This is a genomic window from Mesorhizobium sp. P2_C7, assembly GCF_056404515.1.
This window is the reverse complement of record NZ_JBFUDW010000002.1, coordinates 457,792-514,906: the sequence shown is the minus strand read 5'-3', so window position 1 is coordinate 514,906 and position 57,115 is coordinate 457,792. Positions and strand designations below refer to the sequence as shown.

50 protein-coding genes and 1 pseudogene (2 of these 51 running past the window's edge) are annotated in these 57,115 nt (G+C 63.4%); 31 read left to right on the top strand and 20 right to left on the bottom strand.

All coding sequences use genetic code 11. The features are described from left to right. Both dgoD and AC1D2G_RS07375 read right to left on the bottom strand, forming a co-directional pair. A protein-coding gene (gene dgoD / locus AC1D2G_RS07380; RefSeq protein ID WP_095082920.1) for a galactonate dehydratase crosses the window boundary here: on the bottom strand, positions 1-289 show its start. 860 nt of this gene lie to the left of the window's left edge; 289 of the gene's 1,149 nt are visible here — the first part of the coding sequence; its start codon is at positions 287-289; its stop codon lies beyond the left edge, outside the window. A gap of 8 nt (positions 290-297) precedes the next feature. Further along, positions 298-987 carry a FadR/GntR family transcriptional regulator gene (locus AC1D2G_RS07375; RefSeq protein ID WP_477413068.1) on the bottom strand — a complete coding sequence of 230 codons (690 nt, stop codon included), beginning with the start codon at positions 985-987 and terminating at the stop codon, positions 298-300. A 257-nt stretch (positions 988-1,244) separates the two neighbouring features. Here AC1D2G_RS07375 and AC1D2G_RS07370 point away from each other — a divergent pair, with 257 nt between their 5' ends. The 15 genes and pseudogenes from AC1D2G_RS07370 (at position 1,245) to AC1D2G_RS07300 (ending at position 17,527) form a co-directional block, all read left to right on the top strand. After that, positions 1,245-2,237 carry an arabinose ABC transporter substrate-binding protein gene (locus AC1D2G_RS07370; protein WP_477412967.1) on the top strand — a complete coding sequence of 331 codons (993 nt, stop codon included), beginning with the start codon at positions 1,245-1,247 and terminating at the stop codon, positions 2,235-2,237. A gap of 71 nt (positions 2,238-2,308) precedes the next feature. Continuing rightward, complete coding sequence (gene araG, locus AC1D2G_RS07365; RefSeq protein ID WP_477412965.1) at positions 2,309-3,820, top strand: L-arabinose ABC transporter ATP-binding protein AraG; 1,512 nt, start codon at positions 2,309-2,311, stop codon at positions 3,818-3,820. An 11-nt stretch (positions 3,821-3,831) separates the two neighbouring features. Next, positions 3,832-4,782: an L-arabinose ABC transporter permease AraH gene (gene araH / locus AC1D2G_RS07360; RefSeq protein WP_477412963.1), complete on the top strand. Its 951-nt coding sequence runs from the start codon at positions 3,832-3,834 to the stop codon at positions 4,780-4,782. Positions 4,783-4,806: 24 nt separating this feature from the next. Then, positions 4,807-5,586, top strand: a complete 780-nt coding sequence (locus tag AC1D2G_RS07355) for an SDR family oxidoreductase (protein WP_477412962.1) — start codon at positions 4,807-4,809, stop codon at positions 5,584-5,586. Positions 5,587-5,848: 262 nt separating this feature from the next. Then, entirely contained in the window at positions 5,849-7,021 is a 1,173-nt protein-coding gene (ssuD, locus tag AC1D2G_RS07350) for an FMNH2-dependent alkanesulfonate monooxygenase (RefSeq protein WP_095082913.1), read from the top strand. Continuing rightward, a pseudogene (locus tag AC1D2G_RS07345) lies at positions 7,018-8,471 on the top strand (FAD/NAD(P)-binding protein). Before ssuD ends, AC1D2G_RS07345 begins: the two are co-directional and overlap by 4 nt. A gap of 167 nt (positions 8,472-8,638) precedes the next feature. Beyond that, positions 8,639-9,742, top strand: coding sequence for a dimethylsulfone monooxygenase SfnG (gene sfnG / locus AC1D2G_RS07340; RefSeq protein ID WP_477412960.1), 1,104 nt, complete (start codon positions 8,639-8,641; stop codon positions 9,740-9,742). A 124-nt stretch (positions 9,743-9,866) separates the two neighbouring features. Then, complete coding sequence (locus AC1D2G_RS07335; protein ID WP_477412958.1) at positions 9,867-10,799, top strand: ABC transporter ATP-binding protein; 933 nt, start codon at positions 9,867-9,869, stop codon at positions 10,797-10,799. Then, a complete protein-coding gene (locus tag AC1D2G_RS07330; RefSeq protein WP_477412956.1) occupies positions 10,796-11,695 on the top strand; it encodes a branched-chain amino acid ABC transporter permease in 900 nt (299 codons plus the stop codon). The genes AC1D2G_RS07335 and AC1D2G_RS07330 overlap by 4 nt, the downstream gene beginning before the upstream one ends. Before the next feature lie 3 nt (positions 11,696-11,698). After that, the gene (locus tag AC1D2G_RS07325; protein WP_477412954.1) at positions 11,699-12,739 is read left to right on the top strand and encodes a branched-chain amino acid ABC transporter permease; all 1,041 of its coding nucleotides are present in this window, start codon (positions 11,699-11,701) and stop codon (positions 12,737-12,739) included. 81 nt (positions 12,740-12,820) lie between these two features. Then, a complete protein-coding gene (locus tag AC1D2G_RS07320) occupies positions 12,821-14,158 on the top strand; it encodes an ABC transporter substrate-binding protein (protein ID WP_477412952.1) in 1,338 nt (445 codons plus the stop codon). Positions 14,159-14,240: 82 nt separating this feature from the next. Continuing rightward, positions 14,241-15,032, top strand: a complete 792-nt coding sequence (locus AC1D2G_RS07315; RefSeq protein WP_477225183.1) for an ABC transporter ATP-binding protein — start codon at positions 14,241-14,243, stop codon at positions 15,030-15,032. Positions 15,033-15,056: 24 nt separating this feature from the next. Next, positions 15,057-16,304, top strand: a complete 1,248-nt coding sequence (locus AC1D2G_RS07310; protein WP_477412950.1) for an SfnB family sulfur acquisition oxidoreductase — start codon at positions 15,057-15,059, stop codon at positions 16,302-16,304. Between the two features lie 62 nt (positions 16,305-16,366). Further along, complete coding sequence (gene msuE / locus AC1D2G_RS07305; protein ID WP_477225185.1) at positions 16,367-16,927, top strand: FMN reductase; 561 nt, start codon at positions 16,367-16,369, stop codon at positions 16,925-16,927. A gap of 114 nt (positions 16,928-17,041) precedes the next feature. After that, positions 17,042-17,527, top strand: a complete 486-nt coding sequence (locus AC1D2G_RS07300; protein ID WP_095082895.1) for a hypothetical protein — start codon at positions 17,042-17,044, stop codon at positions 17,525-17,527. 15 nt (positions 17,528-17,542) lie between these two features. Here the strand turns inward: AC1D2G_RS07300 and AC1D2G_RS07295 are convergent, their stop codons facing one another. From AC1D2G_RS07295 to AC1D2G_RS07275, 5 genes are all read right to left on the bottom strand, one after another. Beyond that, the gene (locus tag AC1D2G_RS07295; RefSeq protein WP_477412948.1) at positions 17,543-18,082 is read right to left on the bottom strand and encodes a hypothetical protein; all 540 of its coding nucleotides are present in this window, start codon (positions 18,080-18,082) and stop codon (positions 17,543-17,545) included. Continuing rightward, positions 18,075-20,960, bottom strand: a complete 2,886-nt coding sequence (locus AC1D2G_RS07290) for a sarcosine oxidase subunit alpha family protein (protein ID WP_477412946.1) — start codon at positions 20,958-20,960, stop codon at positions 18,075-18,077. Before AC1D2G_RS07290 ends, AC1D2G_RS07295 begins: the two co-directional genes overlap by 8 nt. Then, positions 20,957-21,223 (bottom strand): sarcosine oxidase subunit delta, encoded by a 267-nt coding sequence (locus AC1D2G_RS07285; protein WP_477412944.1) that lies wholly within the window; start codon positions 21,221-21,223, stop codon positions 20,957-20,959. The genes AC1D2G_RS07290 and AC1D2G_RS07285 overlap by 4 nt, the downstream gene beginning before the upstream one ends. Before the next feature lie 9 nt (positions 21,224-21,232). Then, a complete protein-coding gene (locus AC1D2G_RS07280) occupies positions 21,233-22,486 on the bottom strand; it encodes a sarcosine oxidase subunit beta family protein (RefSeq protein ID WP_477412942.1) in 1,254 nt (417 codons plus the stop codon). 96 nt (positions 22,487-22,582) lie between these two features. Continuing rightward, entirely contained in the window at positions 22,583-23,242 is a 660-nt protein-coding gene (locus tag AC1D2G_RS07275) for a TetR/AcrR family transcriptional regulator (RefSeq protein ID WP_477225190.1), read from the bottom strand. A 248-nt stretch (positions 23,243-23,490) separates the two neighbouring features. On the opposite strand from AC1D2G_RS07275, the gene AC1D2G_RS07270 reads away from it, so the two are divergent. Both AC1D2G_RS07270 and AC1D2G_RS07265 read left to right on the top strand, forming a co-directional pair. Continuing rightward, positions 23,491-24,930, top strand: a complete 1,440-nt coding sequence (locus AC1D2G_RS07270; RefSeq protein ID WP_477412940.1) for an aldehyde dehydrogenase family protein — start codon at positions 23,491-23,493, stop codon at positions 24,928-24,930. Between the two features lie 94 nt (positions 24,931-25,024). After that, positions 25,025-25,600: a DUF1349 domain-containing protein gene (locus tag AC1D2G_RS07265; RefSeq protein ID WP_477302301.1), complete on the top strand. Its 576-nt coding sequence runs from the start codon at positions 25,025-25,027 to the stop codon at positions 25,598-25,600. A gap of 22 nt (positions 25,601-25,622) precedes the next feature. Here the strand turns inward: AC1D2G_RS07265 and AC1D2G_RS07260 are convergent, their stop codons facing one another. The 4 genes from AC1D2G_RS07260 to AC1D2G_RS07245 all read right to left on the bottom strand — a co-directional run bounded on the left by AC1D2G_RS07260 (position 25,623) and on the right by AC1D2G_RS07245 (position 30,859). Then, positions 25,623-26,837, bottom strand: a complete 1,215-nt coding sequence (locus tag AC1D2G_RS07260; protein ID WP_477412938.1) for a glycosyltransferase family 4 protein — start codon at positions 26,835-26,837, stop codon at positions 25,623-25,625. Between the two features lie 118 nt (positions 26,838-26,955). After that, positions 26,956-28,479 (bottom strand): mercuric reductase, encoded by a 1,524-nt coding sequence (locus AC1D2G_RS07255; protein ID WP_457150137.1) that lies wholly within the window; start codon positions 28,477-28,479, stop codon positions 26,956-26,958. Further along, positions 28,469-29,800 carry a glucoamylase family protein gene (locus AC1D2G_RS07250; RefSeq protein ID WP_477413066.1) on the bottom strand — a complete coding sequence of 444 codons (1,332 nt, stop codon included), beginning with the start codon at positions 29,798-29,800 and terminating at the stop codon, positions 28,469-28,471. Before AC1D2G_RS07250 ends, AC1D2G_RS07255 begins: the two co-directional genes overlap by 11 nt. Positions 29,801-30,079: 279 nt before the next feature. Then, positions 30,080-30,859 (bottom strand): helix-turn-helix transcriptional regulator, encoded by a 780-nt coding sequence (locus tag AC1D2G_RS07245; protein WP_477412936.1) that lies wholly within the window; start codon positions 30,857-30,859, stop codon positions 30,080-30,082. A gap of 160 nt (positions 30,860-31,019) precedes the next feature. Between AC1D2G_RS07245 and AC1D2G_RS07240 the strand changes: the two genes are divergently transcribed. The 5 genes from AC1D2G_RS07240 (at position 31,020) to AC1D2G_RS07220 (ending at position 38,285) form a co-directional block, all read left to right on the top strand. Beyond that, a complete protein-coding gene (locus tag AC1D2G_RS07240) occupies positions 31,020-33,149 on the top strand; it encodes a hydantoinase/oxoprolinase family protein (protein WP_477413064.1) in 2,130 nt (709 codons plus the stop codon). 13 nt (positions 33,150-33,162) lie between these two features. Beyond that, positions 33,163-35,367: a hydantoinase B/oxoprolinase family protein gene (locus AC1D2G_RS07235; RefSeq protein ID WP_477412934.1), complete on the top strand. Its 2,205-nt coding sequence runs from the start codon at positions 33,163-33,165 to the stop codon at positions 35,365-35,367. Next, positions 35,364-35,849: an acetone carboxylase subunit gamma gene (locus AC1D2G_RS07230; protein WP_477412932.1), complete on the top strand. Its 486-nt coding sequence runs from the start codon at positions 35,364-35,366 to the stop codon at positions 35,847-35,849. Before AC1D2G_RS07235 ends, AC1D2G_RS07230 begins: the two co-directional genes overlap by 4 nt. A 78-nt stretch (positions 35,850-35,927) precedes the next feature. After that, a complete protein-coding gene (locus tag AC1D2G_RS07225; protein ID WP_477412930.1) occupies positions 35,928-36,755 on the top strand; it encodes an SDR family NAD(P)-dependent oxidoreductase in 828 nt (275 codons plus the stop codon). A gap of 216 nt (positions 36,756-36,971) precedes the next feature. After that, positions 36,972-38,285 (top strand): O-antigen ligase family protein, encoded by a 1,314-nt coding sequence (locus AC1D2G_RS07220; RefSeq protein ID WP_477412928.1) that lies wholly within the window; start codon positions 36,972-36,974, stop codon positions 38,283-38,285. A 385-nt stretch (positions 38,286-38,670) separates the two neighbouring features. On the opposite strand, the gene AC1D2G_RS07215 is transcribed toward AC1D2G_RS07220, so the two are convergent. Further along, positions 38,671-39,936, bottom strand: coding sequence for a polysaccharide biosynthesis/export family protein (locus tag AC1D2G_RS07215; protein ID WP_457150143.1), 1,266 nt, complete (start codon positions 39,934-39,936; stop codon positions 38,671-38,673). Positions 39,937-40,018: 82 nt separating this feature from the next. After that, entirely contained in the window at positions 40,019-40,696 is a 678-nt protein-coding gene (locus tag AC1D2G_RS07210) for a sugar transferase (protein ID WP_184873244.1), read from the bottom strand. 601 nt (positions 40,697-41,297) lie between these two features. Here AC1D2G_RS07210 and AC1D2G_RS07205 point away from each other — a divergent pair. Beyond that, on the top strand, positions 41,298-41,573 hold the full coding sequence (locus AC1D2G_RS07205) for an exopolysaccharide production repressor exox (protein WP_095082865.1): 276 nt from the start codon (positions 41,298-41,300) through the stop codon (positions 41,571-41,573). Between the two features lie 17 nt (positions 41,574-41,590). On the opposite strand, the gene AC1D2G_RS07200 is transcribed toward AC1D2G_RS07205, so the two are convergent. The 6 genes from AC1D2G_RS07200 to AC1D2G_RS07175 form a co-directional block, all read right to left on the bottom strand. After that, on the bottom strand, positions 41,591-43,435 hold the full coding sequence (locus tag AC1D2G_RS07200; protein ID WP_477412926.1) for an ABC transporter ATP-binding protein: 1,845 nt from the start codon (positions 43,433-43,435) through the stop codon (positions 41,591-41,593). Between the two features lie 8 nt (positions 43,436-43,443). Beyond that, positions 43,444-44,445, bottom strand: coding sequence for a phosphoenolpyruvate carboxykinase (ATP) (locus AC1D2G_RS07195; protein ID WP_477225200.1), 1,002 nt, complete (start codon positions 44,443-44,445; stop codon positions 43,444-43,446). Continuing rightward, complete coding sequence (locus AC1D2G_RS07190; RefSeq protein ID WP_477412924.1) at positions 44,442-46,364, bottom strand: lasso peptide isopeptide bond-forming cyclase; 1,923 nt, start codon at positions 46,362-46,364, stop codon at positions 44,442-44,444. The genes AC1D2G_RS07195 and AC1D2G_RS07190 overlap by 4 nt, the downstream gene beginning before the upstream one ends. Continuing rightward, positions 46,364-46,738, bottom strand: coding sequence for a lasso peptide biosynthesis B2 protein (locus tag AC1D2G_RS07185; protein WP_477412922.1), 375 nt, complete (start codon positions 46,736-46,738; stop codon positions 46,364-46,366). The genes AC1D2G_RS07190 and AC1D2G_RS07185 overlap by 1 nt, the downstream gene beginning before the upstream one ends. A 124-nt stretch (positions 46,739-46,862) precedes the next feature. Continuing rightward, complete coding sequence (locus AC1D2G_RS07180; protein WP_477412920.1) at positions 46,863-47,180, bottom strand: PqqD family protein; 318 nt, start codon at positions 47,178-47,180, stop codon at positions 46,863-46,865. Positions 47,181-47,341: 161 nt separating this feature from the next. Then, positions 47,342-47,494 (bottom strand): lasso peptide, encoded by a 153-nt coding sequence (locus tag AC1D2G_RS07175; protein ID WP_095082854.1) that lies wholly within the window; start codon positions 47,492-47,494, stop codon positions 47,342-47,344. Between the two features lie 517 nt (positions 47,495-48,011). On the opposite strand from AC1D2G_RS07175, the gene AC1D2G_RS07170 reads away from it, so the two are divergent. The 8 genes from AC1D2G_RS07170 (at position 48,012) to AC1D2G_RS07135 (ending at position 56,484) form a co-directional block, all read left to right on the top strand. Further along, entirely contained in the window at positions 48,012-49,142 is a 1,131-nt protein-coding gene (locus tag AC1D2G_RS07170) for a nucleotidyltransferase family protein (protein WP_477412918.1), read from the top strand. A 90-nt stretch (positions 49,143-49,232) separates the two neighbouring features. Beyond that, complete coding sequence (locus tag AC1D2G_RS07165; protein ID WP_457150010.1) at positions 49,233-50,255, top strand: glycosyltransferase family 2 protein; 1,023 nt, start codon at positions 49,233-49,235, stop codon at positions 50,253-50,255. A gap of 290 nt (positions 50,256-50,545) precedes the next feature. Further along, positions 50,546-50,950, top strand: a complete 405-nt coding sequence (locus tag AC1D2G_RS07160; RefSeq protein WP_477225205.1) for a hypothetical protein — start codon at positions 50,546-50,548, stop codon at positions 50,948-50,950. Positions 50,951-51,101: 151 nt separating this feature from the next. Continuing rightward, positions 51,102-51,965, top strand: a complete 864-nt coding sequence (exoK, locus tag AC1D2G_RS07155) for an endo-1,3-1,4-beta-glycanase ExoK (protein ID WP_477412916.1) — start codon at positions 51,102-51,104, stop codon at positions 51,963-51,965. 67 nt (positions 51,966-52,032) lie between these two features. Beyond that, complete coding sequence (locus AC1D2G_RS07150) at positions 52,033-53,364, top strand: UDP-glucose dehydrogenase family protein (RefSeq protein ID WP_477412914.1); 1,332 nt, start codon at positions 52,033-52,035, stop codon at positions 53,362-53,364. 67 nt (positions 53,365-53,431) lie between these two features. Next, positions 53,432-54,874 (top strand): GMC oxidoreductase, encoded by a 1,443-nt coding sequence (locus tag AC1D2G_RS07145; RefSeq protein ID WP_477225207.1) that lies wholly within the window; start codon positions 53,432-53,434, stop codon positions 54,872-54,874. 14 nt (positions 54,875-54,888) lie between these two features. Further along, entirely contained in the window at positions 54,889-55,338 is a 450-nt protein-coding gene (locus tag AC1D2G_RS07140) for a hypothetical protein (protein ID WP_095082836.1), read from the top strand. Between the two features lie 66 nt (positions 55,339-55,404). Then, on the top strand, positions 55,405-56,484 hold the full coding sequence (locus tag AC1D2G_RS07135) for a glycosyltransferase (protein WP_477412912.1): 1,080 nt from the start codon (positions 55,405-55,407) through the stop codon (positions 56,482-56,484). A 64-nt stretch (positions 56,485-56,548) separates the two neighbouring features. Here the strand turns inward: AC1D2G_RS07135 and AC1D2G_RS07130 are convergent, their stop codons facing one another. Then, on the bottom strand, positions 56,549-57,115 hold the 3' portion of the coding sequence (locus tag AC1D2G_RS07130; RefSeq protein WP_477412910.1) for a phosphoribosyltransferase. Its footprint extends 456 nt past the window's final position; the window shows 567 of its 1,023 coding nt (coding positions 457-1,023); its start codon lies beyond the right edge, outside the window — the gene reads right to left on this strand; its stop codon occupies positions 56,549-56,551.

The following is a 57,115-nucleotide window of genomic DNA, read 5'->3' as shown; positions in this document are numbered from 1 at the left end:
CCTTGCCCTTGATGTCCCACAGCGCCTGGTCGATACCGGCAATCGCGCTCATCAGGATCGGTCCGCCTCGGTAGAAGCCGCCGCGATGCATTACCGTCCAGTGGTCCTCGATCAGTCGCGGGTCCTTGCCGATGAGATAATCACCAAGCTCCTTGACCGCCGCCTCGACGGTCAGCGCCCGGCCTTCGACGACCGGCTCGCCCCAGCCGGTGACACCGGCATCGGTCTCGATCTTCAGGAACAGCCAGCGCGGCGGAACGATGTAGGTGGTGAGCGAGATGATTTTCATGCGCTGTCTCAGTTGTTCTTGAGTTTCTTGGCGCTGACGAGGTCGCGCGCCGCAAGGTCGAGGATCTTGTTTGCCGCCCCACGCGCCGCCTCGGCGTCGCGCATGCGCAACGCCTCGACCACCTCGCGGTGCGCCGCCACCGCTTCCAGGCGCCGTTCGAGTGAAATCGTCGCCGTCGCCTCCAGCGAGAATTTCAGCCCCGTGTCGATCAGATTGCCGATCTGGCGAAAGATCGGGTTGTGGCTCGCGGCATAGACGATCTGGTGGAAAGCGATGTCGCTGCGCGAGAAAGCGGCGCGATCCTCGCCGGCGCCTGCCATGCCGCGCCAGGCAGCTTCGAGATCGGCGATCTCCTGCAGTGTCGCGCGCGTCGCGGCAAGCTCGGCGACCAGCGGTTCGATGGCCCGACGCGTTTCCAGGATGGCGTCGAAGAGCTTGTCGTCCAGCGCGTGCGGTGCGTGCCAGGCCAGCACCTGCGGGTCGATGATGTTCCAGTCGTCCTCGTTGCAGACGATGGTGCCGACGCGCGGCCGCGACAACACCAGCCCCTTGGCGGCCAGCACCTTCAGCGCCTCGCGGATGACGGTGCGGCTGACGCCGTATTCGACGCCAAGTTCGTTTTCGGTCGGCAAGGAGGACCCGGCCGGGTAGCGGCCGGAAAAGATGTCCGAGGCCATCGCCTTGGTCACGTCGGGCATGACGCGTGGGCGACGGGTGGTAGCCCCCTCGGGGGCTTTCTTCGAAATTTCGGTCACCTTAGCCCTCCTCCAAGGCGGCGAACCTGCGAGTTCGCGCAACCGGCCCGGCATTAGCGGATGCAAACGAGTTGCGCCAGCGATCGTTGGTCAGAGCATGTACATTAATTATCATACCAGATCAATTGACGAGTATGATAAAAGCGAATAGAAACGCCGACACCCGGGCTGAGCGCCCGGCCTATCGCTGGGAGGTAATCATGCGACTTTTGAAGACCGCGCTCGTCGCGGGCGCTCTTGCCGTGCTGTCCGTCACGACGATCGCTTCTGCCTATGCTCAGGACACCAAGATCGGTTTCATCGTCAAGCAGCCCGAGGAACCGTGGTTCCAGGACGAATGGAAGTTCGCCGACCAGGCTGCCAAGGAAAAAGGCTTCACCCTCGTCAAGATCGGCGCCGAGGACGGTGAGAAGCTGATGTCGGCGATCGACAATCTCGGCGCCCAGGGCGCCCAGGGCTTCATCGTCTGCACGCCGGACGTGAAGCTCGGACCCGGCATCGTCGCCAAGGCCGCCGCCAACAATCTCAAGCTGATGACCGTCGACGACCGTCTGGTCGGTGCCGACGGCAAGGCACTGGAAGACGTGCCCCATATGGGCATCTCGGCCACCAAGATCGGCGAGGCCGTCGGCCAGGCGATCGTTGATGAAATGAAGGCGCGCGGCTGGAAGGCCGACGAGGTCGGCGCCATCCGCGTCTCCTATGATCAGCTGCCGACGGCGGTCGATCGTGTCGAAGGCGCCATCTCGGTGCTGAAGGCGAACGGCTTCAAGGCCGAGAACATCTTCGACGCGCCGCAGGCCAAGACCGACACGGAAGCCGCGCTGAACGCCGCGACGGTCGTGCTCAATGCGCATGCCGACATCAAGAAGTGGGTCTCCTTCGGCCTCAACGACGAAGCCGTGCTGGGCGCCGTGCGCGCCTCCGAAAGCGTCGGTATCCCGGCGGACGGCATGATCGGTGTCGGCATCGGCGGCGCGGATTCGGCGATCAACGAGTTCAAGAAGCCGGCCGCCACCGGCTTTGTCGGCACTGTGATCATCTCGCCGAAGCGCCATGGCTATGAGACGGCGCTCAACATGTACGACTGGGTTGCCAACAACAAGGAGCCGGAGAAGCTGATCCTGACCTCCGGCGCGCTGGCCAAGCGGGACGACTATCAGAAGGTCCGCCAGGGCCTCGGCATCGAGTAATCCTCCCTGTACAAACAGGCGGCGGCTCATCCCGCCGCCTGTTTGTCATGGCACAACAAGGATCGACGCCCGTGTCGTTTCTCGACTTCTCGCGCATCACCAAGACTTACCCGGGCGTCAAGGCACTGTCGGACGTCTCGTTCGGCGTCGACAAGGGCGCCGTGCATGGCCTGATGGGCGAGAACGGCGCGGGCAAATCCACCCTGATCAAGATCCTGTCCGGCGACCAGCATGCCGACGCGGGTGAGATAAGCATCGACGGCAAGGTCCAGGCCTATGCCTCGACCCGGGATGCCTTCGACAACGGCGTCATCGTCATTCACCAGGAACTGCAGCTCGTTCCCGAGCTCACCGTTGCCGAAAACCTCAGCCTCGGCCGCTTTCCCGCCAGTGCCGGCATCATCGCGCGCGCCAGGATGCTGGACGATGTCGGCGCCAAGCTGAAATCGGCCGGCATCGACATCGACATGCGCCGCAAGGTCAAGTCGCTGTCGATCGGCGAGCGCCAGATGGTCGAGATCGCCAAGGCGATCATGCTCGACGCGCGCGTCATCGCGCTGGACGAGCCGACCTCGTCGCTGTCGTCGCGTGAAAGCGAAATCCTGTTTGCCCTGATCGATCGGCTGCGCGGCGAGGGCAAGGTCATCATCTACGTGTCGCACCGATTGGACGAGGTGTTCCGGCTTTGCGACAGCCTGACCGTGCTGCGCGACGGCAAGCTGGCGGCGCACCACGTTTCACTCAAGGACGTCACCCGCGACCAGGTCGTCGCCGAAATGGTCGGCCGCGAAATCTCGGACATTTGGGGCTTTCGCCCCCGCAAGGCAGGCGATATCAGACTGAAGATCGAGGCCCTGTCAGGGGCAAAGCTGAGGACGCCGGCCAGCTTCGAGGCTCGTGCCGGCGAGATCGTCGGCTTCTTCGGCCTGATCGGTGCCGGGCGCTCGGAACTGATGCGGCTGGTCTTCGGCGCCGATCCGCGCTCGGGCGGCGCCATCACAGTCGACGGCAAGGGGATCCACGCCTCCGATCCGCATGGCGCGATCCGGGCCGGTATCGTGCTGTGCTCGGAAGACCGCAAGCATGACGGCATCATCCAGGGTCGCTCGATCGAGGAGAACATCAACATCTCGTCGCGCCGCCATCACACACGCTTTGGCGTGCTCAACCGGGCCAGCGAGATCGCGACGGCCGAAACCTTCATCAAGAAGCTCAAGGTGCGCACGCCGTCACGCAAGCAGGACATCATCAACCTCTCCGGCGGCAACCAGCAGAAGGTCATCCTGGGCCGCTGGCTGTCCGAGCAAGGCGTGCGGGTTCTCATCGTCGACGAGCCGACGCGTGGCATCGACGTCGGCGCCAAATCGGAAATCTACGAACTGCTCTACCAGCTTGCCGAGGACGGCATGGCGATCGTCGTTGTCTCGTCCGAACTGCCGGAGGTGATGGGCATCTGCGACCGCATCCTGGTGATGTGCGGCGGCCGCATCAGCGCCGAACTCACCCGCCACCAGTTCGCCGAGAAGGCGATCCTGGCCGCCGCCCTTCCCGACAAGAAAACCCCCGACGCGATCGCATCCTGAGGACCCCTGCCATGACCGACCGGTTGAAGAAGATCCTGCTCGGCGAACAGGGCCTCGTCGTCATCTTCGTCGTTGCCTTCGCGCTGGTGTCGGCTCTGGTGCCGAACTTCCTCACAGACCGCAACATGCTCGGCCTGCTGCAGTCGGTGGTCACCGTCGGCATCGTCGCCTGCACCATGATGTTCTGCCTCGCGGCGCGCGACTTCGATTTGTCGGTCGGCTCCATCGTCGCCTTTGCCGGCATGGTCGCGGTGATGGCGTCGAACGTCACCGGTTCGATCCTGCTTGGCCTTCTTGCGGCAATCGCCTGCGGCGCCTTCGTCGGCTTCATCAACGGCGTCGTCATCGCCAAATTCCGCATCAACGCGCTGATCACCACGCTGGCCACCATGCAGATCGTGCGCGGACTTGCGCTGATCGCGTCCGACGGCCGTGCCGTCGGCATCAACAGCCCGGATTTCTACCAGCTGGCGCTGTCGAAACTGCTTGGCATACCGACGCCGATCTGGGTGCTGGCCGTTCTCTTCGGCCTCTTCGGCTTCGTCCTCAACCGAACCGTCTTTGGCAAGAACACGCTGGCCATCGGCGGTAATCCTGAGGCCTCGCGGCTGGCCGGCGTCAATGTCGACCGGACGCGCATCTGGATCTTTACGCTCCAGGGTGTCGTCTGCGGCATCGCCGGCATCCTGCTCGCGTCACGCATCACCTCCGGCCAGCCCAACGCGGCGGTCGGGCTTGAGCTTTCGGTCATCTCGGCCTGCGTGCTCGGCGGCGTCTCGCTCGCCGGCGGCCGCGCCACCATGTCGGGCGTCATCGTCGGCGTGCTGATCATGGGCATCGCCGAAAACGCCATGAACCTGCTCAACATCCCGGCCTTCTACCAGTACATCGTGCGCGGCGTTATCTTGCTCCTGGCGGTGCTGCTCGACAATCTGCGCTCGTCGGCACTGGGCCGGCGTTGACCGTCTTCGACTGGAGCAACAAGAATGGCTGAGCGCCTGTCCGGCAAACGCATCTTCCTGACAGGGGCCGCGCAAGGCATCGGGCTCGCCATCGCCGAAGCCTGTTTGGCTGAAGGAGCCAGGCTGTTCCTGGTCGACCGCGACAGCGCGTTGCTGGACAAGGCCGTCGCTCGCCTTGCCGCACCGCAGGGTCATGTCGGGCATACCGCAGCCGACATCAGCGATGGGGCGGCGATTGCAGCGGCTGTCAGCCGGGCAGGTGAAGAGATCGGTCCGATCAACGCGCTGATCAACAATGCCGGGGTCAATGTGTTCTCGACGCCGCTCGACACCAGCGAGGAGGAGTGGAACCGCAACTTCGACGTCAACGTCAAGGGCGCCTGGAACTGCAGCAAGGCAGTCTTGCCGGGCATGATCGCAAACGGCGGTGGCGCCATCCTCAACATCGCCTCGACGCACAGCTTCACCATCATTCCGCATACCTTCCCCTATCCCGTCGCCAAGCACGCTCTGCTCGGCCTCACCAAATCGCTGGCACTCGAATATGCGGCGCAGGGCGTGCGCGTGAATGCGCTGGCGCCGGGCTATGTCGAGACGCAGAAGGCCATCGACTACTGGAACAGTTTTCCTGATCCGGCCGTGGCGCGCGCCGACACCATGGCGCTGCATCCCGGCGGCCGCATCGCCTCGACGCACGAGATCGCGCTCGCCGCGGTGTTCATGATTTCCGACGAGTGCCCGTTCATGAACGCGGCCACCCTCGTCGTCGATGGCGGGCTGAGCCAGCTGCAGCATCCCGCCTGAGTGCCGGGGAAAGATCATAGCCAAGAGACGATCGCAGCACGGGTTCGGTGGGCAAGGGTTGAACCGGGTCGGTGCCACCACCTGAGGAGAGAAATTCTAATCGCCGTCGCGGATTTGGAATAAACTAACTCTACAGAATGCAATCTGCACTGGCGATCTGGTTTCCACACGGACAGGACCCCGCCATGCCCAACCTTTTGCGCTCGCCCTCAATTCCGTCTGGCATAGTCGGCCAATGTCGTCAGACCGCGGGAGGCAGATCATGACCCGGGACATCCCTGACCGCATCAAGGTGCTCTGGTTCCTGCCGACGCATGGCGACAGCCGCTATCTCGGCACATCGGAAGGCGGCAGGGCCGTCGACCTGCCCTATCTGACGCAAGTGGCAAAGGCAGCCGACACGCTGGGTTACTACGGCGTGCTGTTGCCGACCGGCCGGGCCTGCGAGGATTCCTGGGTGATCGCCTCGGCTCTGGTGCCGGCGACCGAGCGGTTGCGCTTCCTTGTCGCCGTGCGGCCCGGCCTGCAATCGCCGACGCTCGCCGCGCGCATGACCGCGACGCTCGACCGCATCTCCAACGGCCGTTTGCTGATCAACGTCGTCACCGGCGGTGATCCGCTGGAGAACAAGGGGGACGGCATCTTCCTGTCGCACGCCGAGCGCTACGAGGTGACTCAGGAATTCCTGCAGATCTACAAGCGCGTGCTGAGCGGCGAGACGGTCGAGCATGAAGGCAAGCATTTCCGCATCGAGGATGGCCGGCTGTTGTTTCCGCCGGTGCAGACGCCGTACCCGCCGCTCTATTTCGGCGGCTCCTCCGACGCCGGATCCGTGGTGGCGGCGCAGGAGATCGACAAATACCTGACTTGGGGCGAGCCGCCCGCCGATGTCGAGCGCAAGCTGGACACGGTGCGTGAACTGGCCGAGAAGGCCGGCCGCAAGCTCTCCTTCGGCATTCGCCTGCATGTCATCGCGCGTGAGACGACCGAACAGGCCTGGGCCGCGGCGGACAGCCTGATCAGCCGGCTCGACGACGCGACGATCGCCTCGGCGCAGAAGGTCTTTGCCCGCATGGATTCGGTCGGCCAGGCGCGGATGAGCGCACTGCATGGCGGCAACCGCGCCAAGCTCGAGATCGCGCCCAATCTGTGGGCCGGCGTCGGCCTGGTGCGCGGCGGCGCTGGAACAGCACTTGTCGGTGACCCCGACACGATTGCCGAACGCATCGATGAATACCGCCGCCTCGGCATCGATACCTTCATCCTGTCCGGCTATCCGCATCTCGAAGAAGCCTACCGCTTCGGCGAATTGGTGCTGCCGAAACTGCCCACCGATCATCCGGTGAAGGCCGCCGGCTCGTCAGTCAACACCGGCCCGTTCGGCGAGACCATTGCCGGCGACCACCGGCCGAAGTCACTCGCCAGCGCCTCGTGAACGCGCTCCCCCCGACCCGTCGGTTGCGCGTCGCCATCATCGGCGGCGGCTTTTCCGGCGCTGCGGTGGCCTGGCATCTGGCGCAGGCATCTCGGCCGGAGCGTCTGTCGATTTCCGTGATCGAGCCACGACCGGCGCTCGGCGGCGGCCTTGCCTATTCCAGCGAGGAGCCCGCGCACCGGGTCAATGTCCCGGCAGTCAGGATGAGCATGGCTCCCGATGATCCGCAGCATTTTGCGCGCTGGTTGAGCCGTGATGGGGAACTCGAGCGCGATGCGGACGCGATCTGGAAGAACGGCGACGCCTATCCGCGTCGGCGCGTGTTCGGTCGCTACGTCGCCGAGCACCTCGCTCCCCGGCTCGGTTCGGGCGCGGTGCGTCATGTCGGCGGTCTCGCCACACATGTCGCACGTGACGCGGATGGCAGGGGCTGGACAGTGCACACCACCAGCGGGCCGGTCGCCGCGGACATCGTCGTCCTGGCGACGACGCATCCGCTGCCCAATATTCCCGCCGCATTGACCTCGCTGGCGGAAGCGCCGGGGTTCATCGCCGATCCGTACGCTCCTGCAGCACTTGCCGGGATCGGGCGGGAAGCATCGGTGCTGATCGTCGGCTCCGGACTGACCTCGGCCGACATGGTTGCCGAACTCGATCGTCGCGGGCATCGCGGCCGCATCCTGGCGCTGTCTCGCCGCGGGCTGCGCTCGCGCGGCCACCCTGACATCAGGGTGAGGCCTTCGGCGACTTTGCGTCCGAGCCGGCCACGACGGCGCTGCTTCTGCTCAAGACCATCCGTGCGACGCTGGCAGCGGCACAGGCAGCCAATGTCAACTGGCAGTCCGTCTTCGACCAGCTGCGCCAGCAGGGACCGGTGCTGTGGGCAGCACTTGCCCCGCCCGAGCGGGCAAGGTTGGTCCGCCAGCTGCGCGTGTTCTGGGACGTGCATCGCTTCAGGATCGCACCGCAGGTCGCGGCCGTGCTCGACCGCCGCCATGCAGCCGGCACATTCGACAACATCGCCGCCAGGCTTGTCGCATCGAACCATGAGGACGCGAGGCTGGCGGTCAGCTTTCAACGGCGCGGGCAGACACGGATCGAGACGGCCCGCTTCGACGCGGTCATCAACACCACGGGCCCGGCGCATGGGCAGGCACTACAGAACAACCCGGCACTGCGCTCGCTGACCGAGGCCGGGCTGATCGGGGCCGACCCCTACGGGCTCGGTATCGAGACAAGTCGCGACAGCCGCGCCGTCGGCCGGGACGGCAGGGTGGTCACGACGCTCTTTGTCGCCGGTCCGCTGGCACGGGGGACCTTCGGCGAACTCATGGGCCTGCCGGAGGTTGCCCGCCATGCCCAGGCTGTCGCGGCCGAGATTGCAAAGTTGCTCGACACGCCAGCCGAGGCCATCGGCGCCACTGCCGGGCATGTTCGGGTCGCGAGCTGACAACCGGAAGCCGGGTCTGCCGCGCAAAAATTGGTATTTCCGTCCCGAGAGGGCTTCAAAAACGGAAAATCCTTCTTTGTATATATATTCTATAAACATAATAAATATTGGCGAAACCCGGCTGCGGTCGGATCGATCAACGACACGGCCTGAAGGGGAGACAGTTCATGGCACACGCAGAGACCGACGCGATCAAGTTCGCCTACTGGGTGCCCAATGTTTCGGGCGGCTTGGTGATCTCCAACATCGAGCAGCGTACCAACCATTCGGCTGAATACAATCGCAAGCTGGCGCAGATCGCCGAGAAGGCCGGCTTCGACTATGCGCTCAGCCAGATCCGTTTCACCGCCGGCTACGGCGCCGACGAGCAGCATGAATCGGTGGCGTTCAGCCATGACCTGCTGGCGGCGACCACCACGCTCAAGGTCATCGCGGCGATCCTGCCCGGACCGTGGAATCCGGCGCTGGCGGCCAAGCAGATCGCCACCATCAGCTACCTGACCAACGGTCGCGTCGCCATCAACCTCGTTTCCGGCTGGTTCCGTGGCGAGTTCCACGCCATCGGCGAACATTGGCTCGACCATGACGAGCGCTATCGCCGCTCGGAGGAGTTCATCCGTTCGCTACGCGGAATATGGACGCAAGACAGCTTCACCTACCGTGGCGATTTCTATCGCTTCAACGAATATTCGCTGAAGCCGAAGCCGCCGCATCCGCTGCCCGAAATCTTCCAGGGTGGCTCGTCGCGCGCCGCGCGCGACATGGCATCGCGCGTTTCGGACTGGTACTTCACCAATGGCAACACACCCACCGAGATCGCCAAACAGGTGGATGACATTCAGGCCAAGGCAAAGGCCAACAACCATTCCGTCAAGGTCGGCGTCAATGCCTTCGCCATCGTCCGCGAGACCGAGGATGAGGCCAAGGCGGTGCTCGCCGAAATCATCGCCAAGGCCAATCCTGAGGCGGTTAATGCCTTTGGCCATGAGGTCAAGAATGCCGGCAAGGCCTCGCCGGAAGGCGAGGGAAATTGGGCGAAATCGTCCTTCGACGATCTGGTCCAGTACAATGACGGCTTCCGCTCGAACCTGATCGGCACGCCGAGGCAGGTCGCCGAGCGCATCGTCGACCTGAAGCGCGCCGGCGCCGATCTTATCCTGCTCGGCTTCCTGCACTTCCAGGAAGAGGTCGAGTATTTCGGCAAGCATGTCATTCCGCTCGTCCGCGAGCTGGAAGACAGCGAGGCAGCAGCCTCGCTGGCGGCGGAATAGTCACCCTGAAAGGTTGGCCGGACAGGCTCCGGCCAACCCACGAATGAAGTTTGCCCGGCGCGCTCGATCCTTCGAGCGGCAACGAGGATTTGCGCGCCTGAGGGTGCAATCGAGGACGATTGGAATGCCGTTGCCAAGTTATGCCCTCGGAGCGATGGAGGCTTCGGTCTATGCGCCGGAAGTCTTGGCGCGCGGCCTGCCATCAGCTCTGCCGCCAGTGCAGCCATCCGAAGGCCGCGCCGAGCCCACCGGGCTTGCCGCGCAAGCCGCCCCGCTGCTTTCGCTTCAGGGCATCGGCCTGTCGTTTGGCGGCGTCGTCGCACTGGCCGATATCGACCTGTCGGTTCTATCAGGCGAGATCCGCGCCATCATCGGCCCGAACGGCGCCGGCAAGAGCTCGCTGATCAACGTCATCAGCGGCGTCTATCGGCCGGATCGCGGTCATGTCCTGCTCGACGGGATGAGTCATGCCCAGGTCCCGACGCAGCGGCTGGCGCATCTCGGCGTCGCCAGGACGTTCCAGAACCTTGCTCTGTTCAAGGGCCTCAGCGTTCTCGACAATGTCGCCTCAGGCCTTGCCTACAAGGTCCGCTCCAACTTTGCCGGCCAGGTGCTCGGCATCGGCCGCTCGCGCGGCGAGCAGCGCAATACTTTGAGCCGCGCCGATCAGATCCTCGAATTCCTCGACCTCAGCGCCATTCGCGATCGTCTTGTCGGAACCTTGCCGTACGGACTGCAGAAGCGGGTCGAACTTGCCCGCGCGCTGGTCGCCGAACCGCGCCTACTTTTGCTCGACGAACCGATGGCCGGCATGACCGCAAGCGAAAAGAGCGAGATGGCCGGCTTCGTGCGTGCCGCGCGCGACCGCTTCGCCACCACCGTCATGCTGATCGAGCATGATGTCGGCGTCGTCATGGGCCTGTCCGACCGCATCGCCGTTCTCGACTACGGCCGCAAGATCGCCGACGCCACGCCCGACGAAGTCAGGAACGACCAGCGCGTCATCGATGCCTATCTCGGCGTCGCCTCGGACAATGAGGATGGGGCAGGCATATGATCGCCGACTTCGATTATCAGTTCTTCATCGAAGTGCTCGTCGGTGGCCTGCTCTCGGGCGTCATGTACTCGCTGGTCGCCATCGGCTTCGTGCTGATCTACAAGACCTCAGGCGTGCTCAATTTCGCGCAAGGCGCGCTGCTCCTGTTCGCGGCGCTCACCTTCGTCAGCCTGGTCGAACGCGGCGTTCCGTTCGCGCTGGCGCTGGTGGTCACCTTCGCCATCATGGTGGCGATCGGCATCGCCATCGAGCGCACGGTGCTGCGGCCTCTCACCAACAAGCCGCCGATCACGCTGTTCATGGCCACGCTTGGCCTCTCCTACATCATCGAGGGCGCCGCCCAGTTGATCTGGGGCACTCAGGTCCACGGCCTCGATCTCGGCATCGAGGACGTGCCGCTGGAGATCGGCGGCGTGCTGATCAGCCAGTTCGATATCTTCGCCGCGGTGGTGGCCGCCGGCATGGTTCTGCTTTTGTCGTTGTTCTTCCGCTACACCCGCATCGGCCTCAGCTTTCGCGCTGTCGCCGACGACCAGTTCGCGGCCCTCGCGGTTGGCCTGCGCCTGCCCTTGATCTGGGGCACCGTCTGGGCGGCGGCCGGCCTCGTCGCGCTGGTGGCAGGTTTGCTCTGGGGGGCTCGCCTTGGCGTGCAGTTCTCGCTGTCCCTTGTGGTGCTGAAGGCGCTGCCGGTGCTGGTGCTCGGCGGCTTCGATTCCATCCTCGGCGCCATCGTCGGCGGACTGCTGATCGGCGCCAGCGAAAAGCTCGCCGAGGTCTATATCGGCGACTATTTCGGCGGCGGCATCGAGAGCTGGTTCGCCTATGTCGTCGCGCTCGTCTTCCTCTTGATCCGTCCTTCCGGCCTGTTCGGCCAGAAGCTCGTCGAAAGGATCTGAGCCATGACCGCGATACCAAGCGATTTCTCCTCCGCGCCGGTGCTGCCGAAATGGACCGCGCCCGTCGTGCTGCTCGCCTTCGCCTACGGCGTCGTGCCATTGATTGGCTCGAGCTACCTGTTCGAGGCCATCCTGCTGCCGTTCCTGGCGCTCAGCCTCGCCGGCGTGGGCTTGAATATCCTGACCGGCTATGCCGGCCAGGTTTCGCTGGGCAGCGCCGCCTTCATGGCGGCGGGCGCCTTCGCCGCCTATAATTTCAACCTGCGGGTCGAGGGCCTGCCGCTGATCGGCAGCATTGTCCTGGCCGGTCTGGTCGCGGCCGCGATCGGCATCGTCTTCGGCCTGCCGAGCCTGCGGCTGAAGGGCTTCTATCTCGCGGTTTCGACGCTTGCCGCACAGTTCTTTGTCCAGTGGGCGCTGACCAAGTTCAGCTGGTTCTCCAACGACTCGGCGTCCGGCATCATCGATGCGCCAAGACTATCAATAGCCGGCTACGCTCTCGATGGCGCCGTCGGCCGTTATCTCTTCGCGCTGACCATCGTCGCCGTCCTCACCTTCCTTGCTTATCGGCTGGTGTCGTCACAGACCGGGCGCAACTTCATCGCCATCCGCGACAATGAAACCGCCGCCCGCATCATCGGCATCCCGGTCCTGAAGACCAAGCTTCTGGCCTTCGCCATCTCGTCCTTCATCATCGGCGTCGCCGGCGTCATCTGGGCCTTCGCCTATCTGCGGACCGTCGAGCCGGATGGTTTCGACCTCGATCGCTCGTTCCAGATCCTGTTCATCATCATCATCGGTGGCCTGGCCTCGATCCGCGGCGCCTTCTTCGGTGCCGCCCTCATCGTGGTCTTTCCGCTCGCTCTGTCTCGCCTCGGCGGCTTTCTGCTCGGCGATCTCTTTGACTCGGGTGTGCTCGACATGAGCCAGCGCATCGTGCTGGGCGCGCTCATCATCCTGTTTCTGATCCTCGAACCCGACGGGCTGGTGGCGCTGTGGGACAGGATCCGAAGACGGCTCCTGTTCGCCTGGCAGTCGACATGAGCTGATCCGGGGCAACCGCCCCGAACTGAAAATGAACCAGAGGCCGGACCCAAGACGGCCCATACCGGGAGTACCCTAGCCATGACCTTCCTGAGCACCATCAAGGCGGCGGCGCTGTCCGCGGCGATGATCGTGTCGGTGGCCTTGCCCGCCGCCCACGCCGACGAGCAATATTTCCCGTTGCAAAGCTACCGCGTCGGGCCCTATGCGGCCGGCGGCACCGGCTTCTTCGGCGGCTTCATCGACTATCTCAATCTCATCAACATCCGCGACGGCGGCGTCAACGGGGTCAAGCTGACCTGGGACGAATGCGAGACCCAGTATGAGGTCGAGCGCGGCGTCGAGTGCTACGAACGGCAGAAGAGCCATGCCGGCGCCGCCGCCTGGAACCCGCTCTCGGTCGGCATCGCCTATGCCATGATCGACCGCATCACCGCCGACAAGGTGTCGCTGATCACCGTCAACCACGGCCGTACCGACTCAACCGACGGCCGTGTCTTCCCTTACGTCTTTCCGCTGCTTCTCAATCCCTACAGCGAGACGTCCGGCATCGTGAACTACATCGCCTCGAAGGAGGGCGGCATCGACAAGCTCAAGGGCAAGAAGATCGTCGTGCTCTATCACGGCTCGCCTTACGGGAAGGAGACCATCCCGATCTACGAGCTGCTGGCGCAGAAATACGGCTTCACCGTGCAGCAGATCGAGGTGCCGCATCCCGGCAACGAGCAGCAGTCGCAGTGGCTGACCATCCGCCGCGCCAAGCCGGACTTCGTCGTCCTGCGCGGCTGGGGCGTGATGAACCCGGTGGCGTTGAAGACGGCGGTCAAGGTCGGTTATCCCGTCGACCATATCGTCGGCAATGTCTGGTCGAATTCGGAAGAGGACGTGATCCCGGCCGGCGCCGCCGCCAAGGGCTACACCGCCATCACCACGCAGGCCTCCGGCAACTCCTATCCGGTGGTGCAGGAGATCGTGAAGACGGTCTACGACGCCGGCAAGGGCAATCTGGAAGACAAGTCGCGCATCGGCTCGGTCTATCACAACCTCGGCATCGTCAACGGCATCCTCAATGTCGAGGCGATCCGCGTCGCGCAGGAGAAGTTCGGCCATCGCACGCTGACCGGCGACGAGGTCCGCTGGGGCTTCGAGCACCTCAAGCTTGATCCGGCCAAGGTCGAGGCGCTCGGCGCCAAGGACCTGTTCCACTCGATCAATGTCAGCTGGGACAATCACGAGGGCGAGGGCTACGTGACCTTCCAGCAGTGGGACGGCAAGAAATGGAATGTCGTCTCCGACTGGATCGCGCCGGACTGGGCTCTGCTGCGGCCGATCATCGAGAAGTCTGCCGAGGCTTATGCCGCCGAGAAAGGCATCAAGCTGCGGACCGCCGATGACGCCGATGCCGTGACCACCAACTGACCAACCCAAGCCGGGCGTCACGGCCAGTTTTCCGCGACGCCCGGCCCATTTCCGGTTTTCGAACCACGGGAAGTAAGAGCCCATGCCGAACGATGACGTCATTCTTGTCGTGGACGCAGTTCATGCGACCTACAACCACGCCATCACCGCGTTGCACGGCGTCAGCTTCGAGCTAAGGCGCGGCGAGATCCTGGCGCTGCTCGGCGCCAACGGCGCCGGCAAGACCACCACGCTGAAGGCCGTCTCCAACCTGCTGCCGGCTGAGCGCGGTCAGGTCAATGCCGGTACCATCCGCTATGACGGCAGCGATGTCTCGCGCCGCCAGCCGGGAGATCTGGTGCGCGCCGGACTGGTGCAGGTGCTGGAAGGCCGGCACTGTTTCAAGAGCCTCACCGTCGAGGAGAACCTGGTCGCCGGCGGCATCGGCCGCAGCGGTCGCCGCGCCGAGATCAACGGGGATCTCGAGCGGATCTACGGCTATTTTCCCCGTCTCAAGGAGAAGCGCCGGACCCTGTCCGGCCTCACCTCTGGGGGCGAGCAGCAGATGACGGCCATCGGCCGGGCGCTGATGTCGCGGCCGCGTCTTCTGGTTCTCGACGAACCCTCGATGGGGCTCGCGCCGCTCATCGTCCAGGATATTTTCCAGACGCTCCGGAAACTCAATCGCGAGACCGGCCTGTCGATCCTCGTCGCCGAGCAGAACTCGGCGGTCGCGCTTAGATATGCCGACCATGCCACGGTCCTCGAAAACGGCGTCTCCGTCCTCTCCGGTGCGGCTGCCGAGCTTCGCCAGCGCGAGGATGTGCGGGCCTTCTACCTGGGGCAACAGGCATCGCCGGCCGCCAAATCAGCTCATCTTCATGCCGTTGCCTGAACCGAAATCTAAAGGAACAGTGAAATGACCGTCTCGACCGTCAAGACCGACCACGCCTCCGCCGCCGTGCCGCCAGTCGCAAGGCCAACCGCGTCGGCGCACATCATCAAGGACGACGCCGAGGCGATTGCCATCGCTCAAGCGCTCGCCGCCGAATTCGCTAGGGATTCTTCCCGGCGCGACCGCGAGCGGATCTGGCCCGTTGCCGAACTCGATGCGTTTTCGCAAAGCGGCCTGTGGTCGATCAATGTGCCGAAGGCATTCGGTGGTCCCGAATTGTCCTATGCCACCCTCGCCAGGGTGATCGAGATCATCTCGGCGGCGGATTCCTCGATCGGCCAGGTTGCGCAGAACCATCTTGGTGTCGTCGCCGCCATTCGTACGGTGTCGGATGCGGATCAGCAGAAGCTGCTGTTCGCCGAAGTGCTGAAGGGCACGCGGTTCGGCAACGCCTTTTCCGAGTTCGGCTCCAAGCGCGCCGCCGATTTCGAGACCCGCTTCACTGATGCCGGCGATCATGTCGTCGTCAACGGCCGGAAATTCTATTCGTCCGGCGCGCTGCTCGCTCATCTGGTGCCGATCGTGGCGCTCGATGACGAGGGCCGTGCCTGGTATGCGATCGCCGACCGCGCCGCGCCTGGCCTGACGGTCATCGACGACTGGTCGAGCTTCGGCCAGCGCACGACGCTGTCCGGCACAGTCATCATCGACAATGTCAAGGTGCCGAAGACGCATCTGGTGCCCGGCTACAAGGGCTATGACAAGCCGACCGCCGACGGCGCCATCTTCCAGATCATCCAGGTGGCGGTGGACACCGGCATCGCCCAGGCGGCGATCGACGAGACGGTCAGTTTCGTCAGGACCAAGAGCCGCGCCTGGATCGACAGCGGCGTCGACAATGCCTGGGACGATCCCTACACCATCCAGGCCATCGGCGACCTGACGCTGCGCCTGCACGCTGCGCAGGCGCTGCTGGAAAAGGCCGGCCTGGCGATAGACCGGGCGGTGGCCGAGCCGACCGCCGAGACGGTGGCGCATGCGCAGGTCGTCACCGCCGAGGCGAAGATACTGTCGACGGAAATCGCCATCGCCGCCACCAACAAGCTGTTCGAACTGGCGGGAACCCGCTCGACGCTGGCCGAGCACAATCTCGACCGGCATTGGCGCAACGCCCGCACGCACACGCTGCACGATCCGGTGCGCTGGAAATACTCCATCCTCGGTAAGTATTTCCTCAACGGCGAAAATCCGCCGCTGCACGCCTGGAGCTGATTTTTCCACCGGCGGGCACAGGTTCGCCGCATCAGACATCGATCATCAAGAGGCCCACTGCCATGTCAAATCCAACAGTCGTCGGCTTTTCCGGCAACATCACCCTGCCGTCAAAGACGCGCGCCTTCGTCGATCTGGTCACCAGGGACATAGCAGCCCGCCACGGCCTGTCGGCGAGCACCTATGATATCGAGGATCTCGGTCCGTCGCTGGGAACGGCAAGATGGGCTCGCGATCTCGACAGCCAGGCGCGCCCAATCCTCGAGGAAATCCTCGCTGCCGACGTGCTCGTCGTGGGGTCGCCGACCTACAAGGGCAGCTATACCGGCCTGTTCAAGCACTTCTTCGACCTGATCGATCCGGCCGCGTTGCGGGGAAAGCCCATCCTGTTGACCGCGACCGGCGGTGGCGAGCGCCACGCCTTGATCGTCGAGCACCAGCTGCGGCCGCTGTTCGGCTTCTTCGAGGCCTTCACGCTGCCCACCGCCGTCTACGCCACCGACAAGGATTTTACCGACGGCGTGCTGCGCTCCGATGCCATCCTGAAGCGTGCGGCGCAGGCGGTGGACGAGGTCTGCTTCGTGCTGGCCAACCGTTCGGCTGGAAGGATCGCCGCCGAGTAGCATTCCGTCGGCGGATTGCGACGATAATTCCTGTGGGCGGTAGTCTCGCTTACGCGCAATTTACGACCGCCCGCTACATCTGTTCCTGTCTGATTCGTCTGAGACAGGAACGTCATGAGCAAAGCCCTCACATCCTTCGCACTGGTCGCGGTGCTGACCGCCTTGCTCATGGCGTTGAGCCTGGCTGTCGCCAGGCACGGCTATCCCTATGGCGCGATCGGCGTCAGGCGGCTCGATGGCATTGCCGATGCCGGAACGTTCATTCCGCTTGCCGCGGTCTATTTCTTCAGCGCCCTGCTGATGATGATCCTGCCGATCAGGGCGGCCAGCATCGTTCTCACCCATGCCGCCGATGCGGTCTTCTGGACCGTGATCGTGCTGTTTGCCGCCATCGTCGGCTGTCTCGCTGCCAGATGGGCCTTCGGCCAGGGCAGCGCCGTGTGGGCGCTGCTCAACTGGCGGTTCCTGTTTGCCGCAGCGATCGTCGGTTGCCACTTCGTCATGAACGAGCTGCGCCGCAATGTGCTGCTGCGCAGCCTGTTCTTCGTGGTTTTTGCCGCCGCGACGCTGGCCTGCCTGTTCTGGTCCTTCTCGCTCTGACCAGAGCATAGCCGGCTAGTTTCCTGACCCGACGCTGATGTTRCTGGCCGCCGTTGCCATCCATGTCCAGAGATAGGCGGCAAGCCCGCGATCGACATGGATGCGCAGCCTGCCCTGATGGCGATAGACGATGGCGCTTATGCCACCGAAGGAAAGCGCTGCGCTGGCACTCGCGTGCTTGGGATCGAGTGTCGTCCCGCGCGCGATGAAAGCGTCGAGCGCCGAGCCTTCGACCTCGAACACCTGCAGCCCGGCGCTGATCGCCGTCACTGCGAAGCCTTCTGCGTGCCAGCCCATCGCGACGGCGAGTGGGTCGTTCGACACGACGAGCAGCCGGTCGCGCGCCAGCCGCGCCGCATAGCGGTCGCCTCGCGCTGTGCCAAAGGCACCGACCCCATTTCCGTCCTGGCCGGACGCCCGCGACCAGGCGTCGAGGTCGCCGCTGACCAGCAACTGATTGAGGCCGTCGAACGCGCGCACCACGAGGCCGGGTGCCGTGATGACCGCCGACTGCCAGTCGGGCGCGACAGACCATTTTTCAGCGAGATCACGCATGCAGCCGGTCTCCTGCCGGGTCGAAGGCGCAAGGCGCGGCAATCGTCGCCCTGCTGACCTTGCCGAGGTGCTGGATGTCGATCGTCTCGCCGTGGCGGGCGGCGCCACTTTCGATCAGCCCAAGTGCGACCGGACGACCGAGTGCTGGGCTCTGGTAGCTCGATGTGACAAAGCCCTGGCTGCGCAATCTGCCATCGCTCCGCCTGACGCCATGCGCGCCGGTCGGCAGCGGCGCTTCGCCTTGCGGCACTGTCAGTCCGACAAGCTGCATGCGGTCGCCGCGCGAAGCCTCCTCGGTGAACAGCGAGCGGCGGCCGACGAATTCGCCCTGACGTTTGGCGCGCGGACCATCGACGCCGAGATCCTGCGGCAGCGTGGTGCCGTCAGTGTCCTTGCCGATGACGATAAAACCCTTCTCGGCCCGCAGGATCATCAACGCCTCGAGGCCGATGACAACCGCGTCGAACGCTTGGCCGGCATGGCGCAGATGCGCCCACAGCGGCTCGGCGCGATCAGCAGGGATGGAGATCTCGTAGCTCCTGTCGCCGGTGAAGCTGACGCGGGCGATGCGGACCTCTTCACCGGCATAGGAGCCATGGCCGACCGCCATATGCGGCAGGTCGGCATCGTCGAGCAAGAGGCCGAGATCCATCGTTTCAAGCAACTTCCGGGCGTTCGGCCCGGAAACGGTCAGCGTCGCCATTTCGGCGGTGGCGTTGTGGATGTAGACGGCGCCGCGCCCGAAGCGGTCCTGGCGCCATTCCTCCAGCCGCGCATGCACTGCAGCGACATGCGAGGACGAGCACGACACGACGAAGCGATGCTCGTCGAGCCGCACCAGCACGCCGTCATCGAAGACCACACCGTTCTCCGACAGCATGAAGCCATAGCGGCAGCGGCCGGGTTTCAGCGTCGACATGGTGTTGTAGTAGATGAAATCGACGAACTCGGCCGCCTTGGGTCCGATCACCTCGATCTTGCCGAGCGTCGAACCATCGAACAGCGCGACCGACTGGCGGGCACGCCGCGCCTCGTCCGCGATAGAGCGTTCCGCGTCGGCGTTGCCACCATAGTGAGCCGGGCGCAGCCAGCCGCCATATTCCTGGAAGACGGCGCCGCTGGCACGATGCACGCTCTCCAGCGGCAGCCGGCGCACCGGCGCCATCAGTTCGCCGCTGCGCGCGCCTGCAAAGCTCGCCAGCGGCACCGGCGTGAACGGCGGGCGATAGGTGGTGGTGCCGACCTCCGGCACCGTCCGGCCGGTGATCCCGGCCATCAGCGCTAGACCCGGCAGGTTGGAGGTCTTGCCCTGGTCGGTCGCCATGCCGAGCGTCGTGTAGCGTTTCAGATGTTCGATCGAGACGAAGTTTTCGCGTGCCGCCAGTTCGACGTCCTTCACCGTCACGTCGTTCTGGTAGTCGATCCAGATGCGTCCCTTCGCGCCGGGCATCGGCCATGCCGCGAGAATGCCGCCCGACGCTTCCGGTCCGGTGCTGCGCGGCACTGCTGTCTTGGTCTGGCCAAGCGATGCAACAGCCTTGCCGGCGCCTGCAAACACCTCCGACAAGGAAACCGCACCGGCCGCGGCGCCGGCCACGGCAATACCGTCGACCGGGTCGCCCGGCAGGAAGGCGGCGCGCGTCTCGCTCCAGGCGAGCTTGCCCCTGGCCTGGCCGAAGAGATGAATGGTCGGCGTCCAGCCGCCCGAAACCAGCACGCAATCGGCATCCAGCCTGGTGCCGTCGTCGAGCGTCACGGCTTGGACACGCAACCTGCCCTGCGCGGCGGCGAGGCTATGTCCAGCGATCAGCCTGACGTTGGCAGGTGCGGCGGGCGTGCCGTCGCGCCTGATGTCGACAAGCGTCACACCGGCGCCGGCCGTGGCGAGCGCCTCCGCCACTTCATAGGCGCTGTCATTGTTCGTGGCGATGACGATCCTGCGGCCGACCAGCACTGCATGCCGACTGAGATAGGCGAGTGCGGCATCCGCCGACATGATGCCCGGCAGGTCGTTGTTGCCGAAGGGCAGCGGCCGCTCGATGGCGCCGGTCGCCAGCACGATCTGGCGCGGCCTGACCCGCCACAGCGTGTCCGGCCGTCCGTCGCGATGGCGCTGGTTCAGGCCGACCAGATTGTGGTCGTAGATGCCGAAGGCGGTGGTCGAAGACAGGACCAGGTGACCGGCCGAGGCAAGCTCCGCAACCGTCTCCTCGATCCAGTCGGCGACCGGCTTGCCGTCGATCTCGCCGGCGCGGTGGCCGAGCGATCCGCCCGGCCTCTGTTGGTCGTCGACCAGCGTGACGGTCAGACCCGCGCCGGCCGCCAGCCTTGCCGCCGCCAACCCGGCCGGTCCCGCGCCCACCACCAGCACGTCGCTATGGTGGTTGATCTGGTCGGCTGTGCCCTGCGATGTCCAGTCCGTATCGACCTTGCCCAGTCCCGCCATGGCGCGGATGCGCGGCTCGAACATGTGCCAGTCCGGCCACATGAAGGTCTTGTAGTAGAACGCCGCTGGAATGAAGCGGGAGAAGCGATCGAGGAACGCGTTGCGGTCACTCAATGCATTGGGCGTGGCGTTGACGCTTTTCGCCACCAGCCCGTCGCGCGCCGCCTCGGTCGTGGCTCGCGTGCTCGGCGTCGCCGTCACGCTGCCACCGATATCGACCAGTGCGTTCGGCTCCTCGACGCCGGCGCCCCAGATGCCGCGCGGCCGATGATATTTGAAGCTGCGACCGACGACCGCGACATCGCCGGAGAGCAGCGCGGAGGCGAGGGTGTCGCCGGCAAAGCCATGCACGGTGGCGCCGTCGAAGCTGAAGCGGATCGGCCGGGACCGGTCGATGGCGCTGCCACCGGTGGCGAGGCGCGAGGCGGTCACGCCGCGTGCTCCCCACCGAGAGCGGTTGAGGACAGCACCGTGTGGGTGACGGTGTCACGTTCCATGACGAAGAACTCGCCGCAGTTCATATGCACCCAGATTTCGCGCGCCGTGCCTTTCGGATTGGTGCGCAGATAGAGGTAATCAGCCCAGCGCCCGACCGGCACATCGACGCCATCTGGCCGCGCATTGCCGGCATCGCCGCCATAGTGGAACTCGGTCTCGTCGCGCGGGCCGCAGAACGGGCAAGGGAAAAGCTGCATAAAGTCCTCTTAATGCGCGATGCCGGAGCCGGCCGCTTCGTCGATCAGCCGCCCACTGGCGAAGCGATCCAGATCGAACGGACGGCTGATGTCGTTGTGCTTGCCTGTTGCCAGCAATTGCGCCAGCAGCGTGCCGCCGGCGGGGATGGCCTTGAAGCCCCCCGTGCCCCAGCCGCAATTGAGGAACAGGCCGGGCAACGGCGATTCACCGATGATGGGTGAGGAGTCCGGCACGACATCGACGATCCCGGCCCATTGCCGCATCAGCTTCAACTGGCCGAAGATCGGGAACATCTCCAGCAGGCCGGCAATCACCGTCTCCAAGGTGGGTAGATTGCCGCGCTGCGCATAGGAGGGGATGCGGTCGAGCCCGCCGCCGATGACAATCTCGCCCTTGTCCGACTGGCTGACATAGACCCCTGTGCCTGGCGACAGCACCACCGTGTCGAGGATCGGCTTGACCGGCTCGGAAACGCAGGCCTGCAGCGCGTAGGAGTTGATCGGCAGGCGAAAGCCGGCCTTGGCCGCCAGCACCGAGGAATGACCGGCGACCGCCATGCCGATACGGTCGGCACGGATCGCGCCACGCGTCGTCTGGACGCCGCGGCAGCGGCCGCCCTCGATGATGAAATCGGTGATCTCACAGTTCTGGATGATGTCGACGCCGAGCCGGCTCGCCGCCCGCGCGTAACCCCAGGCGACCGCGTCATGGCGCGCCGTACCGGCCCGGCCTTGCCAGATGCCGCCGAGCACCGGGAAGCGCGCATCGGCTGAGAAATTGTAGATCGGCGCCACCCGGCGCACATCGTCTGGCGAAAACAGCTCCGCATCGATGCCGTTGATCTGCATGGCGTTGACGGTTCGCGCCCCGACCTCCATTTCGGCGGTGCTGTGACAAAGATTGACCATGCCGCGCTGCGACAGCATGACGTTGTAGTTCAGGTCCCTGGACAACCCCTCGTAAAGCCGGTGCGCCAGCCCGTAGAGCTCGACGCTTTCCGGATAATAGTAGTTGGAGCGCACCACGGTTGTGTTGCGGCCGGTGTTGCCGCCACCGATCCAGCCCTTTTCCAGCACTGCAACCCGGCTGACATTATGGTTCCTTGCTAGGTAGTAAGCCGTCGCCAGCCCATGGCCGCCGCCGCCAATCACGATCGCGTCATAGGATGGCTTCGGCTCAGGCGAGCGCCATGCCGGCTGCCAGCCGGTCTGGCCGACCAGACCCTCCTTGAAGAGCGACAAAGCGGAGTAAATTCTGGTCATGGCGTGCCGGGCAAGCTGCTCTCTCAGTTCAAAGCGTAATGGTATTGTACATACATGTCTAGTACGCCTGTCGATCATACACGTAGGCTGATGGTGCTAGCGTTTGCGCGAAATCGTCTCCTCGACGTAGCGCGAGAACGCCTCGACATCCTCCGCCAAAGGCTCCTGGCCGGTGAAGCTGCGCAGATACAAGGCGACCTGAGCCAGGCGGCTGCTCATCGGCTCGTTGAGTTCGAGCGAGTAATAGCCGATCTGCATGAAATAGAGCACGCGGGCGCGCACGAACGCGTCTTCTTCGTCATAGCCATGACGCACGAACATGTCGCGAATGGCATCGACGCGCTCCTCGTCCGCCTCGTCGAGCGCGCGCCTGATGGCAGGCGAGCGACGGGCCCAGGCCCTGATCGCGAAATCGAGTTGCGGATCGAACAGCCTTTCGTCCACCCAGCATTCGAAGATGCTCATCACCCCGCGGATCACGGTCGCGGAGGGCCGCCTGGCGCGTTCGACGATGAACCTGGTGTTGGTCTGCCGCCAGTAATCCAGCAACTGGTCGAGCAGGTCCTGACGACTTTTGAAATACCAGTAGAAGCTGGAGCGCGAGACGTCGAGCTTCTGGCCAAGGGTCAGCACGCGAACGCGTTCGACACCATCCGAGATCAACGTTTCAAGCGCAAGCTTCAGCCAGTCTTCGCGCGTGGCCTTGATGTTTCCGGTGGCGCCGGCGCGCTGGATCGTCGTATCTGTGGCTTCCATAGGCACGACGCATGACACGCTGCATCAGGCAAATCAAGGCTATGGACACTTCTGTCCAGGTCAATTCGGCCTGGCCCGGATGATGCCTCACGTATGGCGCTGTCGCCGCCGCGCCATCGGCATGATGCCAGGCCTGGGATTTTGTCGCGGGCGGCCAGCCCACTGCATGCTTTCCCGAAAGGCAATTGTCTGGCAAATACCAATTCAGACAGACGCCGCCGCGCGGCCAACCAGCAGGAAGACAAGACATGACCCTGTTTCGACAGAACCTCATCGATGGCGAATGGGTCGGCGACGCCGGCTCCCGCAACATCAACCCCTCGGACACCGGCGATGTCGTCGGCGACTATGCCTCGGCGGGAGCCGCGCAGGCAGGGCAAGCAATCGCCGCCGCCAAGGCCGCGTTTCCGGCATGGTCCCGGTCTGGTCCGCTGGCGCGCCACGCAGTGCTGAAAAAGGCCTCGGACGAGATCATGGCGCGCAAGGACGAGATCGGCCGCAATCTGGCGCGTGAGGAAGGCAAGACACTGGCCGAAGGCATCGGCGAGACCATTCGCGCCGCCCAGATATTCGATTTCTTCGCCGGCGAAACATTGCGCTTGTCAGGCGAGGTCGTGCCAAGCGTGCGGCCGGGCGTTGGCGTCGAGATCACCCGGGAAGCCGTCGGCGTGGTCGGCATCATCACGCCGTGGAATTTCCCGATCGCCATTCCGGCCTGGAAGATCGCTCCGGCGCTCGCCCATGGCAACACGGTCGTCTTCAAGCCGGCGGAGCTGGTTCCCGAGAGCGCCTGGTCCATCGTCGACATCCTGCATCGCGCCGGCCTGCCGAAGGGCGTGCTCAATCTCGTCATGGGCAAGGGCTCGGTCGTTGGTCAGGCCATGCTCGACAGTCCAGATGTCAACGCTATCAGCTTCACCGGTTCGGTCGGCACGGGCAAGCGCGTCGCCGCCGCAAGCGTCGAGCACATGCGCAAGTTCCAGCTCGAAATGGGCGGCAAGAACCCGCTGGTCGTGCTTGACGATGCCGACCTTGCGGTCGCCGTCGATTGTGCGCTCAACGGTGCCTTCTTCTCGACCGGCCAGCGCTGCACGGCCTCGTCCAGGCTGATCGTGACCGACGCCATCCATGACCGTTTTGTCGATGCCCTCAAGGATCGCATGGGCAAGCTGGTCGTCGGCGACGCTCTCGACGCGCAGACCCAGATCGGCCCGGTCGTCGACGCGACCCAATTGAAGCAGGACGAGGATTATATTGCCATCGGCGTCAGGGAAGGCGCCACGCTCGCCTTCGGCGGCGAACGGCTCGACCGCAAGACGCCCGGCTTCTATCTCAGCCCGGCCCTGCTGACCGAAGCCACCAATGCCATGCGCAGCTCGCGCGAGGAGATTTTCGGACCTGTCGCCAGCGTCATCCGCGTCAGGGACTATGACGAGGCGTTGGCTGTCGCCAACGACACACCGTTCGGGCTGACCTCGGGCATCTGCACCACGAGCCTCAAGCACGCCACGCACTTCAAGCGCAATTCGGAGGCCGGCATGGTGATGGTCAACCTGCCGACGGCGGGCGTCGATTTCCATGTTCCCTTCGGCGGCCGCAAGGGGTCGAGCTACGGCCCGCGCGAACAGGGCCGCTATGCCATGGAATTCTACACCACGGTGAAGACCGCCTATACCTTCGCAGGCTGATCGGCCACCGCCGATCACGCCTGGCTGATCGGCCACCCGGGCCGATCATGCCGGCGACGCGGCAAACTCAAGAACACCGGACCGGCGCGCGGCGATGACATTGCGAGACCTGACCTGGCTCAATCCGCCGCCGCACCATGCCATCGACGGCGATACAGTTCGTGTGCGCACCGGCAAGGAGACCGATTTCTGGCGCGAGACCTTCTACGATTTCTGGCGCGACAACGGCCACTTCCTCTACCGTAAGGTCGAGGGCGATTTCACCGCCGAAGTCACGGTCGAGGGCCGCTACGAGGTGCTGTACGACCAGGCCGGACTGATGGTCCGGCTCAGCGAAACGCACTGGATCAAGGCCGGCATCGAATACACCGACGGCGTGATGTATTTTTCCGTCGTCGTCACCAACGATGCCTCGGACTGGTCGCTGGCCACCATTCCGGCCAGCCCGCACGGTGTGCGGATCCGCTTGACCCGTCATGCCGAGACGATCCGCGTCCAGTATCTCGATGCTTCCGATGGTCGATGGAAGCCGGTGCGGCTCGCCTATTTTCCGATCTCGAAGGTGGTCGATGTCGGCATGATGTGCTGTTCGCCGCAACGCGAGGGTTTTGAGGTGACGTTCTCCGGTTTTTCGGTCGGCCCGCCGATAGCGCGGGAACTGCACGACTGAAGCCTGCGCTTCTGCGCCTCAATCACCCACCAGCTTCGTCCAGCCCCAGCCCGTCGCGAACGGCGTTGCGGATGGCTCGCGGGCCGAATCTGGCCCAGACTGCCTGATGCGCGCGGATGCGCTGCTTTGCTCTGCGTTCGGCGTCCAGGCAAAGTCCGACCGCCATGTCGGCAAGCTCCTCATCGCTATCCGACAGCAGCAGCTCCTGGTTCTCGACAAAGCCAAGCCCCTCGGCCGCCAGCGGCGTCGCGATCACCGGCACGCCCCAGGCCATCGCCTCCAGGATCTTGATGCGGGTGCCGCCGCCTGCCGCAAGCGGGATGATGGTGAGATGCGCCCTGGATAGGAGCGGTGCCATGGTTTCCGGATCTTCGACCAGCTCCACGCCTTGCAATCCGGCCAGCGCCCGCACGGCAGGCTTCGGCCTGCGCCCGGCAATAACCAGCGTCGCCGCCGGAAAAGCCGCCTGGATACGAGGAAATATGATGCCGGCTAATCTCTTGGCGGCATCGACATTTGGCGGATAGTCGAGATGGCCGACGAACAGGATCACCGGAAAGTCATTGTCAGCCGCATGCTGGGCGCGCAGCGTTTCGGGGATATCGCCGGCGTGGGGAATTCCGTTCGGAACGACATCGACCGGCATTCTGTGCGGGAAAAGGGTCATCAGCCTTTCGCGGTCCTCGTTCGAACAGACCCATACCCTGTCGACGAGGGAAAGCGCCTTTCCTTCGAGGCGCCTGATGGCAATGGCCGTGGCAAGCCTGGCCGCGGCGGATCGCGCCTTGTCGGCGCGATGCAATTGTCCCGCCAGGTCGGACTCGACATTGTGCATATCGAGGATGAGCTGTTTCGTCAGGGGTCTCAAAGGTCGCAGCAGCTTGAACAGGCCTATGCCCTCGACCACAATTGTGTCCGGACGGAAGTCTTGAACGAGGGTCTCGAGCCGCGTCAGGGCAGAGCGCGAAATGCGATGTTCTGCCCTTATGCGCCACCAGCCGATCGAACCGGTACGAGCTTCGCCTTCGTTCGACAGGGCCTCGATGCGGATCGACGGATCGACTGCTTCCACAGCCTGCGGCCGCACCGATGCCAGGCAGACGGGTCCGAACGCCGCTGCCGCCACGGCATTGCGGTGGTTGCGCAGATCGGTGCCGGACTGCGGCGGAAAGGCCGGATCGTGCGACACGACCAGCACACGCCGTTCGGCGCTCCGAGGCTCTGTTCCAGACGGCATTCCAGACCGTTCCGCAATCACAAAAGGGGTTCGACTTGTTTAGCTGAACGGCGCTTTCGTCAAGCGGCGGATATACATTGGATGTCTGGTGCAGCAACATGGCGGCGGGCCACAGGGGTCACCGCCTGGACCACGCCAGCCAGCGCGCCGACAACCGCTTCCACAGCGAGGTGAACCGGGTTCGCCGGTAAGCGTCTCCGGCCATCTTTATGCCTTGTGCCTGCGTCGGGAAGGGATGGATGACGTCGGCAAGCGCGTGCAGTCCCATACCGGATTTGATGGCGAGCGACACCGCATTGATCATCTCGCCTGCATGGCTGGCGACGACCGTGGCACCCAGGATGCGATCCGACCCTTCCTTGACGTGGATTTTGACAAAGCCCTCCTCCTCGCCGTCCATGACCGCACGCGCGACGTCGTGCATCAGCACCGTATAGGTCTTGACCGGGATGCCATCCTGGCGCGCCTGTGCCGGATAGAGGCCGACATGGGCAATTTCCGGATCGGTATAGGTGCACCACGGCACGACCAGCTGGCTCACCCTCTTGCGCCCGAGGAACAGGGCGTTCTGCACGACGATGCGGGCCGTTGCCTCCGCGATATGGGTGAATTTGTAGTCGAGGCAGACATCGCCCGCCGCATAGACGCGCGGATTTGTGGTCCGCAGATAATCGTCGACCTTGATGCCGTTGGCATCGTATGCCACCCCGGCGTTTTCCAAGTCGAGACCGTCGACATTGGGCGAACGGCCGATGCCGGTGATGATCTCGTCGACGGAAATCGTCGTCGTGTCGTCGTCCCGCAGCAGGTCGGCGAGCTTCTTGCCGCCTGCCGTCCGTACCGCCACAACCTCGGTGTTGAGCCGAACCTCGACCCCTTCGCGCGCCAGCGCATCCGAAAGGACCTGGGCGGCGTCGCGCTCCTCGCCGGGCAGGAACATCGGGTCCCGCTGGGCCAGGATGACTTTCGCACCCAGCAGGCAGAAGGCCTGCGCCGCCTCGCAACCGAGCGGCCCGCCGCCGATGACCAGAAGCCGTGGCGGGCAGGCTGTGAGGTTGAACACGGTCTCGTTGCTGAGATAACCGGCTTCGGCCAGCCCCGGAATCGTCGGCAGGCTCGCACGGGCACCTGTCGCGACCAGCGCCTTCTTGAAACGCAGCGTCTTGCCGGCGACCATGACCGCGTCCAGTCCGGCAAACCGCGCTTCGCCGAAAAAGACATCGATGCCTTCCGAGGCGATGGTCGCGGCCGAATCGGCGCGGCTGATCCGCTGCCGGATTTGCCGCATCCGCCTCATGGCCCGCTGGAAGTCGACGTGAAGACGGTCCGGCGTGTCGCCGCCAAAACTTTCGGCATCGCGCATATCGGCATAGAGCCTGGCCGTGCGGATGACCGACTTCGACGGGATGCAGCCGACATTGACGCAGGCTCCGCCGATCAGGTTGCGCTCGATCAGCGCGACCTTTGCGCCGAGGCCGGCCGCGTCGCGGGCGGCGGTCAGCCCGGCCGGCCCGGCGCCGATAACGACGAGGTTGTAGGGACCGTCCGGCTCCGGGTTCTTCCAGTGCGGTGGATGGGCGTGCTGGATCAGCTCGACGTCATTGCGGTCGACAGGGAAGGCGGCAGTCCGGTCACGCGCCATCGCCGTCATCCCTCGACAGCCATCCACCCGTGAAGCCCGCCTTGCGCAAGCCGCGACGGATGTGCTGGTTGGAGCGCATCAGTTTCCAGACCAGGCGCGAGCGGTGGTTCTCGATCATCATCACCACAATGCCCTGGTCCAGACCGTAGTGGCCTTCCGACACCCAACCGTTGCGGCCGAATTTTCGCCGGTTCGCCAGTGTCGGGTTGAAGCCGCTCGGCAGCCGGAAATTGTCGACCACCTCGGGGTAACGATCCCCGAGATGGCGCAGCGCCGCCAGGCAGATCTCCGGCGCGAAAGGCAGTGACGCGGGGTAGGACCATGGGGCGATCGTCCCGTCATCCGGCCCGAACGGAGCGCCACGCGCGGCATAGCCGGAAAACCGGCGACGCTGTCGCTGCACGCTGGTGCGAAAGCCACCTGGTCCGTCGCCGGCCGAAAGTCCCCACAGGTTCTCGTCATAGCCGCCATAGCCATAGGGGTTGTGCCGCGCATAGTCGCGGTGGAGGTAGGTCGAGCGGCGGCTGTTTTCGAAATAGTCCGAATTCTTCTCGCGCATGAAAGCGTCGCGGATGCCGGCGAAATCGATCCAGGCATGCGAGAACTGGTGCATGAACAGCGGTCCGCCATAGAGCACGTCGTAGCCGTAGATGTTTTCCCACTGGTAGGTCGCGGTCCAACCTTCGTAGCTGTCGCCGGAGGTCGGGCTGTCGGGCGAGGCCATCGACAGCACATAGAGGATCGTCGCTTCGTTGTAGCCTTCCCAGCCATAGTGGAGAAAGCCGCTCTTCGGCTTCCAGCCCTGCCGCAAGGTTGGACTGCTGCCTTGCGCCCACCGCCAGTCGACACGCCGGTAGAGCGCCTCGGCCAGTTGGCGGATTTCGGCTTCCTCGTCATCGTCACCGGAGAAATAGGCGCCCGCCACCAGAATGCCGGCGATCAGCAATGCCGTATCCACCATCGACAGCTCGCAGCGCCAGACGCGCAGGCCGGTCCGCATGTCGAGGAAGTGGTAGTAGAAGCCTTTGTGGCCGGTGACGTCGTCGCCATTGCCTTGCGAGGAGGTCCAGAAGAAGCGCAGTGCCGCAAGGTTCAGCTTCACCGCCGCGTCGCGTGTCATCCAGCCTCGCTCGACGCCAATCGGATAGCAGGACAGGGCGAAACCGACGACCGCGATGCTGGCCGGTGAATTCGGCCGCGACGTATCGGCGACCAGCCCATTTTCGGGGTTCACGTTCTCCAGGAAATAGTCGAAGGCCGCACGCTGGTAGCGATCCAGAAGCTCGTCATCGGACAGCGCGGCGGGTTCGGCCCTAAGCAAACGATGCACACTCCAGCCTGACCGCCGCAGGTTCCGCCGGTCGCATGGCGAGCCCATGGCAGGTCATCGAGCATGCCGAACTGTCACTCGGTGTCATGGCTTTCCCATATCTTTCTTGCGTTCTTATCGATTCGGGCGTCGGCAATCATACGCGTGTCGCGCTCCCTTCGTTGCCCCCGTCACGCAGAATTGTAGCTGCATCCACCGACGCAGGGAATGGTCCGGTGGATGGCGCTGTCACATCGCCACCGACGGAAAGGCACGTCGACGCAGGAGCTTCTATCGGTCCACCTGGTGCTGGAAGAACTGCAGGAACAGTTCCCGCTCGGTGGTGATGTCGAGTTTTTCGTAGATGCGGCGGCGATGGTTCTTCACGGTGCCGACGGTGATGCCGAGGCGCTCGGCGATGTTCGCCGTCGGGTGGCCGGCCAGGATCAGCTGGACCAGTTCCCGCTCGCGCAGCGACAGTTCCGGCCACAGGCTTGCCGGGATGGTCGGCTCCTGCCGGGGCGAGGCACCGGGGCCGGTCGGTGCTGAGGTGCGGGAGAACTCGGTTCCGCGCGCCTTGGTGTCGAGCGCATGCAACGCCTCGAACACCGGCAGCCGCTCGTCCAGCAGGGCGATCTCGCTGTCCTTGAATGCGGTGGTCGAGCGGTCGAGGAAGATGCCGAGGCACCAGTCGCCGCCATCGGCCAGCATGATGCCAACCTCGTCGCAGATTTCCGACTGCGCCAGGAAGCCGGCAATGTACTGGCCGCGCTTGGCCGCGTCGTCGGCAAGCCGCTTCAGCGGCATGATGCCGAGCCTTCGCTCGCGTCGCCACGAGGCGTAGAAGGGGTCGAACACGTAGTAGCTGGCGAGATAGCGCTGCACCATCTCGTCCGAGAAGCGCCGGTGCTTTACGAATTCCGGTGTCTGCGTCGCCGAATAGCGCGTCACGGTGACGAGGTCGTGCGCGATGTCCGCGCCGATCAGGTCGATCAGGCAATCGACATGCCTGTCCGTGCCGATGGCGGCGATCGCTTTGGCGAGCGGCGCCCAGATGGTCCCCATGCGCATGCCCTTTTCTGGGCGATGTCGGTCAGCCCGTCATTGTGTCTTTAGGCATATGGCGCGAGGCCACCCGCCGAATCTAGCCTAGCGACAACTTAGACCAGATTCCGAGGCGACCGTGACCCAGCCCAACCTCACCGGCCCCATCGTTGGCAATCCGCCAATCATTGGCAATCCAATCGTCATCGGTATCGACGCCGGCGGCACCATGACCGACACGATCCTTGTCGATCAGGACGGCCACTTCAAGATCGGCAAGTCGGCGACCACGCCGAAGAACGAAGCCGAAGGTTTCCTCGCTTCGGCCGAGGACGCCGCGGATGCCTGGGGCATCTCGCTGGAGCAGCTATTTTCCGGCGTCAACGTCGTGCTCTATTCCGGCACCGGCATGCTCAACACGCTGCTGTCGCGCACCGGGCGCCGGCTCGGCCTGATCACCACCAAGGGGCTCGAGGACATGATCCTGATGGGTCGCGGCCTGCAGGCCTGGGCCGACTATTCCTACGCCGACCGGCTGCATACGGTCACCCACCATCATCCCGATCCGCTGGTGCCGCGCCGCCGTACCCATGGCGTTACCGAACGCATCGACCAGTTCGGCGACATCGTGCTGCCCCTCTACGAGCATGAGGTCGCGGTGGCGGCGAAAAAGCTGATCGCCGACAAGGTCGAGGGGATCTGCATCATGACGATCTTCTCGCACGTCAATCCGGTGCACGAGAAGCGCATTGCCGAGATCTGCCGCGAAGAGATCGAAAAGGCCGGCGCCGAGATCACCGTTTACACCAGCCACGAGGTTCGTCCGGTCATCCGCGAACAGTCGCGGCTTAACTCGGTGCTGATCGAGGCCTACGCCACCTCGCGCGGCCGCAAGCAGCTCAAGGGGATCGAAGACGTCTCGAAGAAATACGGCTTCAAGTATGGCGTGCAGACGCTGCTCTCCTTTGGCGGCCTGACCTCGATCAATCATCCGCGCCTGCATGAAACCATGATTTCAGGCCCGATCGGCGGCATTCTCGGTGCTGCCTATGTCGGCAAGCTGATCGGCAACGACTCGCTGATCTGTTCGGACATGGGCGGCACTTCCTTCGACATGGGCGTCATCACGCGCGGCCAGACGCGGATCGAGAACGAGCCGCTGATGGACCGTTTCAAGCTCAACGTGCCGACGCTGCATCTCGACACCATTGGCGCGGGCGCCGGCATGATCCTCAAGGTCGATCCGCTGACCAAGAAAGTCAGCCTAGGGCCGGAAAGCGCTGGCTCCGATCCCGGCCCGATCTGCTTCGCCAGGGGCGGTACCGAGCCGACCATCGCCGATTGCGACGCCATTCTCGGCCGGCTGAACCCGTATTACTTCCTCGGCGGCAAGGTCGTGCTGCAGGTCGAGAAGGCCCGCAAGGCTTTCGAGGAAAAGTGCGCCAATGTGCTCGGCGTTGGTGTCGAGGAGGCCGCCGAAGGCATGATCGACATGCTGGAGGCCGACGCCAACAACGCGCTACGCCGCGTCATCTCCGGCCAGGGCATCCACCCCTCCGAGTTCACGCTGCTGTCCTATGGCGGTTCGGGTCCGCTGCACCTGGCCGGTTGCTCCAGGGGCATCGGCTTCAAGGATATCATCACCTTCCAGTTTGCCGCCGCCTTCTCCGCGTTCGGCTGCACCACGGCCGATTTCATGCGCCGTCATTCGGTGTCGACGCAGCACGACATCCCCTCGCGCGCCGACGAGGCGACGCTTGCCGCTTTCGGCGCCAAGGTCACCACGGTCTGGAACGATCTGACCAAGGCGGCGGTCGACGAGATGATCGCCGACGGCCATGCGCGCGAGAAGATCAGGACCGTGCCGTTCCTGATGATGCGCTACACCGGCCAGCTCGAGGACGTCGAAGTGATGGCGCCGCTCGCCGAGGTCAACTCGGCCGACGACATGCGCAAGGTGCTCGACGAGTTCGAGGCGGTCTATGCCAAGGTCAATCACCGCGTGTCGCGCTATGGCGAGGCCGGCTTCACCATCACCGAACTCGGCCTGATCGCCACCGCCGACAAGGTTAAGCCGGTGCTGCTCAAGCGGCCGCTCGGTGCCTCCAATCCGGCTGCCGCCCACAAGGGCGTGCGCGAGGCCTATATCGGTGGGCGCTGGCACAAGGCCAACCTCTACGAGATGGATCTCTTGCAACCCGGCCATGAGGTGATCGGGCCCGCCATCATCGAACATCCCGCCACGACGCTCGTCGTCCATCCGCAAGACCGTGTCCATGTCGATGAATGGACGCTGCTGCACTACACCCACGCTTGAGAGGGCGATCGCCATGTTGGACAAACCTGCCTCGGCCCTGCGCCTTCGCGAAAGACTGCTCGATTCCGAGCGGCTGATGGAAGAGACCGGCTGCTATGACGGCATCACGGAACTCACGCTGCGCAACCAGGATCCGTTGAAATTCGAGACCCTGCACACCAAGCTGCGCGCCTACTGCGTCTCGGCACGTGAAATGGCCCGCCGCATCTCGGCCTCGCCCGGCGTGCGCGAGGTCGGCGAAATGGTGGTCGCCATCTACACTCCCGAGGGCGACGCCATCGCGCTGTCCAACGGCATCATGGTGCATGTCCACACGATGAGCCGCTTCATCAAATGGATGATCAAGAACAACTACGAGGAAAACCCGCGCATCCGCGAAGGCGACATCTTCGCCAACAACGACGCCTTCATTGGCACCGTGCAGGTGCCAGACGTCATGGACGTGGTGCCGATCTTCCATGAGGGCACCTTGGTCGGCTGGGCCGGTGCGGTCTGCCACGAGCTCGAGGCCGGCGGCATCACGCCGGGCGGCGACGTCTGCCTGGCGCAGGAGCGCTTCACCGAAGGCCTGTTCGTCTGCGCCGAGAAGATCGGCGAGAATGACGAGATCCGCCGCGACTATGTCATCCGCTGCGAGCGCAATCTGCGCATGCCGATCTACTGGGTGCTGGACGAGAAGGCCAAGGTCGCCTCCTGCATCGACATGCGCGAAAGCGTAAAGCAACTGATTTCCGAGATCGGCCTCGACTATTGGATGAAGGTGTCGAAGGAGTTCATCGAGGAAGGCCGTCGTGCCCAGCTTGCCCGTACCCGCCAGCTCACCGTGCCCGGCATCTATCGCGGCCACACCTTCTATGGCCACGTCACGGCAGGCAAGCCCGGCTTCCAGCTGCTCGGCGATCCGGACTGGCTCTACAACATCCCGATCGAGATGGAGATCACCACCGACGGCAAGATCACCATGGACTTCGAGGGCACCCAGCCCTGGGGCTACCATTCGATGAACTGCACGCCGGCCGGCATGGATGGCGGCATGTTCGTCACCTTGACCCAGCACATGAATTTCGAAGGCCTGGTCAATGACGGCGCCTGGATGGCGACCGAGCTGAAACTGCCGCACGGCACCTGGACCAACCCCGACAACGAGATGGTGGCGACAGCCACATCATGGGCGCTGCTGCTGCCGGCCTATGGCGTGTTCCAGCGGCTGCTGTCGCGCAGTTTCATTGCTCGTGGTTTCGTCGAGGAGGCGTTCGTCGGCCAGGTCAACAGCCCGATGATCGAGATGGGCGGCGAAAGCCAGTACGGCACACCGTTCGGCATGGCGCACTTCGAATGCGCCGCCGCCGGCTCCGGTGCGCTCGCCATCAAGGATGGCCTCGACACCGCCTATGTCGGCTGGAACCCGGAATCCGACATGGGCAACATCGAGGTCTGGGAACAGTCGATGCCGATGGTCTATATCGGCCGCTCGATCGTGCCGAATTCCGGCGGCGCCGGCAAATATCGTGGCGGCTGTTCCTTCGTCTCGACCTGGCTCATCAACAAGACCCCGCATCTGCGGCTCCACACTTCGGAACACTCTTCGCGTGTGTTCGACAATGGCGGCATGTGCGGCGGCTATCCGGCGCCGACCTGCCAGAAGCACCGCGCCGTGCGCAATTCCAACATCCATGAACTGGCGGCCAGGGGCGAACCGCTGGCGCATGCGCCAGGCATCGACCCCCATGAGTCGGACTATGAGAAGAACATTGGCGGCGACCATGTCGTGGTCGAGGGCCCCTACATCACCTCGCCGCACAAGGAGGGCGATATCTTCAGCCATTCCTACAATGGCGGCGGCGGCTACGGCGACGTGCTGGAGCGCGATCCGATCAAGACGGCCTGGGATGTCGAGAACGGCTTTCTCACCCGCGAAGCGGCGGACAGCGTGTTCGGCATCGTGCTGAAGGACGATGAAGACGGTTATCCCACGGCCGATATCGATGCGACCGTGACGCGTCGCGCCGCCATGCGCAAAGAGCGTCTGGCGAAAGCAATCCCGGTGGCGGACTGGATCGCCACCGAGCGAGGTCGGGTCGAAAAGGCCGACTTCGCGCCGGAGGTGAAGAAGATGTACGCCAGCGCGATCAAGCTGTCGTCGCGCTTCACCAAGGATTTCAGTGATTTCTGGAACGTCGACGCCAGGTCGATCTTCACGCCGGGAGCAAAGCCATGACCTCGTACAGCAAGGAAGTCATCCGCGATCTGGCTGCCGGCCAGCTGCCCTGGCCGCAGACCCGGCGCATCATGAGCGCCTACAAGGACGATGACCGTTTCTTCAAGATGGTCGCCGTCTATCAGGATCGCGTCGCCTGGAAGGATACGATCCTGCTGCCGGTCTCGGATCACCTGTTCATCTGCCAGAGCGGCGATGAGCGGATAACCCGCTGCGAGTGCGGCCACTCCTTCGGCGACTACCGCAAGAACTGGAAGCTCAACGCCGCGATCAACGTGCGCAACACCGAGCAATCCTTGCGCGAGATCTATCCGAACAGCGATCTTCCCGATCCCGAATGGATGGAAATCCGCGAATTCATCTGCCCGGAGTGCGGTACCTTGCACGAGGTCGAGGCGGCGGCGCCGGGCTATCCGATCGTGCATGATTTCGAGCCCGATCTCGAAGGCTTTTATCGCGAATGGCTGGGCAAACCACTTTGACGACACTGATCTTGTGAGCCGCGTTGCAGGCAAGGTAGCCTGGCTGCCCGCACCGAATTGTCTTGGAGACCACGCCTGATGACAAACCTTTCCGGCCGCAGCGCGATCATCACCGGCGGGTTTTCCGGAATGGGCTTTGCCATTGCCACGGCACTGGCTGAGGCTGGCGCCAATGTCGCCGTCGGCTCCTACATTGCGCCCGCCGGCGCCGACAAATCCGATGCCGCCTATTATCCCGGCGCCGACGAAATCGTGCGTGTGCGTTCGGCTCTTGCCGCCCATGGCACTAGGGTTCACGCCGCCCATCTCGACGTGCGCGACAGCGACGTCACCAACGGTTTCGTGGCGGAAGCCGAAGCCGCTATCGGCCCCGCCGACATATTGGTCAACGCCGCCGGCACCACCGCCGAACAGCCGGTCTGCGGCCACTCCGACGCGCTGTGGGACAAGATCGTCGACACCAACCTGACCGGCGCCTTCCGCGTCACCCGTGCCGTGCTGCCCGGCATGATCGGGCGCGGCTGGGGCCGTATCGTCAACATAGGCTCGACCGCCGCCTCCGTCGGCTGGAAGGACAACCCGGCCTATTGCGCTTCCAAGGCCGGCCTGCTCGGCCTGACCCGCTGCGTGGCGCTAGAAGGGGCGGCGCATGGCGTCACCTGCGTCATGATCAGCCCGACTTGGGTCGAGACCGAACTGATGCGCCGCAACGTGGCGCAGGTCGTCGAGCGCGAAGGCAAGGGGCGCACGGCGGAGCAAGCAATGGCCGAAATCGCCAGCGGCAACCCGCAGCAGCGCCTTCTGCAGCCACAGGAGATCGCGGCTCTTGCCGTCTTCCTTTGCTCGGATCTGGCCAAGGGCATCACCATGGAAAACATACAGATCACCGGCGGAGCACTGTGGTAGCGCTGATCCAGGCAGCTGTGGCCGGACAAGCGCCGGCCTGATCTCGGCAATCGCCTCGCTGTAAGACAAGGTGACCGGATTTGCCATTGAGCGCAGGGCGCGATAGGTTATATTGCACTGCACAATGGAGACGCCGTTTATTGCACGCCCTTGTTTGCGGATATGCCGACTGGCCCACGGCCTGCCGGCCTTGGGTCGCGCCGGCGGGACTCTGAGATGAAGATTCCAAAGTCCCTGCTGGTCGAACCCGAGAAGAATTCGGTCTATGGCAGTTTTGCCGTTGCCGTCTCGATCTGGGCATTTTCCTATTCGGTCATTTTCGGCCAGATCCTGATCCTCGCCTACTACGCGGTCTGGCTGCCGCTCATCCTGGTCGACTACCGGCGGTTCCTGCGGCACCTGTCCAGCGCCTGGCTGCCACTGCTGTTTGCCGCCTATGTCTGCTTCTCGGTCTTCTGGTCGCAGGCGCCCGGCGTCACGGCGAGGACGTCGATCCAGTATTTTTCCCATATTGCCTGCGCCTACGTCGCGGCGCGCACCGTCAGCGTGCGCACATTGACCATAGGCGCCCTGATCGGGATATTTGTCGTCCTGCTCTATTCGCTGCGGGTCGGGAACTATTCCGAGGACGTTCTCGACGGTACCTACAACTTCGTCGGCGCTTTCGCCTCCAAGAACCAGATTGGCTTTGTCGCCTCGCTCGGCATCTACTTCTGCGTCGTTTTCGTTGCTTTTTACAGGCGCGGCTGGCGGAGCGTCATCCTGGCGGTGCCTATCGTGCTGTTGTCGGCCTATCTGCTGGTCATTGCGCATTCCGCCACCTCGATGGCCTCGATACCGGCGGTCCTGGCGCTGGTCGCGCTTCTTACCATGAGCAAGCTCCTGTCGCGGCGCTATCGGCGGGTGATCTTCCTGATCGGCGCCGGCCTGCTGGTCGTGGTTGCCTTCGTCGCCTTGAATCTCGGGCTGATGGACTTCGTCCTTGGCCTCTTCGGAAAGGATTCGACGCTCACCGGGCGAACCTATCTGTGGGAGCAGGGCTGGAACGCCGTGCAGAAAGCACCGATTCTCGGCATCGGCTATGCCGCCTATTGGGTGCAGGGCTTCGCCGAAGCCGAGCGGCTGTGGAACGAATTCTACATCACCACCCGCACCGGCTTCCACTTCCACAACACCTATATCGAAGCCCTCGTCGAACTCGGCTTCGTCGGAGCGACGCTGGTCTCGCTGATCATGCTGCGCACGCTCTACGGCCACGTCTCGGCGGTGATCTTCAAGGCATGGCAAGCGGATTCGGTGATTCTCTTCGGCGTGATGGTGCTGCTCCTGATCCGCTCCTTCGTCGAGGTCGAGATTCTCAACCCCTACATCATGGGCTCCTTCCTGATGTATTTCAGCTTCTTCAAGCTGGCGCGGCTGCCGGTCACCCGCACGCGGTGGAGCCCCGCCTTCGAGCAGGCTGAGGCGGCCAAGAGAGAGGCCGCCTGGCCCCGGCATGTGAATGGTCCGGCGGCCGCCAACCCGTCCTGAGCCAGTGCTTGGCGCTCAAAACTGCGCGGTTTTGACATGCATCAAAACAAAGGCTTGAAGCGCGTCGCATGAATCCCTTCAAACGCGACGCGCTTTATCGTTTGGGAGGCGGAAGCAGGGCCAACGGCGGTTTCGCCTGGGAGCCTTCGCCCAGGCAGGCCTGGCCCAAGGCGGGATCCATCCCTGGCGGGATGGATCGAAACGCCGGATCGTGCCGGGGTTTCCGGGTCTGCTGGCTAGAACAATTCCAGGAAAGTATGAAACGGTTTTCCCGGGAAAAGCGCGTAGCGCGTTCCCTTAGGGAATCGCGTCAAAGCAAAGAGTTGGAGCGGTTCGCTGTTTCCGTGAAACAGTGAACTGCTCAAGGGGTCTACTGGCTGGGGGTCTACTGGCTGGTCAGCGGCGCCAGCTTGACCTTGATCACGTCGCCGGGCAGCACCGGCGTATCTTCCTTCGCCGAGATTTCGCTGCTCTTGCCGTCGACGACCCGCACCAGTGCGTAGAGCAGGCTGGGTTGCTGGTCGGTGTCACTGGCGGACCTCATCGAGGGATCGCTGGCTTGGGCCATCAGGCCTTTCTGCATATTCACCTTGAGCGCGGCCTCGTTGAGGTCGGCTTCGGTCTGCTGCCGGTCGGTGGCGAGATTTGAACTCAAGGTGTTCTGGGCATCGATGGCGTCCTGCGTCGCCTTGCTGATCGCCTGCTTGGCGGTGAGGATGGCCGTTTCGTAGTCCAGGATCTTGCCCTGCAGGTCGGCGACGGACTGCCGCGAATCGAGCAGCCGGGCGTTGGCGATCAGGCCTTTCTGTGCCAGCGGGCCGATGCTGGTGAGCTGCTGCTGTGCCAGGTCGACCTGCTGCTGCTGGTTGACGATCTTCTTCTGCAGCGACTCGATTTCGGACTGCAGAACCCCCTTCAGATCGCTGAGCGCCTCAAGCTTCAGCTTCAGCGCCTTTTGGTCGGACGTCAGGATCGTCATCTCGTCTGCGACGATGGCTGGCAACCGCGGATCGCCCTCGGCCTCCTTCGGCACGTCGAAACTCGCCTTGCCGGCCATATCGGCGTCGATGCGGGCGCGCTTGACGAGCAGCCGAATGCGCTGGTCGTCAGAGATATCGAAATTGCCCTTGGCGGTGACCAGGTCCTTGCCGAGCTGCGGGCCATAGTCGGCGTTTCGCCTGATCCCACCGGCGACACTTATGGCCTTCAGCACCGTCAGCTCGGGCACATAGGGAAATTGGCCGGGGTTCTGGACTTCGCCCGAGATGTAGAACGGCCGGTACTGCGCCATTTCGACGGAGGCTTCGGGCTTGTCCGACAAAGCGAGCTTGCGTTGCAATGCCTGGCCGATCGCCGCTGCGATTTCCGACGTGGTCTTACCGGATGCCGGAAGCTCGCCGGCGAACGGCACCGACAGCGTGCCGGAAGGGCCAACCGTGTACTCGCCATTCACCGCCGACCAATCACGGAATGTGCCTTCGACCGTCTGCCATTCGGCAACGCGGATGGTGAGCTTGTCCTGCGATCCGAGACGGTATTCGTCGGCTGCGGCGATGCGAGGAATGACCAGCGACATGGCAAGGCATGTGGCCAGCAAACGCGCCCGCCGCAGCCGGCCGGAAACCGGGCCGCTGCGAAGGGCTTCAAACATATCTGTTTTCAACTGAACGTTCCGATCCGCTTTAGCCCCATCGCCCGATGATGCTTGCCGCGAAAGCCTGGCATCGCGGCGGTCAGTAAGAGCCGCGTGACATCCAGACGGCGGGGACAGTCTTGATGATGATGCGAACGTCCTCGAACAGCGACCAGTTCTCGACATAGTGGCGATCGAAGGCGACGCGGCTGTCATAGGAGACGTCGTTGCGGCCGCTGACCTGCCACAGGCCGGTCAGGCCCGGGCGGGATTTCAGATAGTAGACAGCGGAGGTGCCATAGATCTCGAGCTCGTCGCGCACAACCGGACGCGGCCCGACAAGGCTCATGTCGCCCTGCAGGATGTTGATGATCTGCGGCAGCTCATCGAGGCTGAGTTTCCTCAAGACCGCTCCGACGCGGGTGACGCGCGGATCGTTCTTCAGCTTGCGGGTCGCCACCCATTCCGCGTTGGCGTCCGGGTTGGTTGCGAGATAGGCGGCCAACACCTTGTCGCCATCGGGAACCATGGTGCGGAACTTCAGGCACGGAAAAATCCGTCCCCCGCGTCCGATTCGCCTGTGGCCGTAGAAGATCGATCCGCCGTCGGAAAGTTTGACGAGCAGAGCGATCATAACAAACAGCGGGCTGAGAGCGATCAAGCCAATCAGTGATCCGGTGATATCGAAGCTGCGTTTAAGCAGGCCGCCGATCGGCGGCGGAAAATCGATGTCGACCTGCGAAAAGCCCGCTGTGGCCGACTTGGCAACGTCCCTCATGCCGTAAACTCCATGCGTGAACGAATGGTTCGCCGCAAGATACCAAAAAAATGTTGCAGCGCAACACACAATTTACCAACCGGTTGAAATAGTCGCGTCATGAATTGACTAAATAATAAGCTAGCCATGCACAAATTTCGGGATATTTAGCACATTTGTGACAATAAATGGGCAAACCCCGAAAAATAAGGGCCTTTTTGGGGCGGTTCTTAGGCGGGCTGTCCTATGGGGTAAGGCACGGAGCACAATAGTGCTTTAGCAGAGCTCGATACTCAAGGCAAATCCCGTAAAATACTACTTAATATTGTTTCTTTTACTCAAGAATGGCGACCATTCGAGGTCGGTTCAAATCCCTTTGCGTGCATTGCAGCATGGCCGAATCGATCGCAAAAGCTCAATCAAAAATATCCGGAGTTGCCCTTGCCGCCTACTGCTCGCCTTAATAGAATTGCAAATTATACCTGTCAGAGTGGCGACAGGTAGAAAAGGCCGGAAGCAACCGGCCGAGAGCGGGCGACCTTAACAAGCCCGCATGACAAGGGACGGCGCTCGGGTGGGGCAATCGTTATATAGACCCGAGCCGGTTTATGGGCTGTTGGGTATGGCACTTCCAAAATTCATCGTCGGGATGATTTTCGCTCTTTCAATCGTCGTTGCCTGGTCCTGGCTAGGCGGCGCTTCGATCGGTACGACGCTGATCCGCGTCATCATCTGCGCAATTATCATTCAGGCGGGCTACTTCGTGCTCGTCTATGCCATGATCGCCAGAAGCCCGCCGACGCCGGCCGACATGGCTCGCGACGCGGAGAGAAAGCTGAATGCGCCCGAGGTGGCCGAAGGCGAGAAGCTGGGCAGCGCCAGGCGAAGCCTGCACTAACCAGAAGCCTGGCAGCCTCACGCGACGTTAGCGGGCTGGCTCTCGGACTGTTCGCCCAAAAGCATCCGCGACAATCGGCTGCCGGCTTTTTCCTTCAGCCGCTGATATTGCCCGACTTCGACAATGCGGCCGTTTTCAATTGCCACCACCCAGTCGGCGAAGGCGATCATTGACGGCCGGTGCGCGATGGTCAGGATCGTCATGGTGCCGCGCAATCCGTCAATCGACTGGGCGATCAGCGACTGGTTCTGCCAGTCGAGCGCGCTGGTGGCCTCGTCCAGGATGAGCAGGGACGGCTTGCGCAGCAGCGCGCGCGCAAGCGCAATGCGCTGGCGTTCGCCGCCCGAAAGCCGCACGCCGCGGTCGCCGACCACCGTCTCGAGCCCGATGTCGAGCCGTTCGACGAATTCGCCGGCGTGCGCCGAGCGCAGCGCGGTCCACAGATCGTCATCGCTGGCTTGCGGCGCGGCAAGGCGCAGGTTCGCCGCGATCGTGTCATGCAGCAGGAACACGTCCTGCGGCACATAGGCCACCTGATCGCGCCAGCGGCGCCGGTTGCCGGCATCGATCTCGACGCCATCGACGAGCATCGTGCCGGCGGTCGGCTCGAGCAGGCCGAGCAGAATGTCGGCGATCGTGCTCTTGCCCGAGCCGGAGGGGCCGATCAGCGCGGTGACCTTGCCGGCCGGCAGGCCGAAGGTGATGTCCCTGACGACCATCTTGGCCGGGTCGTCGCTATAGCCGAAACAGACGTCCCCGATGTTGAGGCCGGTTGCCAGAGACAGCTTGCCGCCGTCGCTGGTTTCGGCATCGCCCGGCTCGCGTTCGGCGTCGAAACGCGCCTGCATGCCGCGCATCGCCGTATAGGCGGGCAGATTGATCAAGACCTGCTGGGCCTGCGTCTGCATGTCCATGAAGCGCGGCGCGATTCGCATGAAAACCAGCAGCAGGACGACGATCTCGGCCAGCGACAGGTTGAAGCGGACCAGTGCCACATAGATGAACAGGCTCAAACCAACGACGCTCGCCACCTGGAACACCGCGGTGCCGACCGTGCTGTTGCGCACATAGTCGACATTGTCGGCCTTCATCTTTTCGAGCGTCGCTTGCAGCTGTGCGAAATAGGTCGCCTCGACATTCAGGCTCTTGGCCACCTTGATGCCGCCCAGGAATTCCGAAACCGTCCGGTACTGATCCTGGCGATTGGCGGTCAGAACCCGGCCAAAGGCGGTGGCCCGCGATCGAAACGGCTGCAGCGCCACGAACATCACGATGCCGATAATGACCGCAAACAGCGTCATCGCCGACGAGATGAACACTGAAACCAGCAGATAGCCGGCCAGGAGCACGGCGATCTGCACCAGCATCAACAGCGAGAAGGCAGCGCCCTGGACGCGGTCGATATCGCCGGTCAGGGCATGGTCGAGATCGGAACTGCGCATGCGCGTGAAGACGCGCCAGCGTGCCTTGCCGATGCTCTCGAACAGATTCATGCGCACGCGGTTGATGAAATCGAACAGCAGTTTGGCCATGTAGACCGACTTGAAGCGGTTGAACGCCGCCTGCACGGCAACAAGCCCGACCAGCAGGCAAAGCACGGTCGTCAGTTGCAGCGTTCCGTCCGGCACCAGCCAGCGTACGAAATCATTGTTCGGCAGCTTGACCGCAAAATCCTGGTCGGGGCGTCCGACCAGATGCAGCAGCGGCACCAGCAGCAGGATGGAGATACCTTCGGTCAGGCTGCCGAGGATCAGGAAGAGCAGCGCCGTCCAGGTTCGCCGGCCGCCGATCTGGGCAATGGCGGCGCCGAATGCGGCAACGTCTCGAAACAGCGACAGGCGAAGGATTGAGAACTTCGACATGATTGCGCTCACGACCGCATACGATCAGTCGCCAGATTCCCGGCCGCCAGATCCCTTTCGATCATGTCCACGGCCTCACCGATCCTGTCGAGGCCCGTCGGGACTTCGAGGCGTCGAACGCCGACATGGTCAGCCAGCCGCGCGCATTGCCGAAGATGCACTTCTGCAAGATCGCTTGGCAGGGCCGCGCGGCCGAACCGCGTCACATAGGAGAATTTGATGATGGCCGGCAGGGCGGCGATGCCGGGCAACGGCGTGATGGCAGCCTTTTCGCCGCGCTCGAGGATATAGATCCTGGTCGCAGGCACCCTGTTGCCGGAAAAGGCGCCATTCAGGCGATGCTGCATCTTGTCGATTGCCGGATGCACTTGCGGTCGCACCTCGGCTTCTCCGAGCGAGATCGCCGCCGCGGCGTCGGCTGCCAGCTTGATCTGCGGAAAACCCGGAACGATCATCGGCTGACCCGGATTGGCGAGGTCCAGCGCCACGACATCATCGGTAAGCAGGTCGTGTCCGGCCCGGATCATCGCGCTTGCCGTCGTCGACTTGCCGGCGCCCTTGTCGCCCATGAAGATGGCGCTCGTGCCGGCGACCGCAATGGCACTGGCGTGCAGGACGAGCAGGCCGCGCCGATGCAGCAGCAGCGCCATCACCGGACCCAGCAGTGGAAACGCGATCAGCGTGTCGTCGACGCCGGGCGCGGGTTCGACGTCGATGCGGCAGCCATCGCTGATCAGGAATGTGCCGACGGCATGCCATGCGAGATATTGCCGCTCCGCTTCGAACCGAAACTCGGTCGCGGCTTCCAAGCCGGGTTTCGGCAGGTCGATCGGGCCGACGGCGATCACGACGTCCGCCGCCCCAGGCGCCGTCGGCTCCAGTTCGGGCAACGTCACCTCGGATGCGATGGTCAGGCCATAGGCGCGGTAGAAGCGGCGCTCTCTCGTGATCCGGCTATGCGGGCGGTGATGATCACTGTATGCGGCGAGCGGCTCATTGCGCGGCATCATGCGGGGCTCCCGCTGTGCTGGAGCTGCCGCAGCCAGAGCGACAGCGATGCCGAGCGCCAGACATACTGGACATCCAAAGGCGCCGCCCGATCGGGCTGACGCAGCAGCCGCGCATAGGCAGCACTCACCTGGGGGAGATTGACGTAGGGCGCGATGCGGCTCGCATCCGAGATCAGCAGCTGTTCCAAGAGGTCGCGGTGGTTGCGCAGCATGCCGTTGACGAGATTGGCGGTGAAGTCGATCTTGTCGCGCCGCCACTGAACCGCTGCCGGCAGCACGCCTTCCATGGCGCGGCGCAGCACATAGCGACCAAAGCCGTGGCTGAGCTTTTCCTCACCGGGCAGGCCGAGGCAGAACTCGACCAGCGGCTTGTCCCAGAACGGATAGCGCGGCTCGACGCCGAAATTGGCGGCAGCCTTGTCGAGAACCTCGAAAGCATGCGGGACATAACCATTCGACAGGATCCAGCGATGGCTCAAGGCGTCGCTGGCCTGGACGCCGGGCGGCATGTATCCGGCTCGGTGAAATCGGTCCACAAGCTCGGTGCGCCTGGCCAGGTCCGGATTGATCAGGTCGCGCCAGCCTCGGCCGCGCGGCGCCTGCGCCGGCCTGCGTATCCTGTTCAGGATGCGGTTCGCCATATGCCTCAGTCTCGCGATCCGCCAGGCCGGCCCGTAGAGGGTCAGGAACTGGAAATACAGGCCCAGCGTGCTGTCGCCATAGGTGTCGGAGGCGCTGCGGACCTCACGCCACAAATCCATCCATCTGCCGGCATTGGCAAGTTCATGCAGATGGCCATGGCCTTGTGAAACGACCTCGTCGCCGCCATGGCCGTCCAACAGCACCTTGATGCCCTTTGCGCCGGCAGTCCGGTAGATGCCGCGGGTCAGCGTCAGGCCCGGCGCCAGGAACGTCCCTTCCTGCTCTTCCAGCACCCGTTCGAACTCGGCGAATGGCGCATAGTTGCCGACTGGGATCAGCGTTGCGTCGACCTTCTGCTGATCCAGCACGGCATCGATAAACGGGCGCTCGTCCATCGACGAGCCGTTTTCGAAAATTAGCGAGAAGGTGGGCAGCCTCGGCTTGCGCTCGGCGACGTTCTGCAGGCCGGCGACACAGGCGATCGACGAGGAATCGAGGCCGCCGCTCAGCATCGCGCCGACCGCCGTGGTTCCGCGCATGCGATTGCGCACCGATTGCGAGAACAGATGGGCGAATTCCTCAGGCGCATCCGACCGCATCGGTCGTTGCGACGGCTCGATCTGCCAGTAGCGGCGCAGCACCACCTGTTGGCCGGTTACGGTTAGGCTGTGGCGCGCCGGCAAGCTGAAGATGTCGCTGTAGGGTGTCGCCTGCGGGTCATCGGGAAGTCCGGCCAGAAAGCCCGAAATCTGGTGCTCGCTGACATGTCTGCCGACCCCCTCGACGCCAAGGATCGGCCCGATCTCCGAGGCAAAGGTAAAACGCCGATCCGCCGCATGGTAGTAGAACGGCTTGACCCCGAAATGGTCGCGCGCGCAAAACAGCAGCTGCCGCTCGGCATCCCAGATGGCGAATGCGAAATCGCCTTGCAGATGCACGGGGCAGGCTTCGCCCCAACGCAGATAGGCCCGCATCAGCAAGGTCGCATCGGCGACCGACCTGTCGCGGATGCCCAGCCTGGCCAGCAGTTCGTCGCGGTTGTCCAGCCGGCAGTCTGCGGTGATGGCGAGCTTGCCGTCGGCCATCGTCAGCGGACCGGGGCCGGCTTCATCGGTGGTGTTGAGCCAGGCGTGGCCAAGCGCGATGCCGGTGTCCAGCCACCACGAATTTCCGTCCGGGCCACGATGGCGCATGCGCGCCAGCATCTGCTGGATATCGGCCGCCGCGACCGCTGGGGTGGGGGCCTGTCGAAGCAGGATTCCGGCCACGCCGCTCATCAGTTGCCGTGGTCGAYCAGATGGGCGAAACCGTCGATCGATCCGCCAAGCACGATATGATTGTCGCTGACCAGCCAGGCATGCGCCTTGAGTTGCTCGCCCGTGCCGCGTTCGATGCCGATGCGTATCTTCGAGGCATTGCCCTGTCGAGCAAGCATGTATTGACCCGAAAGCGCCTGGGTCAGGCACGTGGCGTAAGGGACGAAACGGGCCGCGGCGGCAACCCCCCAGGCGACGCGCCGCAGTTCGCCCGTGCTTGCGCACTGTCGCGCGTCAAGCCGCGTCACCAGGCTGCGAACACGGTTGTAGGACAACAGTGTCAGCCCCAGCCGAACCGCCGCGACCACGAGCAGGCAGCGGCTAAGGAAGATCATTTCCGAGCCGCTCAGGGAGAGAATCCCAAACAGGCTTCGCCGGCCTTGCCGGCGCTTTCTCTGTCTGGGGCTCCTTTCGGTCGCGGGTTCCTGCCGCAAAACCATGGCCTTATGCGGAACCTGCTTAGACAAGTTCCTCATGATCAAGCCTCGCAAGCCCGTTATCGGCCAGGCCCTTCAGCAGTGCCTCGACGTCGGCTTGGCAGCGCTCTGGATCGACGTTGTAGCGCGCAAGCACGGCGCTGCGGATCTCCGCGATCGACCTGGGCTCTTGGATCAAATCCCAGATGAAGGCGCCGACGCCGTTCAGGCTGTAATAGATGTTGGATTTCAGATTGAGGAGCGCCAGGCCATCGCCAAACTCGCAGGCCACGGCATCCTTGGTCGCACTCACACGAGCGTGGACGGCTGAATATCGGTCAGCCAAATCCTGGTCGGCCAAATCCTGGCCGGATTGCTTCGAGTTCATCCCAAAACCTCGCTTACACTACGCTTCGGCAGTTCCAGGCAATGAAAGGGGAGTCGGAGGCATGGCCCCCGACTCTCTTATTTTTTTAAACCCAGAGACCCAACGTCATCACTCTGGAGTAACTGCGATAGGCTTCAGGAAAACGTCAGGTCGCCGATCGGCGTATGCGCGGGGAAAGACGCGTCGATCGCCGTGCTGCCGCCGCCGCCCTGGGTGATGGTTTCGATCGAACCATGCACCGTCAGGCTTGGCGTCTCGTATTCTTGCTTTTCAACATTCTGTTCCATTTTACTCTCCAATATGGACTGGAAACGGCTTGTCGAGTGCCGTCAGCACTTGCATGCTGCAGCGCAATAGCTGCATGGCAGCATTTATGAGTCAAGCCTGATTTACCAGGCATTAATCAATTACGGGTTGCGCGAGCACCTTATGTGTGGGTCATGCCTAAAATATGACGTCTTCTAGACCGATTCCCGATGTTTGGCGACCATGTCGATGCCGATTCTTTAAGCATTTGATTTTGCTTGAATAAAACATTTGCCAAGTGCCTTTATTTTAGGCATCCCTAATAGGGTGAACTGAGCCGGCAAATCCATGGTGAGGCCAGCTGAAAACGCCTTGATAGAGGCGGTATTTCAACAGCGGTTTTGACCGGCTTTTCAGAAGTGTCGGTAAACGCTCAGGTTGCAAAATTCTGCACTGCAAAAGGAAAGGCTTTACGCCATCAAGGTTTTTGGTGATGCTTGCTTCGCAGTTGCAGCATACGCGCCGCGAAAATCGCTTTTTGGGGAGACTATGCGCTAGATGGCCTTGCCGGATGGTTCCTATGAACGACTGCGCGCCGCCGATTGTGCCGACGAGGTTGCCTATGTTCGGGCCTGCCTGCGGTTGTATTTCGCCGGGGCAGGAGCCGCCACGGGCGACGTATCGATGCCCGGCCTTGGCGGCGCCAATGTTGCCGACATCGCCAGGCTGAACAAGGTCGCGACCTTTGTCCTCAAGGCCCTGTCGCGCGCGCCTGCGAGTGACAGACCGCCCGAGCTTTTCCACTGGCTGGACAGCTACCGCAGGAGGACGGTTTCGATGAACGCGTCCTGCATCATGGATTCGATGGCAATCCATGACGTGCTGCGCGAAAGCCGGATCGATTTCGTCTTTCTGAAGGGTCCGTTCCAGCAGCAGCTTCTCTACGACGACCACTTCATGAAGCCTTCGGGCGATGTCGACATTCTGGTCTCGCCGGTCGGCTATTTCAAGGCGCGGGATGCGCTGCGCTCGATCGGCTACGAGGTCGCCGGCAAGTCGCGCTCCGTCTGGTGGGTTCGCTTCCTTGGCGAACAGCATATGACGCGGGGCGACGGACCGAGGCCGTCCACTGTCGATCTCCACTATCGCCTCCAGCAGCCCGGCTCGCCGAGCCCGCGCGACGCGGACGGGTTTCTGCGGCGAAAGCGGCAGGTCGAAATCGCCGGCTCGACGGTGCCGTCCACCTCGCCCGCCGACACGCTGCTTTTGTCCTGCATCAGCGTCGCCAAGGCGCTGTTCAACCGCGAACCCTGCGCGGGTTATGTCTGTGACGTGCGCGCCAGCGCCGGCCGCCTCGACGAGGCTGACCAACGGCTTGTGCTCGATGCCGCGGTAGCGCAGGGGCTGGACGATACGCTGCTGCTTGGTATACGCGCAGCCGATGTACTGCTCGGCGGTGCCGGCACGCTGCTGTCGGAGCGTGCGACGCGCATCCTGTCGCGCATCGGCAACGAGGACCTGCTCAACATGGTCATGGCGCCGTGGCTGTCGTCGCTTCGGTGGCCCCAGCGGCGAACGGTGCTGTGGGAACTGTGCGGTCGCGCGCCGGTCCGCTATCTGGCGGAAGCTGGTTGGGCGGCGTCCGCTGACATCAGCCGCCGCATCTTTGAACGGCCAGGCGGTCGTTGAATGAACACAGATTTGGCGCTGGTGGCAATCGGGCATCGAACGGGTACGGGGCGAACACAAATCGATATCACCTGTACGAGAGGCTAATCCATGTCGATGACGAAATCCCAGGTCTGCGTGATCATCGCGGCCAAGAACGCGGCGGCGACAATCGCCGTCGCCATCGCGTCCGCGTTGCGCGAACCGGAAGTGGCGGAGGTCGTCGTCGTCGACGACGCGTCCACCGACGACACCGCGGCCGTCGCGCGATCCGCCGACGACGGCAGCGGCCGGCTTGCGGTGATGCGCCTCGATGTCAATCGCGGCCCCTCCTACGCTCGCAATGCCGCGATCGCCAGTTCGAGATCGCCGTTCATCAGCATTCTCGACGCCGACGATTTTTTCCTCGAAGGCCGGTTTCGCAACCTGTTTGCCGTCGCCGACTGGGATTTCGCGGCGGACAACATCATGCTCATCAGGGATGATGCAACCGGCGACGCGACCAAAATCGTCGCCCCGCAATTTGCCGCGGATCCGGAATTCCTCGATCTCGAGCGCTTCGTCGAAGGCAATATTTCCAGGCGCCGCGTGCAAAGGGGCGAACTGGGCTTCCTCAAGCCGGTGATCAGCCGCGCCTTCCTCGATCGCCATGGGTTGCGTTATGACGAGAGCCTGCGGCTCGGCGAGGACTATGAACTCTATGCCCGCGCTGTCGCCTGCGGGGCGCGCTTCAAGGTCATCCGCTCGTGTGGCTACGGTGCCATCGTCCGCGCCGATTCGCTCAGCGGCCGCCACAAGACGCAGGACCTGAAGCGTCTGGCCGATGCCGATCTGGCACTGCTGGCGATCGACAGTCTGCCGGAAGGCTCGAAAGCGGTGCTGAGACGGCACGAGCGGCACGTGCGCGACAAATACCGGCTGCGCAATTTCCTCGACGTCAAGGCCGAGCACGGGCTGGCATCGGCAGCGGCCTACGCATTCGCCAGCCAATCCAACCTCGTCCCCATCGTCCAGGGCGTGGCGTCCGACAAGCTCGAGGCGCTGTTTCGCCGCGTCGGCCTTGTGTCCAGGCACAAGCACGTGCCGCCATTGCGTTTTTTGATGGCCGGCACCAGCACCGGCAAGGAGCGGTGAAACTGTCCGTTTCGTCCGGGTCGCCCCGCCGGCGACAAGCTCATCGCGCAAACCATTTCGGTCGGATTTATGAGTTTACGAACTGGGTGGTTGCCTCGCGGCCCAGACGATGGCAGTCTATGTTGCGGTGCAGCAAATTGGACGACCAGCCGAACTGGCCCCCGATCGGATTGGTCTGATGTCTCTCCCTCGCAGGAGCAGGACAGAGCAGTATGAGTTTTTTGAGCCCCGGCTGCGGGGATCGGCCAGAAGCCCGGCCCATAGGCCGGCGATGACAGGAATCTGAGTTCATGGCTTCGATATTCGGTTTCAGATCCAGGGATCCGGCCCGCGACCGCCAGACCGATGGTTCACGCCTTGATCGCCTGGCAAAGCTGTTTGAGCAGATCGCGGTCGAGATCGAGGCCGAGAGAGCCGGGTTGGAGAATCGCTATCGGACGAAGGCGACCAACGCCGCTTTCCTGGTCGAAGCGATGGAGAACGGCTCCACCTCCGACCGTCGGTCGTCCGAAGTCAGCGCACTGACGAAGTCGATCCTGAATTGCGAACGCCGCATCGCGGAGCTGTCGCGCCAGAACGGCATGATGAAAGAACTCCGTCATTCGCTGGATACGGTCTTCGACGAGAATGCGGCGTCCGATTCGGCCACCGCTGCCGCCGAGTACACCAGGCCGGCGGGCGCTGGCAGAGGTTGAAAGTGAAGGTTCGCAATTGCTGCAACAGATTTGATGCGAGGCAGGACAAGGTCAGGGGAGGGTCAAGCAGGAGGTCAAGGTTGGCCCGTTCAGGAAGTGGTTCGAACGTCGACTTTGGGTTGGGGATGCACAGCACAAAGGTGAGTTTGGTATGAATTCGAATCCGAAGACTACGTCCACCATCGCAACCGGCGGAACGCCGTTCACAAGCCAGGCCAGGCAAGCCGGCCTCAAGCGGCTGAGTGCGATCAGCGCGTTGCTGCTCGTCGCTCTTGGGAGTTTGGTGACGGCTCCCGCTCTCGCCCAGGACATTCAGTCGTCGCCTTCATTCGTCGATGATTTCACCAGCTTCGATCGTGCACGCTGGTATGTTTCCGACGGCTGGTCGAACGGCAGTCATCAAAATTGCACCTGGTCGAAAGGCCTGGTCGCGCTGTCCGACGGCGTGCTGTCGCTAGGCTTCGAAAAGCAAAAGCTGAAGGACCGCGACTACGCCTGCGGCGAGATCCAGACCAAGCAGCGCTTCGGTTACGGCACCTATGAGGCGCGGATAAAGACCGACACCGGCTCCGGTCTCAATGCGGCTTTCTTCTCCTATATCGGACCGTCCGACAAGCAGCCCTGGGATGAGATCGACTTCGAGGTCCTGACCAAGGACACCTCCAAGGTGCAGGTCAACGCCTACATCGCCGGCAAGGGCAACAATGAGAAACTGGTCGACGTGGCGGGCGGCACCGACAAGGCCTTCAACGACTATGCCTTCGTCTGGCAGAAAGATAGCTTGCGTTGGTATGTCAACGGCCAGCTGGTCAACACGATCACCGATCCGGCGAAATTGCCGACGCATGCCCAGAAGATATTCTTCAGCCTTTGGGGCAGCGACAAGATGACCGGTTGGATGGGAGCGTTCGCCGATCCAGGCCGCAAGCTCACGCTGCAGATCGATCGCGTTGCGTTCACGGCCTTGGGCGAGCCCTGTCAGTTTCCAGAATCGCTGGCATGCAGCATAAAGTAGTTGGGAAAGTCGATTTGAACTGGCCGGGCCGAGAGCGGTCCGCTGCCTTGCATGGGAATGAAATCGAATGAATTTGACGGTCTTTGGAATTGGCTATGTCGGTCTCGTGCAGGCAGCGGTGCTTGCCGAAGTCGGGCACCAGGTGGTGTGCGTCGACATCGACGCCAATAAGGTCGAGCGGCTCAACCAGGGGTTCGTTCCGATTTTCGAGCCGGGGCTCGAAAGCCTCGTCAAGGAGAACCATGCCGCTGGCCGCATCAAGTTCACCACTGACGCAGCGGCCGCGGTCAGGCACGGCGAAATCCAGATGATCGCGGTCGGCACGCCGCCAGGCGAGGACGGTTCGGCCGATCTCAAATATGTGCTGGCGGTCGCCGAGACCATCGGCCGTGAGATGGACACCCCCAAGATCATCGTTGGCAAGTCGACCGTGCCGGTCGGCACCTGCGAAAAGGTGAAGGCCAGGGTCGCCGAGACGCTGAAGAAAAGAGGGCGCGAGGACCTGTCCTTCGACGTCGCTTCGAATCCGGAATTCCTCAAGGAAGGTTCCGCGGTTGCCGATTGCATGAAGCCCGACCGCATCATCGTCGGCACCGACAGCGAGGGCACCGAAGCGGTGATGCGCGAGCTCTACGCTCCCTTCAACCGCAACCACGAGAAGATGATCGTGATGGACGTGCGCAGCGCCGAATTCACCAAATACGCCGCCAATTGCATGCTGGCGACCAAGATCAGCTTCATGAACGAGATGGCCAACCTGGCCGAGCAGCTCGGCGCCGACATCGAGGAGGTCCGCAAGGGCATCGGCAGCGACCCGCGCATCGGCTATCACTTCATCTATCCGGGGCTTGGTTATGGCGGCTCGTGCTTCCCCAAGGATGTGCGCGCGCTGATCAAGACCGCCGAAGGCGTCAAGTTCGACGCCAAGCTGCTGCGCGCTGTCGAGGAACGCAACAACGAGCAGAAATCCGTCCTGTTCGACAAGGTGAACCGCTATTTCAAGGGCAATCTCAAGGGCAAGACCTTTGCGCTGTGGGGGCTGGCCTTCAAGCCCAACACCGACGACATGCGCGAGGCGCCCGCCCGCACGCTGATGGAGGCGCTGTGGAACGCCGGCGCCAAAGTGCAGGCCTATGACCCCGAGGCGATGCAGGAATGCCAGCACATCTACGGGCTGCGCGACAACCTGTTGTTGTGCGGCACCAAGGAAGCCGCGCTGCGCGGCGCCGATGCGCTGCTGATCGCGACCGAATGGAAGAGTTTCCGCGCGCCGTCCTTCGACGCGATGAAGGATGCGCTGACCACGCCGATCATCTTCGATGGCCGCAACCTCTATGACCCCAAGGTCATCGCCCGCCACGGCATCGAATATCACTCGATCGGCAGAATGGCGGCATGAGGCCGGGAGCGAACAGCCGGAAGCGGTATTCGGCGGGTGCGCCCGGCGCGGCAAGGAGTTGTGGCTGATGGTGCTGGACGTAAAGCCCGAGCAAATCACCAGCGATCATTTCGATCTCGTCGCGATCGGTTCCGGCTTCGGCTCGGCCTTCTTCCTGCACGAGTTCGCCAAGCGCCGAAAGGCACGCGTCCTGGTGCTCGAATGGGGCCGGCACAACACCCATGAATGGCAGCTCCAGCAGAATGCCAACACCGACATCGACGACGAGACGACCTACAAGACCAATTCTGACAAGCCGTGGAATTACACCATCGGACTGGGGGGTGGAACGAACTGCTGGTTCGCGCAGACGCCAAGGTTCCATCCCAATGACTTCAGGCTGAAAAGCACCTACGGCATCGGCAATGACTGGCCGATCAGCTATGACGACGTCGAACCGTTCTACTGCGACGCCGAAGACATCATGTCGATCTCCGGCGATCCCGACATGGCGGCGATGCTGCCGCGCTCGAAGCCGTTCCCGCAACCGCCGCATCGCATGTCGACGCCGGACCGGATGATGAAGGCGGCGCAGCCCGGTCAGCATTTCGTCATGCCGACGGCGCGGGCGCGAGTGCCGACCGCGCAGCGCACCTCATGCTGTGCCAACCTGCGCTGCTGGCTGTGTCCGGTCGACGCCAAATTCACCGTCAACAACGGCTTGATGCATGTCTTCGAGCATCCCGACATTTCGGTTTGCCTCGGTGCGGAGGTACGGCGGCTCGATCATGTCGGCGGCACGGTCCGCTCGGTCACGTTCATGCATGACGGCAAGGAATACCAGGTCAGCGGCGACCTTTTCATTCTCGGTGCCAATGCCATCCAGAGCGCGGCGATCATGCTGCGGTCCGGCCTGGGCGGCGAATTCGTCGGCCGCGGCCTGCACGAATCATACGGCTGGAACTTCGAGGTCTATCTCGACGGTGTCGACAATTTCGACGGCAGCACCATCACCACCGGCCTGAACTTCGGCCTCTATGACGGTCCGCACAGATCGGAGCATGCGGCGGCACTGGTCTATTTCGAGAACCGCTGGCAGCACGGAATGCGTGCCGAAAAGGGACGGCTGCGCCAGGCGCTGCCGCTCGTCGTGGTCACCGAAAACCTGCTCGACCACGAAAATTTCGTCACCCTCGACGAAGACGACAACGCCTTCGTCAACTTCAAGGCGCCGTCGGACTACGCGGTCAAGGGCATGGCCCGCGCGCTGGAGAAATTGCCTGACCTTCTGGCTCCGCTGCCGGTCGAAAAGCTATTCGATCGCGGCATCCGGCCAACAGAATCGCACGTCCAGGGCACGCTGAGGATGGGAACCGGCCCGGCCGATTCGGTCATCGACAGCGACATGATCCATCACCAGTTGAGAAACCTGGTTGTCGTCGGCACCAGCACCTATCCGAGCTGTTCCTGCGCCAACCCGAGCCTGACCGCCGCGGCCCTCTCCCTGAGGGCGGCGAGCCGCATGGCGTAAGAGGAGGGCATCGGATGATCGAAGTTTCCAGACGCTCGGCCTTGGCCATCGTGGCCGGTGGGGTGGTGTCGACGGGCGTTGCCTTTGCCGCCGTCAGCTCGTTTTCCGATGAGGACCTGGTGCGCGTCACCCTCGAAAAATACCTCGGCAGGCTCAACATCCGTATCGAGCATCTGCAGCAGTTCGTGCTGGAGTTCCGCAACCGGAACCCGTGGATATTTCCCAGTGACAAGCTTAGCGACGCCGTCACCCTGGTCGAGGAGCTCAAATTGGGCGCCGTCCGCCGCCTTCTGCCCCAGGAAAAGCGGGAAGATCTGATCCAATTCGATCGCTGGGTCATCGCCGAATTCCATATGCTGACGGACTACGCATGGCGCAGTTCGCCCAATGACCCGATCCGGTTTACCGGCTGGCAATCCTGTACCAATCCGTTCGCGAATCTGGAGCCGCCGAAGCTTGCCTGACGTCGAAAGCGAGGCGCCGCCGGTTGCCTCGGAACGAAATACGATATGCGACAAGGAGCCCGATCCATGAAAGTCCTTTTTGCAGGTGGCAGCGGCTATCCACCCGAGTTCAGCGGCGGCGTTCAGTCGAGCACCCACCATCTGGCCGAACAGTTGATCGAACATGGCCATGAAGCCGCTGTGCTCGCCGCCCTGTTCGGCGATGGTGTCTTCGGCTTGAAGGCGCGCGCCAAGATGAAGCTGTTGCGGCAACCGGCGGTCATCGACAGCTATCCCGGCTATCCGGTGGTGCGGGCCTGGTTTCCCTGGGAAGCGGCGGCCTTTGCCGTCGACAGGCTGAAGCCGGATGTGGCCGTCGTCCAGTGTCACAAATCGGTTCCGATCGGCAAGGCGCTGCAGGCGGAGGGCGTGCCTTTGGTCGTCTATCTCCGCAATGTCGAATTCCATGAACTGGGCGGCGACCTGCGCGAACTGCGTTCCGCGCTATACATCGCGAATTCCGAGTTCACCGCGCGCACCTACAAGAACGAGTTCGACATCAACGCGACGGTGATCCCGCCGACCATCAATCCGGCGCATTACAGCACGCCGACGACGGGCCAGTTTGTCACGCTGATCAATCCCTATGAGGAAAAGGGTTTCGAGCTTGCGGTGCGCATTGCCGGCGCCTGCCCCGAGATACCGTTCCTGTTCGTCGAAAGCTGGAAGCTGGAAGACGATCATCGGGCGCGGATCGAACAGACGATCGCGCCTTTGGGCAATGTCGTGCTGGAGAACCGCACCAGCGACATGAAGACGGTTTACGGCCGCACCAAGATCCTGCTTGCTCCCAGCAAATGGGAAGAGGCCTGGGGCCGCGTCGCGTCGGAAGCCCATTGCAGCGGAATCCCGGTTGTCGGCTCGCGGCGTGGCGGCCTGCCCGAGGCGATCGGCTCAGGTGGCGTGGTGCTCGACTACGATGCACCGCTCGCCGACTGGGTCGCGGCCGTCAGGCGGCTGTGGAACGACAGCCAGGAATATGGCCGGGTCTCGGGCCTCGCGCGCAGCTTCGCCGGGCGGCCGGAACTGGAACCCGACCGCCAGTTCATCACCTTCTTCTCGATCGTGGACAGGGCGATACAGCAGCGCGCGCGGCAAGCCGCTTAACCCAGGCTCGCGGCGCCAGCCGCGTAGGAACCAACTCGCGGCAAGCCTGGTGGCGTCGTGCGGATCAGGCCGGGCGTTTGACCCGGCTCTTCAGCGTCTCGTAACCGCGCGCACCGAGCAGGGCGCGGGCAAGAGTCTTGGCGGCGCTTTTGCGGCCCTCTTGCGAGTTGATCTGCCGCAGCCTTGCCGGCAGGTTGCGGGCCGCCTGGCCAAGTGCCGGCAGCGACAGTGCGTCGGGAAAACTCACCATATGCGTTTCGACGCACAGCACCGGCTTGCCGGACAGTTCGGTGATCCTCAGCGCCTGCTCGTGCTCGCTTTCGATGAACAGGATGGCATCGGATTTGCGGTAGAAATCGGCCTTGAAACTGCCATGCGCGCCAAGCCGCTGCCGCTCCGCCTTGCTCGGCAGATCGAGCATGATCAGCTGGTCGTATTTGATCTCGTGCTTGGCGAGCCATGCCTCGGTCAGCGCGCGATATTTCTCCAGCCGGCTGGTAACCAGCCAGCCGATCTTGTGGGTCGCAACATGCAGAGGCCGCGCCTCGCTGAGGAATTTCTCATAGGCCGGGCCATCGTCGTTTTCGGCTTCAGTCGGATCGAGGCACAGCACGCCGTCAATGTCGACGCA

Excerpts from the sequence above, each read along its gene's own strand:
- AC1D2G_RS07375 (WP_477413068.1), bottom strand. The coding sequence starts at position 987 with ATGCCCGACGTGACCAAGGCGATGGCCTCGGACATCTTTTCCGGCCGC.
- AC1D2G_RS07370 (WP_477412967.1), top strand. The coding sequence starts at position 1,245 with ATGCGACTTTTGAAGACCGCGCTCGTCGCGGGCGCTCTTGCCGTGCTG.
- araH (WP_477412963.1), top strand. The coding sequence starts at position 3,832 with ATGACCGACCGGTTGAAGAAGATCCTGCTCGGCGAACAGGGCCTCGTC.
- AC1D2G_RS07355 (WP_477412962.1), top strand. The coding sequence starts at position 4,807 with ATGGCTGAGCGCCTGTCCGGCAAACGCATCTTCCTGACAGGGGCCGCG.
- ssuD (WP_095082913.1), top strand. The coding sequence starts at position 5,849 with ATGACCCGGGACATCCCTGACCGCATCAAGGTGCTCTGGTTCCTGCCG.
- sfnG (WP_477412960.1), top strand. The coding sequence starts at position 8,639 with ATGGCACACGCAGAGACCGACGCGATCAAGTTCGCCTACTGGGTGCCC.
- AC1D2G_RS07335 (WP_477412958.1), top strand. The coding sequence starts at position 9,867 with ATGCCGTTGCCAAGTTATGCCCTCGGAGCGATGGAGGCTTCGGTCTAT.
- AC1D2G_RS07330 (WP_477412956.1), top strand. The coding sequence starts at position 10,796 with ATGATCGCCGACTTCGATTATCAGTTCTTCATCGAAGTGCTCGTCGGT.
- AC1D2G_RS07325 (WP_477412954.1), top strand. The coding sequence starts at position 11,699 with ATGACCGCGATACCAAGCGATTTCTCCTCCGCGCCGGTGCTGCCGAAA.
- AC1D2G_RS07320 (WP_477412952.1), top strand. The coding sequence starts at position 12,821 with ATGACCTTCCTGAGCACCATCAAGGCGGCGGCGCTGTCCGCGGCGATG.
- AC1D2G_RS07315 (WP_477225183.1), top strand. The coding sequence starts at position 14,241 with ATGCCGAACGATGACGTCATTCTTGTCGTGGACGCAGTTCATGCGACC.
- AC1D2G_RS07310 (WP_477412950.1), top strand. The coding sequence starts at position 15,057 with ATGACCGTCTCGACCGTCAAGACCGACCACGCCTCCGCCGCCGTGCCG.
- msuE (WP_477225185.1), top strand. The coding sequence starts at position 16,367 with ATGTCAAATCCAACAGTCGTCGGCTTTTCCGGCAACATCACCCTGCCG.
- AC1D2G_RS07300 (WP_095082895.1), top strand. The coding sequence starts at position 17,042 with ATGAGCAAAGCCCTCACATCCTTCGCACTGGTCGCGGTGCTGACCGCC.
- AC1D2G_RS07285 (WP_477412944.1), bottom strand. The coding sequence starts at position 21,223 with ATGCAGCTTTTCCCTTGCCCGTTCTGCGGCCCGCGCGACGAGACCGAG.
- AC1D2G_RS07280 (WP_477412942.1), bottom strand. The coding sequence starts at position 22,486 with ATGACCAGAATTTACTCCGCTTTGTCGCTCTTCAAGGAGGGTCTGGTC.
- AC1D2G_RS07275 (WP_477225190.1), bottom strand. The coding sequence starts at position 23,242 with ATGGAAGCCACAGATACGACGATCCAGCGCGCCGGCGCCACCGGAAAC.
- AC1D2G_RS07270 (WP_477412940.1), top strand. The coding sequence starts at position 23,491 with ATGACCCTGTTTCGACAGAACCTCATCGATGGCGAATGGGTCGGCGAC.
- AC1D2G_RS07265 (WP_477302301.1), top strand. The coding sequence starts at position 25,025 with ATGACATTGCGAGACCTGACCTGGCTCAATCCGCCGCCGCACCATGCC.
- AC1D2G_RS07260 (WP_477412938.1), bottom strand. The coding sequence starts at position 26,837 with ATGCCGTCTGGAACAGAGCCTCGGAGCGCCGAACGGCGTGTGCTGGTC.
- AC1D2G_RS07255 (WP_457150137.1), bottom strand. The coding sequence starts at position 28,479 with ATGGCGCGTGACCGGACTGCCGCCTTCCCTGTCGACCGCAATGACGTC.
- AC1D2G_RS07245 (WP_477412936.1), bottom strand. The coding sequence starts at position 30,859 with ATGCGCATGGGGACCATCTGGGCGCCGCTCGCCAAAGCGATCGCCGCC.
- AC1D2G_RS07235 (WP_477412934.1), top strand. The coding sequence starts at position 33,163 with ATGTTGGACAAACCTGCCTCGGCCCTGCGCCTTCGCGAAAGACTGCTC.
- AC1D2G_RS07230 (WP_477412932.1), top strand. The coding sequence starts at position 35,364 with ATGACCTCGTACAGCAAGGAAGTCATCCGCGATCTGGCTGCCGGCCAG.
- AC1D2G_RS07225 (WP_477412930.1), top strand. The coding sequence starts at position 35,928 with ATGACAAACCTTTCCGGCCGCAGCGCGATCATCACCGGCGGGTTTTCC.
- AC1D2G_RS07220 (WP_477412928.1), top strand. The coding sequence starts at position 36,972 with ATGAAGATTCCAAAGTCCCTGCTGGTCGAACCCGAGAAGAATTCGGTC.
- AC1D2G_RS07215 (WP_457150143.1), bottom strand. The coding sequence starts at position 39,936 with ATGTTTGAAGCCCTTCGCAGCGGCCCGGTTTCCGGCCGGCTGCGGCGG.
- AC1D2G_RS07210 (WP_184873244.1), bottom strand. The coding sequence starts at position 40,696 with ATGAGGGACGTTGCCAAGTCGGCCACAGCGGGCTTTTCGCAGGTCGAC.
- AC1D2G_RS07205 (WP_095082865.1), top strand. The coding sequence starts at position 41,298 with ATGGCACTTCCAAAATTCATCGTCGGGATGATTTTCGCTCTTTCAATC.
- AC1D2G_RS07200 (WP_477412926.1), bottom strand. The coding sequence starts at position 43,435 with ATGTCGAAGTTCTCAATCCTTCGCCTGTCGCTGTTTCGAGACGTTGCC.
- AC1D2G_RS07195 (WP_477225200.1), bottom strand. The coding sequence starts at position 44,445 with ATGATGCCGCGCAATGAGCCGCTCGCCGCATACAGTGATCATCACCGC.
- AC1D2G_RS07190 (WP_477412924.1), bottom strand. The coding sequence starts at position 46,364 with ATGAGCGGCGTGGCCGGAATCCTGCTTCGACAGGCCCCCACCCCAGCG.
- AC1D2G_RS07175 (WP_095082854.1), bottom strand. The coding sequence starts at position 47,494 with ATGGAACAGAATGTTGAAAAGCAAGAATACGAGACGCCAAGCCTGACG.
- AC1D2G_RS07170 (WP_477412918.1), top strand. The coding sequence starts at position 48,012 with ATGGCCTTGCCGGATGGTTCCTATGAACGACTGCGCGCCGCCGATTGT.
- AC1D2G_RS07165 (WP_457150010.1), top strand. The coding sequence starts at position 49,233 with ATGTCGATGACGAAATCCCAGGTCTGCGTGATCATCGCGGCCAAGAAC.
- AC1D2G_RS07160 (WP_477225205.1), top strand. The coding sequence starts at position 50,546 with ATGGCTTCGATATTCGGTTTCAGATCCAGGGATCCGGCCCGCGACCGC.
- exoK (WP_477412916.1), top strand. The coding sequence starts at position 51,102 with ATGAATTCGAATCCGAAGACTACGTCCACCATCGCAACCGGCGGAACG.
- AC1D2G_RS07150 (WP_477412914.1), top strand. The coding sequence starts at position 52,033 with ATGAATTTGACGGTCTTTGGAATTGGCTATGTCGGTCTCGTGCAGGCA.
- AC1D2G_RS07145 (WP_477225207.1), top strand. The coding sequence starts at position 53,432 with ATGGTGCTGGACGTAAAGCCCGAGCAAATCACCAGCGATCATTTCGAT.
- AC1D2G_RS07140 (WP_095082836.1), top strand. The coding sequence starts at position 54,889 with ATGATCGAAGTTTCCAGACGCTCGGCCTTGGCCATCGTGGCCGGTGGG.
- AC1D2G_RS07135 (WP_477412912.1), top strand. The coding sequence starts at position 55,405 with ATGAAAGTCCTTTTTGCAGGTGGCAGCGGCTATCCACCCGAGTTCAGC.